This is a genomic window from Bradyrhizobium sp. USDA 4504 (genome assembly GCF_054063995.1).
This window is the reverse complement of sequence record NZ_JBSSGV010000001.1, coordinates 6087501-6143748: the sequence shown is the minus strand read 5'-3', so window position 1 is coordinate 6143748 and position 56248 is coordinate 6087501. Positions and strand designations below refer to the sequence as shown.

Sequence of the window (56248 nt, the reverse complement as noted above, 5' to 3'; positions counted from 1 at the left end):
AGGAAAGCCATCGCGAGCGAGGTGAACGCCGCGACCAGCGTGTAGCCGATCGACTCCAGCCGCAGCCAGTACCAGCGCCGCGGCTCGATCACGGCGTAGGCACGGTTCAGCGCCACCCGCAGCGCCTCGACGCCGTTGGAGGCGAAGTAGACCGCGAGCACCGCGCCGATGGTCAGGATATCGCCGCGGGTGTTGGTCAGCACGTCGTGGATCTGGCCGGACAGCGCCTCGGCGACCTGCCGCGGCCAGACCTGCAGCATCAGCCCGACCGCCTGGTCGGCGAGTTGCTTGGAGCCGAAGAAGCCGGCCACCGAGGTCAGCACGATCAGGAACGGAAACAGCGCCATCAGCGTCGACAGCGCGATGTGGCTCGCGATCGCCCAGCCGTCGTCGGCGAGGAACGTGTAAAAGGCATCCATCACGACGTGGGTGACGTAACGAAGCTGCTTCACATTCCACCCGGCATTGTCGAAAACCGCTCGGCCCGAGAACCGACCCAGCATCTGATATTACGCGCTGAAAAGCCAGTTGGTTGCATGGCCGGGCTGTGTGGAAGTCCGCGTCCTGCGGTGTTATGTACCGCAAATGACATCTCTCCTCAGCACGATCATTCTTCCCATCGCCGTCGGCGCCGTCGCGCTGGTGCTCCTGCTCGGCCTCATCAACATGATGAAGGGCGGCTCGCCGAACACGTCGCAAAAGCTGATGCGGCTGCGCGTGCTGCTGCAGTTCGTCGCCATTGTCATCGCGATGCTCGCGGTCTGGGCGATGGGGCGCTAGGTGAGGTAGATTTGTCGGGCTATTCTCCACCTCTCCCGATCGGAGTGGTGGACTCGAACATCGAACACCGGAGCCTGCCATGGTTGTTCTCAATCGGATCTACACGCGCACCGGCGATGACGGCACCACCGCGCTCGGCTCCGGCGAGAGGCGGCCGAAATACGATCTGCGCATTGCCGCCTATGGCACTGTCGACGAGACCAATGCCGCGATCGGCGTGGTGCGGCTGCACCTTGCCGGCAGCCCCGAGGTCGATGCGATGCTGGGCCGGATCCAGAACGATCTGTTCGATCTCGGCGCCGACCTCGCGGTGCCCGAACGCGAGGGCAAGGCCGAACGTCTGCGGATGCTGGCAAGCCAGGTCGAGCGGCTCGAGCGCGATATCGACAGCCTGAACGACCTGCTCGCGCCGCTAACCTCGTTCGTGCTGCCCGGCGGCACGCCTGCCTCTGCCTATCTGCATCTCGCCCGGACGATATGTCGCCGCGCGGAACGGATGATGGTGGAACTCGCCGCCCAACCCGACGAGCCGGTCAATCAGGCTGGCATCCAGTATATGAACCGGCTGTCGGATTTCCTGTTCGTTGCCAGCCGCTTCCAGAACAGTAAGGGAGCGGGAGACGTGTTGTGGGTGCCGGGCCAGAACCGCTAAACTGGTTCAAAACCGGGGGACGGTTTTTTGGCTTTGGCGCGTTGACCGGGAGAAACGGGACCTTTAGGTTCCGCGCCAGCCAACCGAAACCCATAAAATCAAAGCGAAAGAGGATCGATGAAGGTTCTTGTGCCGGTAAAGCGGGTCGTCGACTACAACGTCAAGGTCCGCGTCAAGAGTGACGGGACGGGCGTGGAGCTCGCCAACGTCAAGATGTCGATGAACCCGTTCGACGAAATCGCCGTCGAGGAAGCGCTGCGGCTGAAAGAAGCCGGCAAGGCGACCGAAGTGGTGGTGGTGTCGATCGGACCCGCGCAGGCCTCCGAGACCATTCGCACCGGACTTGCGATGGGTGCCGACCGCGGCATCCTGGTCAAGGCCGAAGGCAATGTCGAACCGCTCGCGGTTGCCAAGATCCTGAAGGCGGTGGTCGAGGCGGAGCAGCCCGGCCTCGTCATTCTCGGCAAGCAGGCGATCGACGACGACTCGAACCAGACCGGCCAGATGCTGGCCGCGCTGCTCGGCTGGTCGCAGGCGACCTTCGCCTCCAAGCTCGAGGTCGAAGGATCCGACTTCAAGGTCACCCGCGAAGTCGACGGCGGCCTGCAGACCATCAAGCTCAAGGGCCCGGCGATCGTCACCACCGACCTGCGCCTGAACGAGCCGCGCTATGCGTCGCTGCCCAACATCATGAAGGCGAAGAAGAAGCCGATCGACGACAAGAGCGTCGCTGACTACGGCGTCGATGTGACGCCGCGTCTGGAAGTGCTGAAGACCGCGGAACCGGCAGGCCGCAAGGCGGGCGTCAAGGTCAAGGACGTCGCCGAACTCGTGAACAAGCTCAAGACCGAAGCCGGGGTTCTCTGATGACGACGCTGTTGATTGCTGAACACGACCACGAGACGCTGAAGGACGCGACCAACAAGGCGCTGACCGCGGCGAGCCAGCTCGGCGGCGATGTCCATGTGCTGGTTGCCGGTGGCGGCCAGGGCACCAAGGCGGCGGCGGAAGCAGCCGCCAAGCTTGCCGGCGTCACCAAGGTGCTGGTGGCCGAAGGCCCGGCCTATGAACACGACCTTGCCGAGCCGCTGGCCGCGCTGATCGTCGCGCTGGCTCCTAGCTATGACGCGTTCGTCGCGCCCGCGACCTCGCGCTTCAAGAATGTGATGCCGCGCGTCGCGGCCTTGCTCGACGTCATGCAGGTCTCCGAGATCATCAAGGTCGTCGCCCCCGACACCTTCGAGCGGCCGATCTATGCCGGCAACGCGATCCAGACCGTGAAGTCGAAGGACGCCAAGAAGGTGATTACGGTGCGCACCTCGACCTTCGCCGCCGCCGGCGAAGGCGGCAGCGCTGCGATCGATAACGCCGCTGCGGCCGCCGATCCCGGCCTGTCGACGTTCGTCGGCGAGGAAGTCGCCAAGAGCGACCGTCCCGAGCTGACCTCGGCCAAGATCATCGTCTCGGGCGGCCGCGCCATGCAGAGCCGCGAGAACTTCGCCAAGTACATCGAGCCGCTCGCCGACAAGCTCGGCGCCGGCGTCGGCGCCTCGCGCGCCGCGGTCGATGCCGGCTATGCGCCGAACGACTGGCAGGTCGGCCAGACCGGCAAGGTGGTGGCTCCGGAACTTTATGTCGCGGTCGGCATCTCCGGCGCGATCCAGCATCTGGCCGGCATGAAGGACTCCAAGGTGATCGTCGCCATCAACAAGGATGAGGACGCGCCGATCTTCCAGGTCGCCGATTACGGCCTGGTCGCCGACCTCTACCAGGCGGTTCCGGAGCTCACCGAAGCGCTCGGCAAGCTCGGAAAGTAAGCGACAAGACACCGGCCGGGTGGGTAAGCTCCGGCCGGTGTTATTATTTTCGAGGCAATGATCCGGAAACGTTTTTCCGAAAGGATCGTGCTCGACGGGGGAAAATGGGACCCGGGTATGATGACCTGTCATCACATCATGGTCCCGGGAAACGTTTTCCGGCGGATTGGGCAACCCGGAAGGCTTTACTTCGGGTATCGTTGGAATTGGGCAGGCGCGATGTGCGCGCCGTTCCGGTGGATGACAAGATGACGGTGGCAATCAAAAAGGTCGGCGTGATCGGTTCGGGCCAGATGGGCAATGGCATTGCCCATGTGGCGGCGCTGGCCGGCTTCGACGTGGTGCTCAATGACGTGTCCGGCGACCGGCTGAAGTCGGCGCTGGCGACCATCAACGGCAATCTGACCCGGCAGGTCGCGAAGAAGGCGATCAGCGAGAGCGACCGCAAGCAGGCGCTCGACCGCATCGCCTCCGCCGAGTCGCTCGACGCGCTCGCCGATTGCGATCTCGTGATCGAGACCGCGATCGAGAAGGAAGAGACCAAGCGCAAGATCTTCCACGAGGTCTGTGCGGTACTGAAGCCGGAGGCGATCGTCGCGACCAACTCGTCGTCGATCTCGATCACAAGGCTCGCCGCCTCGACCGACCGCCCGGAGAAGTTCATCGGCATTCATTTCATGAATCCGGTGCCGGCGATGGAACTGGTCGAGTTGATCCGCGGCATCGCCACCGACGACATGACCTTCGACACCGCCAAGGCGTTCGTCGCCAAGCTCGGCAAACAGGTCGCGGTGTCGGAAGATTTCCCCGCCTTCATCGTCAACCGCATCCTGTTGCCGATGATCAACGAGGCGATCTACACGCTGTATGAAGGCGTCGGTAACGTCGAGGCGATCGATGCCGCGATGAAGCTCGGCGCGCACCATCCGATGGGCCCGCTCGAGCTCGCCGATTTCATCGGCCTCGACACCTGTCTGTCGATCATGCAGGTGCTGCACGAGGGGCTGGCCGACTCCAAGTACCGGCCGTGTCCGCTGCTGGTGAAGTATGTCGAGGCCGGTTGGCTCGGACGCAAGAGCCAGCGCGGCTTCTACGACTATCGCGGCGACAAGCCGATCCCGACGCGGTAATCGTCGCGTCTTCAGATCAGTGCCCGCAGCAGCGCAAGCGTCGCGGGCACCAGACCGACAATCATCGTCACACCCGTTCCAAGTCCGAGCAGATGTGCTGTCAGCGCGAGGCGCGGGGTCCGTCCGTGAGGCGTCATTGCAGTGCCGCGCAGGCGCGCTTCAGCCGCCTTGCGGCCTCCTCGATGGTCGATGACGGGTTGGCGAAGCTGAGGCGGATATAGGGCGACAGCCCGAGATCCTCGCCGGGAAACACTGCCACGTCGGCCGCCTCGAGCAGATAGGCCGAGAAATCGCGGTCGGTCCGGATCACTCTGCCGTCGGGCGCGCGCTTGCCGATTATGCCGGCGCAGGCGACCAGCAGATAGAACGTGCCTTCCGGCGGTGTGCAGGACAGCCCGGCGCATTCGTTCACGAGTTCGGCAAAGCGGTCACGCTTGGCGCGCAGGATGGCGGCACGCGCAAGCAGCACATCCTGCGCGCCGTCGAGCGCGGCAATTGCCGCGGCCTGGCTGATCGACGACGCGCCGGACGTGGTCTGCGACTGGATCGTGATCATCGCGCGGATCAGCGCCGCGGGTCCGGCGGCATAGCCGATGCGCCATCCCATCATGGCGTAGCTCTTGGCGAGGCCACTGACGGTCAGCGTCCGCGGCTTCAGGCGCGGCTCGATTTCCGCAAGCGTCGGCGCCGGAGATCCGTTGAACACGATGTGCTCGTAGAGCCCGTCGGCCAGCACCCGGATTTCCGGATGCCGCAGCAGGACCGTGGCGATCTCGGACAGATTATCACGCGAATACAGCGCGCCGGATGGGTTGACCGGATTGTTGACGATGATCCAGCGGGTTCGCGCCGAGATCGCCGCCTGCAAATCCTCCGCGCGCAGCTTGAAGCCGTTGTTCTGCGCGCACGGCACCACCACCGGCGCCGCGCCGGCCAGCCGTACCTGATCGAGATAGGGCGCCCAATAGGGCGCGGGGATGATGACCTCGTCGTCGGGCGCCAGGGTCGCCAGCAGCGCGTTGAACAGCGCCTGCGTCGAGCCGTTGGTGATGACGATCTCGTCCGGGCCGTAGTCGAGATGATGGTCGCGCAGCAGCGCGGCCTGCACCGCCCGCTTCAGTTCCGGCGTGCCGTCGACATCGGTGTAACGGGTTTCGCCGCGCAATGCGGCTGCATGCGCCGCTGCGATCACATGGTCCGGTGTCGGGAAGTCCAGATTGCCCGACGACAGCTCGATGATGTCGCGCCCGGCAGCTCGCAGTTCGCGGGCGCGGCGGCGCAGCACTGATGCGGGCGATGCCGTGATGCCGCTCATGCGCGGTGAGAGAAGCGGTGCAGCGGTCATCGGACGTATTGCGCCTCACCGTTGCCGAACGACCAGTTCTCGGGGAGCACCTCGACAAGGTTGATGAAGATGTCCTCGGCGCGCAGGCCGGGGCTTTCGGTCAGCCGTTCCGCGATCCGTCGATAGAGCTTCTGCTTCTGCGCCACCGGGCGGGTATTGCTGACAGTAATCTGGATGATGATCAGATCATCGCTGCGCCTGATGCCGAGATAGTCGGCACCATAGAGGAAATCATCGTCATCGTGCTCGGAGATTGTCATGAAGCGATCGCCTTCCGGCACGTCGAAGGTCTCGCGCATGGCGCGATAAAGGCTTTCAAGAACGGCCTTGCGGTAGGCGGCGGGCTTGCCCCGTCGCAATGAAACGCGGGTCAGCGGCATGATGGTGGCTCTCCTAGTGGCGTGACGTGCCGCCGATCCTAGGGGCTCCTTGCTCATTGAAAAACGGTATGGTAATGCATTTCAATGATTTCATATTTAAATGAATGACCATGAAGGCACTCGACGTCGAGGCAGTCCAGGCGTTCGTCCTGGTGGCCGATCTCAGCAGCTTCACGCGCGCGGCGCAGGCGCTGGAGACCACGCAGTCCGCGGTCAGCCTGAAGATCAGGCGTCTGGAAGACGGCCTCGGCCGGCGGCTGCTGGAGCGAACGCCGCGGCTGGTTCGGCTGTCCGCTGAAGGGGCCGCCTTCCTCGGCGCCGCGCGCAATCTGGTGGCCGCGCATCAATCGGCGATCAGCTCGTTTGCCGTCGAGCATCGGCGGCTGGTCGTCGGCATCAGCCACCACATCGTCGGCTCGGAACTCGCCTCGCTGCTGAAGCGGATGAACAGCACCGATCCCGGGCTGGTGATCCAGCTGCACGTCGACACGTCGCGTTCGGTGCTTAGCGCATTCGACGACGGCAGGCTCGATGCTGCGATCGTGCTCCGCCACGACGCCAAGCGCCGCGATGGCGACGTGCTGTTCGAAGAGCCGTTCGGCTGGATGGCCGCACCCGATTTTCACCATCGACCGGGCGAGCCGTTGCGCCTCGCGACGCAAGCCGAGCCGTGCAGCGTGCGTGCCATGGCGGTCGAAGCGCTCGACGCCGCCGGCATCGCCTGGACCGAGGCATTCGTCGGCGGCGGGTTGTCGACGATCGGAGCTGCGATCTCCGCAGGCCTTGCGGTCGCGGCGCTGGCGCGCCGGGTGGCGCCGGCGGACACCGTCGATCTCGGGCCGCGGCTTGGCCTGCCGCCATTGCCGTCCCGCGACGTCATGCTTCACTCAAAACTGTCCGATGCGCGGACACGGCAAGCGCTGCGCACCCTCGGCGCGGCCTTCGCGGCGAACACGGCCTGAGACGCGGATCATCGCGCTAGCGGGAATTTCGAGGCCGATGCGTCAGCCTGACGCGGCCATCGATTACCCAAGCATTAACTTTCGCGCGTTACCTCAAACCCCAGTTTTGGGAGTGCCGCGTATGGACATGATGAGCATGGTCACCAGCATCCTGTCGATGCAGCAGGGTAGTCTGCAGGGTGAGATCGCAACCCGCGTGACCAAGCAGAACCTCGACGCCGAGAAGTTCGCGGTTCAGACCCTGCTCGGCACGCCTTCCACCGCGAATTTGTCGCCCGGCATCGGCGACAACCTCAACACCGTCGCCTGATCAGAACCCGGCTGCGGCTGGCTGCAGCGCGGCCTTCACCAGCTTGATCGCGTCGTCGCTCGCCCATTCGGCGGGACCGGCGATATTGGCGATTTCGCAGCCCTTGCCGTCGACCAGCACCGAGGTCGGCATGCCCAGCGCCTTGCCTATGTTCTTAAGGTCTTGAAAAGCCTTGGCTTTCTGATCCGAAAAATAGCCGAGATTGGTCAGATTGGCCTCTTTCAGGAAGTTTTTCGGCTTGTCCGGGTCGCGGGTGTCGATGTTGATCGCGACCACCTCGAAATCCTTGCCGCCGAGCTTGGTCTGCAGGCTGTCGAGCGCCGGCATTTCCTTGCGGCAGGGCACGCACCAGGTCGCCCACAAATTGACCAGCACGGTCTTGCCGCGCCAGTCCGAGAGCTTCTTCGGCTGGCCGTTGGCGTCCTCGAAGGTCAGGTCGGGCAGCATCAAGGGGGTGGTCGCCATGGTCAGCGCCGCGACCTCGCCGTGGGCAAGCGGGGCGATCTTCTTCGCAAGAGCCACCGCGCTGTTGCAGGCGATATCGCCGCCCGCGGGATGCTTGAGGCTGGAGACCCCCGCATAGCCGATCACAGCCCCGGCCAGCACGGCGCCGATCACCAGCGGGATGCGCCACTTGGCGGTCGGCCTGGCGGTCGGGTTGGGTTGGGTCGTCTCGGGCATATCGTTTGTCATCCTGGGTCGATGTGGCTAAGCAGTGCCGGGAATACGACCGGAACTGCGGTGCTGTTTCGCCGCCTCCGGCCATGAAACCGCAAGGCTGAAATACGAATTCGTGAGCGAGATGTCATGAGCAACAAGATGTGGGGCGGCCGCTTCTCGGAACGTCCCGACGCGATCATGGAGGAAATCAACGTCTCCATCGACGTCGATCGTCACCTTTATGCCCAGGACATTGCCGCGTCCAAGGCCCACGCCGCGATGCTCGCTGCGCAGGGCATCATCACGTCCGCTGATGCGAAAAATATCGGCAAAGGTCTAGACACGATTTTGTCAGAGATCGGCAAGGGCGATTTCGATTTCAAGCGCGCGCTCGAGGACATTCATATGAATGTCGAGTCGCGGTTGTCCGAATTGATCGGGCCCGCGGCGGGCCGGCTGCACACCGCGCGCTCCCGCAACGACCAGGTCGCGACCGATTTCCGGCTTTATGTCCGCGACACCATCGATGAGACCGATGCGGCGCTGGCCGCGTTCCAGCAGGCGCTGGTCGCCCGAGCGCTGGAGCATGCCGGCACGGTGATGCCGGGCTTCACCCATCTGCAGACCGCGCAGCCCGTGACCTTCGGTCATCATCTCCTGGCCTATGTCGAGATGGCCAGCCGCGACCGCGGCCGCTTCGCCGACGCGCGCAAGCGGTTGAACGAATCGCCGCTGGGCGCGGCCGCGCTCGCCGGGACCTCGTTTCCGATCGACCGCGCCGCGACCGCAAAGGCGCTCGGCTTCGACCGTCCGATGGCCAATTCGCTCGACGCGGTATCCGACCGCGATTTCGTGCTGGAGACGCTGTCGGCGGCCGCGATCTGCGCAGTGCATATGTCGCGCTTCGCCGAGGAGATCGTGATCTGGACCTCGCCCTTGGTCGGCCTCGTCAAGCTCAGCGACAAGTTCACCACCGGCTCGTCGATCATGCCGCAGAAGCGCAATCCGGACGCGGCCGAGCTGGTCCGTGCCAAGACCGGCCGCGTGATCGGCGCGCTCACCGCGCTGCTGATCGTGATGAAGGGCCTGCCGCTCGCCTATCAAAAGGACATGCAGGAGGACAAGCAGGGCGCGATGGAGGCTTTCGAGGCGCTGTCACTGGCAATTCGCGCCATGACAGGCATGGTCGAGGACCTGGTGCCGGACGAAGCAAAGATGAAGGCCGCCGCCGGCGAGGGCTACGCCACCGCCACCGATCTTGCCGACTGGCTGGTGCGCACCCTGAAAATGCCGTTCCGTGACGCCCACCACGTTACCGGGCGCATCGTCGGCCTAGCATCGAAGCAGGGTGTGGCGCTGCACGAGCTGCCGCTCAAGGCCATGCAGGAGGTTGAGCCGAAGATCACGGCCGACGCGCTGAGGGTGCTCAGCGTCGAATCCTCTGTGCAGAGCCGGACCTCGTTTGGCGGCACGGCGCCGAAGAATGTGATGGCGCAGGCCAAGGCCTGGGCCAAGCGGCTGGAAAAAGAGCGAAAATTGGGCTGAACCGGAAAATTTGGCCGTGATTTCATGGCGCTCCGCCTCTCGCCAGAGCACGCCAATGTTTGTATGGTGCCGCCCGAATTGGGGAATTCGTCGTGATTAGCAAGAACCGCCTGACCCCCTCGGGATGGGCCATCATTGTGCTGGGCGTATCCGCGCTGGCGCTCGGCGGCTGCGGCCGCAAGGGACCGCTCGACCTGCCGCCGACCGCGAACGTCGCGCCGGGCGCGGCACCGAGCGACACCGAGAGCGAGCGGGCGGCGCAGCCCAGCGTGTTCAATCCGACCTATGGCTCGGAGGCCGCGCCGGCCGCGCCGCGAGGCAATAAACGGCCCTTCCTCCTCGATCCGCTGCTCGGCAATTAGTATTTAAAAGCGTGTCATGAACCATTTCGACTATCGCAACGGCGTGCTGCATGCCGAGGCGGTCAATCTCATTGAGCTGGCGGAGGCCGTCGGCACGCCGTTCTATTGCTATTCGACCGCGACGCTGGAGCGTCACTACCGCGTCTTCACCGAAGCCTTCGCCGGCGAGAAGGCGCTGGTCTGCTACGCCATGAAGGCGAACTCCAATCAGTCGGTGCTGCGCACGCTGGCCAAGCTCGGCGCCGGCGCCGACGTGGTATCCGGCGGCGAGTTGAAGCGGGCTCTGGCGGCCGGCATTCCGCCCTCGAAGATCGTGTTCTCCGGGGTCGGCAAGACCGAAGGCGAGCTGCGCGCCGCGCTCGCAACTGACATCCTCTGCATCAATATCGAGTCCGAGCCGGAGCTCGAGATGCTGTCGCGTCTCGCGGTCGAGATGAAGAAGACGGCCCGCATCTCGGTGCGGGTCAATCCCGATGTCGACGCCGGCACCCATGCCAAGATCTCGACCGGCAAGTCCGAGAACAAGTTCGGCATTCCGATCGCCCGCGCCCGCGAGGTCTATGCCCGCGCGGCAAAGCTGCCGGGCATCAAGGTCACCGGTACCGATGTGCATATCGGCAGCCAGATCACCGATCTGGGCCCGCTGGAGGTCGCTTTCCGGCTGCTCGCCGAATTCGTGCAGACGCTGCGCGCCGACGGCCACGACATCTCGCATATCGATTTCGGCGGCGGCCTCGGCATCCCCTACTACATGGATCGCGCCGCGCCGCCGGCGCCGGACGCCTATGCGGCGATGGTCAAGCGCGTCACGCACAATCTCGGCTGCACGCTGATGTTCGAGCCGGGACGCATGATCGTCGGCAATGCCGGCATCCTCGTCACCCGCGTGATCCATGTGAAGCCGGGCGATGCCAAGAACTTCGTCATCATCGACGCGGCGATGAACGACCTGATCCGGCCGACGCTGTACGAAGCGCATCACGACATTCTGCCGGTGCGCCAGCCCGCGCCCGGCACCCCGACCATGGTCGCGGATGTAGTCGGCCCGGTCTGCGAGACCGGCGATTACCTCGCGCTCGATCGCGCGCTGCCGCAGCCGAAGGCCGGCGATCTGCTGGCGATCATGACCGCCGGCGCCTACGGCGCGGTGCAGTCCGGCACCTACAACACGCGGCCTCTGGTGCCCGAAGTGCTGGTCAAAGACGACCAGTACGCCGTGGTCCGCCCGCGCATCGACGTCGACGCCCTGATCGCGATGGACAAGCCGGCGCCGTGGCTGTGATGGCCGGTGTCGCGCTTCACTAACGGTGTCGTCCCTGCCTAGTGCGCAATTGCGCACGGGAGCAGGGACCCATAACCACCGCTCCTGATTGTTGTCCTGAGCTGGGGCCGCAGCTCAGCTAAACCACGAAGTCCTGTGGTGATGGGTCCCGGGTCGCGCGGAGCCTGTCATCGGGCGGCGCTTCGCGCCGACCCGTTGGCTTGCCCGGGACGACAGCGTTTATTTCGGCGAGAGCGTTACTTCGCGGCGTGCGCGCCGCCTTTACCGCCGCCGACGATCACGCCCGCGGCCTTCTCGATCGGCTTGATCGCCGCGGTGAAGTCCGACTCCGGTCCCTCGTCGCGGATGATGACTTCCCAGAGCCGGCCGACCGCCTCGGCGATTTCCATCGACAGCCCGAGCGCGCGCATTTCCTCGACCGCAAGCCGCACGTCCTTCACCATCAAGCCGGTGGCGAAGCCGAAGTCGAAGCTGCGCGGCAAGACCGAGCGCGGAAACTTGTCGCGGCTCGCGGTGTTCAGCCCGGAGCCGGCATTGATGACGTCGATCATCACGGCCGGATCGAGCCCGGACTTGACACCCATCACAACAGCCTCCGAGGTCGCCACCATCGCGGTCGCCGACAGGAAGTTGTTGGCGAGCTTCATGGTCTGGCCGGAGCCCGGCTTGGTGCCGATGAAGAACACCTTGCCGATGACGTCGAGCGCGCCCTTCACCAGTTCGAAATCGGCGCGCGGGCCCGACACCATCACTGCCAGCGTGCCCTTCTCGGCGCCGGCGACGCCGCCGGAGACCGGGCTGTCGATCTGCACGATGTTCTTCTTGGCCAACAGCTCGTGGATCTTCACCGCCATCCGCGAGCCGACGGTGGAGAGGTCGATGAAGCGTTTGACGCGCGTGCCCTCGATCACGCCGCCCGCGCCGGTCGCCACCTCGAGTGAGGCCTGCAGCGAGGGCAGGCTCGCCATCACGGTCTCGACGCGGTCGGCGATGTCCTTGGGCGAGGTTGCGGCCACCGCGCCGAGTGCGACCAGCCTGTCGAGCGCGTCCTTGCTGGTGTCGAACACGGTGAGCTTGTGGCCGGCCTCGATCAGCCGGCGTGCCATCGGGAAGCCCATCTTCCCGAGGCCGATGAATCCGATTTCCATGAGTCGTTTCCTCTATGTCGTTGTGTGCGATATGCGCGCCTCCCACACGATGTCGTCTCTGCGAAAGCAGGGACCCATAACCCCAGGACTAAGTTGTTTGGTGCAGTCGGGGCCACAGCCGTCGTAACCACGACGAGCTGTGGTTATGGGTCCCGGCTCGCGCTTCGCTTGGCCGGGACGACAACGAGTGGAGCTCGCTCACGCCTTGTTGTCGAGTTCGGCGAACACCTCGCGCGCGATGCGGAAGCTGTCGACGCCGGCGGGGATGCCGGCATAGATCGAGACCTGCATGAAGATCTCGCGGATTTCGTCGCGGGATACGCCGTTGGTCAGCGCGCCCTTGATGTGGGCCTTCAATTCGTGCGGCCGGTTCAGGATCGAGATCATGGCGAGGTTGAGCATGCTGCGGGTCTTGCGCGGCAGTTCCTCGCGGCCCCAGACCGCGCCCCAACAATATTCGGTGACCAGTTCCTGGAATGGTTTGTTGAAGCTGTCCGAATTCTTCAGCGCATTGTTGACATAGGCTTCGCCCAGCACCGCCTTGCGGATTTCAAGCCCCTTGTCGTGCGTTTTTTGGTCCATATCGCGTTCCTCATGCGTTAATGCGATGGTTCGGCCGCGACGTTACGGGGTCGAACCGCCGCAGTCACGCCTTCGTGTTATGCGTATTTCCCGGTGTGGGTTACGTCCTGGAACGGGTGCCTCAAAGCCGCCGCCGTGCTAGGCTGACCTGCCGGCTACCCCGGAGATTTTATTGAGCGGAGCCAACATCGACCCCTCTGACCCGTCACGCGCCGTCCGCGACAGCGATGCGATCGCGCGGCTGAAACTGACAGAGGCTCTGCAGCGGGCAAGGTTCGCGATTGGGTGGGAACGGGCTTGGCCGCATCTGGCCCGGTTCCTGACGGTCGCAGGATTGTTCCTGGTCGCGTCCTGGGCCGGGCTGTGGCTGGTGCTGCCGTTTGTCGCACGCGTGGCCGGCGCCGGCCTGTTCGCGATTGCCGCGCTCGCGGCGCTGTCGCCGCTGGTGCGCTTCCGCTGGCCGAGCCGCGAGGAGGGCCTGAGCCGGCTCGACCGCGGCGCCGGCATTCGCCATCGTCCGGCGACCACGCTCTCCGACACGCTCACCAACAAGGACCCGTTTGCGCTGGCGCTGTGGCAGGCGCAGCGCGAGCGCACGCTGGCCTCGATCAAGCGCATCCGCGCCGGGCTGCCGCGGCCGCGCGTGTCGCTGCACGACCCCTGGGCGCTGCGCGCGCTGGTCATCGTGATGCTGGTCGCGAGCTATGTCGCCGCCGGCGACGAGCGCGGCCTGCGGGTCGCCTCCGCATTCGACTGGAACGGCATCATGGCGCCGGCCAATGTCCGGGTCGATGCCTGGGTGACGCCGCCCAACTACACCGGCAAGCCGCCGATCATTCTGTCGAACGCCAACAAGGACGCCAACGCGGCGGACACCACCCCGCTCGCGGTTCCGGCCGGCAGCACGCTCCTGGTACGCTCCAGCGGCGGCAGCATCGACGTCGTCGTCGGTGGCGGTGTTACCGAGGTCGCGCCGGACGGGCAGGCGCCCAAGGGCACCAACGAGCGGCATTTCAAGATCACCGGCGACGGCACCGCGCATGTCCGCGCGCCGGCCGGCCAGCCGCAATGGAAGTTCACTGCGACGCCGGACCGCCCGCCGTCGATTGTGCTCGCCAAGGATCCGGAGCGGCAGGCGCGCGGCGCGCTGCAGATGTCCTACCGGCTCGAGGACGATTACGGCGTCAGCGAAGCGCGCGCGCAATTCGCGGTGCGGCCGACCGATGCGCCGAAGGAGGCTGACGGCAAGAAGGATGCCGACGGCAAGGCGGCGCAACCACGGCCGTTGTTCGAGCCGCCGCAATTCGCGCTGGTGCTGCCGAATGCGCGCACCCGCAACGGCGTCGGCCAGACCGTGAAGGACCTCAGTGAGGATCCCTATGCCGGCGCCGACGTGACCTTGACGCTGACGGCCAAGGACGAGGCCGGCAATGAGGGCAAGAGCGAGCCGTTCAACATGCGGCTGCCGGAGCGCCTGTTCACCAAGCCGCTGGCGCGCGCGCTGATCGAGCAGCGCCGTATCCTGGCGCTCGACGCCAACCAGAACGGCCAGGTGTTCGCCGCGCTCGAGGCGCTGATGATCGCGCCCGAAATGTTCATGCCGGAGACCGGCTATTACCTTGGCCTGCACACCGTGAGCCGGCAGCTCGAGGCGGCGCGCACCGACGACCAATTGCGCGAGGTGGTCGCCAGCCTGTGGTCGCTCGCCGTCACCATCGAGGACGGCAATATCTCGGACGTCGACAAGGCGCTGCGCGCGGCGCAGGACGCGCTCAAGCAGGCGCTCGAGCGCGGCGCGACCGACGAGGAGATCAAGAAGCTCACCGACAATCTGCGCGCCGCGCTGGACAATTTCCTCCGCCAGATGGTCGAGCAGTTCCGCAACAATCCGCAGCAGCTCGCCCGGCCGCTCGATCCCAATGCCAAGGTGCTGAGCCAGCAGGATCTCAAGAACATGCTCGATCGCATGGAGCGGCTGTCACGCTCCGGCGACAAGGATGCGGCGCGGCAGCTGCTCGAGCAGATGCAGCAGATGCTGGAAAACCTGCAAATGGCGCAGCCCAATCAGGGCGACGACGACATGCAGCAGTCGCTCAACGAGCTCGGCGACATGATCCGCAAGCAGCAGCAATTGCGCGACAAGACCTTCAAGCAGGGCCAGGATTCCCGCCGCGACCGCATGCGCGGCAAGCAGGGCGAGCAGTCGATGGGCGACCTGCAGCAGGACCAGCAGGCGCTGCGCGACCGCTTGAAGAAGCTGCAGGAAGAACTCGCCAAGCGCGGCATGGGACCGGACCAGCGCGGCCAGAAGGGCCAGAAAGGCCAGGGTCAGAAGGGCGACCAGGCGCAGCCGGGCGATCAAGGCGGCGACCAGGGCGATGACGGCGATGACGGGCTCGACCAGGCCGATTCCGCGATGGGCGATGCCTCCGGGCGGCTCGGCGAGGGCAATGCCGACGGCGCGGTGGATTCGCAGGGCCGTGCGCTGGATGCGCTGCGCAAGGGCGCCCAGAGCCTCGCCGACGCGATGCAGCAGGGCGATGGCGACCAGCCGGGCGACAGCCCCGGCAACCGCGCCGGCCGCCAGCAGAGCGGCGGCAACCAGACCGATCCGCTCGGCCGCCCGTTGCATGGCCGGGAATTCGGCGACGACTACACGGTGAAGATCCCCGGCGAGATCGACGTGCAGCGCGTCCGCCGCATCCTCGAAGAGCTGCGCCGCCGCCTCGCCGATCCGTCGCGGCCGCAGATCGAGCTCGACTACATCGAGCGGCTGCTGAAGGATTATTGAGCGCCTCGTCCTTCGACTGTCGTCATCCGTGAAAGCTCGTGCCTACTCACGAGACATCGGCGCTTTGAATCGAACGGCCACGGCCACCTGTATGCCGCGCTTCCACTGGAATGACGCGGAATCTGCACGACGGTCGTAAGCCTGCGGACGTCAGCTTCTGCGGGCTACGCGCCCCGTATTCCAATCGGTGCGATCGGGACCGGGTGTCGTCCGCCCGTTGCGCACAATTTTCCTAAAATTGTCGGGTTCCCGTTGGTGCGCATTTAAGTCGCTTGCGTCACCTTACTTCGGAAAATTGGCAAGCGTCTCAGGAGAGCACATGAGGCACAGCCGTTTATTCATTGCATCGTCATACCGGCCATTGGGTATTACTCGCCGGCACCAACATCAGACCAGCTTGGTTCGACAATTCGTTCGAGACCAGTCGGGCAGCTATGTGATCATTTCAGCGCTGCTCATGCCGGTCCTGGTCGGCACGGCAGGGCTGGGTACCGAAGTGGGATGGTGGTACTACAAACATAAGAACATGCAGAGTGCCGCCGACTCCGGCGCGGTGAGCGCCGCAACGGCGGCAAGTGCAGGCGCCGACCTTTTGTCCGAAGCCAATGCGGTCACGGCAAACTACGGTTACGCGAACGGGGCGAACAACGTCACGGTCAGGGTGAATCAACCGCCGAAGACCGGCAGTCAGACGTCGAACCTGCAGGCGGTCGAAGTCATCGTGAGCCAACCGCAACAGCGGTTGCTGTCAGCCTTGTTCGGCTCGGCCCCTGTGCCGGTCACCGCGCGCGCGGTCGCGCTGCCGAATTCCGGGACGGGCTGCGTGCTTGCGCTCAACGCCAGCGCCAGTCCCGCGGTCAACGTGAGCGGCGGCAACCAGCTCAACCTGATCAAGTGCAACCTTTACAGCAACTCGGGTGCAAGCCCATCGCTCAACGTGGCCGGCAGCGCGACGGTCGCCGCCAATCAGGTCGGCGTCGTCGGCGACGTCTCCGGCACCAGCAACATCACGGCCACCAACGGCGTCAAGACGCATGTGAAGCCAATGGCTGACCCGTATGCGAACGTCTCTCCGCCGTCGAAGCCGAGCTGCACGAACGCCAAGATTACGGTCAATTCCAACGGAAAGACGAACTCCCTCAGCCCCGGCTGCTACTCGGGCAGTATTACGGTGAACGCCGGCGCAACGCTGAACCTCGATCCAGGCATCTATTACCTGGACGGCTCGAACTTGAGCGTCGCGGGCAACGCCACCATCACGGGCAGCGGCGTGACCCTGGTCTTTACGGGCTCGGGAAGCAAGTGGGGCACGGCTTCGATCGGCAGCAACGCGATCGTCGATCTGACGGCGCCGACCTCCGGCTCCACGAAGGGCATCGTCATGTATGGCGACCGCAACATGCCGGCCGGGACTACCTTTAATCTCACGGGTGGTGCCACCCAGAACTTCGGCGGCGCCATCTACCTGCCGAAGGCCGACCTCAGCTTCGGCGGTGGCAACGGCACAAGCACATCATGCACCAAGATCATCGCGGACACGCTGACGTTCAGCGGCACGTCGAACCTTCAGGTCAATTGTTCGGCGCTCGGCACCGCGACGATAGGCACGCAAACCGCGCAACTCATCGAGTGAGGTTGGCCCCGATGCAAATCCAGAGATCCTCATCCAACAGCCGTGGTCGATTGGTTTTCTCTCTGACGCGGCTTGTGCGCACCGCCGTTCACGACAGGGGCGGCGTCGCGGCCATCGAATTCGGGATCATGATCCCGTTGCTGTCCCTGATGGTCGTCTCGGTAACCGACATCGGACTCGCGCTCTATCGCAAGATGCAGGTCGAGAATGCCGCGCAGGCGGGAGCGCAATACGCCATCGTGCGCGGCTTTGACGAGACTGGCGTCACCAGCGCCGTAACAGCCGCCACGAATTCCACAGCCATCAATGCTTCGCCCAAGCCGTACCAGTTTTGCGGGTGCCCGACCAGTTCGGGGGTCAGCACCGTCAGTTGCGGTGCGGTCTGCCCCAGCGGCGCGCAGGCCGGAACATATGCCATGGTTTCGGCGCAAGGGACCTACTACACGCTGATCAATTATCAGATTGTGGCGGCCACCTACACCTATAGCGCCCAGTCCACTGCGAGGCTGCAGTGAAACTCACACCGCTATGGCGGGACAATCGAGGGGCCTCCGCGCTGGAATTCGCCCTGACCGCTCCCGTGTTCTTCCTGTTCATATTTGGCATCATCGAATTCGGACTGCTGTTCTGGACTCAGCTCGGGCTGCAGCACGGCTCCGAAATGGCGGCGCGTTGCGCGACCGTCAACAGCACGCTCTGTCCAAGCGGCAGCGCCATCACGAATTACGCCGCGCAGCAGGCGTTCGGCCTCACGCTCCCGGCGCAGACATTCACCTATTCCACGTCAGCCTGCGGCAACGTGGTCAGCGCGAGTTATGCATTTCAATTTGCGCAATTTCTCAATCTGTCCCCGGTGACGCTGACCGCCCGGGCATGCTTTCCGAGTTGAGCTCGTAACCCTAGTGTCCCGAATCCGAAGTTCGCATCATTTGCCGCACCTTCGGAGCGAACTTCGGATTCGATAAAGACACTAGCAAATTTATGATTCTAGTGTGCTTTATGAATGCGAAGTTCGTGAAAGTGGCTGCCGCGAAATCGCACGAACTTCGCATTCAGCACACTAGCCGGCCTTCCGCGCCGCCAGCGCGTCCGCGACTGCGGTGCGGATATCGGCCACCGAGAACGGTTTCGTCACCACGTCATGCACGATCGCCTCGAGGCCGGAGGCGCGTTCGCGCTGATGGGCGAAGCCGGTCATCAGCAGGATCTTCAGCGCAGGGAAGTCGCGCGCCGCGGTCAGCGCCAGCGCGATGCCATCCATCACGGGCATCTGGATGTCGGTGAGCAGAAGGTCGAACGCGCCTTCGTCGCGCGTCAGCACCTCCAGCGCCTCGGCGCCGTCCTGCGCGGTCACGGTTTCGTGGCCGTCCATGGCGATGGCGCGCGCCACCAGCGAGCGCATTGAGTCTTCGTCGTCGGCGATCAGAACACGCGTCATGGTGATTGGTCGGTTCCCGATGGAGTTGGCCGGCGGCTCACGCGCGGCCGCCGGTGAGATCACGCTTGTTGAAGAAGCGTACGTCGATATTGCGGCCTTCGGGCGGCGGCGAGGCGAGGCGCGACTTGAAGAAGGCCCGCTCGCCGGGATTGAGCACCGGCTGCTCCAGCACGGCGTTCCAGGCATAGATTTCGGCGCCCTGGGCGTCGCGGACCGAGAAGCGCAGCCGCGGCAATTCGACCGGCTTCCTGGTCTGGCCGACGATCATGCCCTCGATCACCAGCACCGGCTTGCCGTCCACGGTCTCGTTGGTGATCTTGAGATCCTTGAAGGCGAGCCCGCGCAGATTCACGTCGAGCCCGGCCATCTTGTAGAACAGCGCGGTCTGCGGCAGCAGCCGCACCACGTCGTTGCGCCAGACGAACAGCGCGATGATCAGCGCGGCCATGGCGCCGCAGGTGGTCGGCAGGGCGCCGATCACCGGCATGAACGGAATTCGGGGCAGGGCGGGCAGGCGGAACAGGCGGGGAAGCCGGGGCAGGCGGAAGCGGCCCCTGGTTCCCGCGTCCCCGGCATGGGCCACTGCATCCGCCTCGGCCAGCGCCGGCCATTCCGTGTCGGCGTCGCTGCCCTCGGTGGGCAAATCGGCCGAAATCGAGGGGCTCTCGACCATCGGGGTCGCGTCAGCCTCCTCCCGGCCCACGGCCTCCCATTCGGCGGCGAGGTCGGATCCGGCGGACTGATAGGCCAGAGTGGGCGCGGTCGCCCCGATGGCGTCCTCCGGCCGGGCCAGCCAGACCTCCCGGCAGCGGGAACAACGGACGGTACGTCCGGCCTCGCCAAGGGTGGCCGGATTGATGGCGTAGGATGTTGTACAATGCGGGCAGACAATATGCATGGAGGCCGAATCTCCACCGTGTGGATGCCCGGATGCTACTTAGCGACCGTTAACGAATCGGAAACCATAACCGAAGCACAAGCTTTCTGTGCGGTTCGCGGGCGCTCGGCCGGGGTTCGGGCCGTCTTCGCCGTCGGTGTAGGGTATTGGGCCATCGGCCCTCTCGAACGGAGCTAGCGCATTGGTTCGGTTCGAAAATGTCGGTCTGCGCTACGGGCTCGGCCCGGAGATTTTGCGCGACCTCTCGTTCATGATCCCGGCGCACTCGTTCCAGTTCCTGACCGGGCCGTCGGGCGCGGGCAAGACCTCGCTGCTGCGGCTGTTGTTCCTGTCGTTGCGGCCGACCCGCGGGCTGGTCAATCTGTTCGGCAAGGACGTCTCGCTGCTGAGCAAGGATCAGGTCGCCGACCTGCGCAAGCGGATCGGCATCGTGCTGCAGGATTTTCGCCTGCTCGATCACATGACCACCTATGAGAACGTCGCGCTGCCGTTCCGCGTGATGGGCCGCGAGGAATCGAGCTATCGCCGCGAGGTGATCGATCTCTTGAAATGGGTTGGCCTCGGCGAGCGCATGGACGCGCTGCCGCCGATCCTGTCGGGCGGCGAGAAGCAGCGCGCCGCGATCGCGCGCGCGGTGATCTCGCGGCCGCAACTGCTGTTGGCGGACGAGCCGACCGGCAGCGTCGATCCGACGCTCGGGCGCCGCCTGCTGCGGCTGTTCATCGAGCTCAACAAATCCGGCACCGCGGTCATCATCGCGACCCACGACATCACGCTGATGGATCAATACGAAGCGAGGCGGCTGGTGCTGCATCAGGGACGGCTGCACATCTATGAATAGGAGCGGCGACGAGAAAGTGTCGTTGGTCGATCTCGGGCGCGAACGCCCGCAGGTCCCGGCCACTGCGCGCAACATGTCGCCGATCGTGCCGCGGGCGTCGATTTCGGGCCGTGCACTGGTCGCGGTCGTCGCGATCATGACCTTCCTCGCCTCGCTGACGACAGGCACCGTGCTGCTGGTCAGCGCGTCAGCCGCCGAATGGCAGTCGGAAGTATCGAGCGAGATCACCATCCAGGTGCGCCCCTCGCCGGGCCGTGACCTCGATCGCGACGCGCAGGCCGCGGTGGACGCTATGCGGGCGCAGCCCGGCATTCTCGAGGTCCGTCCGTTCAGCAGGGAGGAATCCGCCAAGCTGCTGGAGCCGTGGCTCGGCAGCGGGCTCTCGATCGACGAACTGCCGGTGCCGCGCGTCATCGTGGCGCGGGTGCAGCCCGGCACCACGCTCGATCTCGCCGGCTTACGCGCGCGGGTGACGCAGGCGGCGCCGACCGCAAGCGTCGACGATCACCGCGCCTGGATCGAGCGCATGCGCTCGATGACCGGCGCCACGACGTTCGCCGGCGTCGGCATCCTCATCCTCGTGATCATCGCAACCATCATCTCGGTGTCGTTCGCGACCCGCGGCGCGATGGCCGCCAACCGCCCGATCGTCGAGGTGCTGCATTTTGTCGGCGCCGGCGACAGCTTCATCGCCAACCGCTTCCTGCGGCATTTCCTTCGGCTCGGCCTCGAAGGCGGGCTGATCGGTGGCGGTGCGGCGATGCTGGCGTTCGGCTTCTCCGAGTCGATCGCCAACTGGTTCTCCGGCACGCCGGTCGGCGACCAGTTCGCGGCCCTGCTCGGCACGTTCTCGCTGCGTCCGTCGGGCTATCTGGTGCTGGCGATGCAGGCGGTGCTGATCGCGGCGATCACCGCGTGGGCATCGCGGCGCACCCTGTTTGCCACGCTCGACGACATCGACTGACGGCGCTGCGAAACTCGAAATCATGGCGCCGCCTCGTGATCGCATTTCGTCGCCCAGGTGTGATTTCGCGCGCGTGCACGCGGCACTGGTCCCGGGGAAAACCGGTTTCCACTTTTCCGGATCATGCTTTAAAATCGCCCGGGGGGAAGGATAACCGCATCACATGAGTTTGCAGTCCGACGATACGTCGCCGAATGGCTTTGCCGCGCGCCCGCGCGGCTGGCTGCGCGCCGTTATCGTCGCGCCGCTGGCGCTTGCCTTCGTCGCCGCGGCGGTCGGCTTTGTCGGCTTCCTCTCGCAATTGCGCGGCGTCGAGACCGACCCGCCGCAAAATGCCGACGGCATCGTGGTGCTGACCGGCGGCTCGTCGCGGGTGTCCGACGCCATGGAACTGTTGGCCGCCGGCTACGGCAAGCGTTTGCTGATCTCGGGCGTACATCCGACCAACGACGCCAGCGACATTTCTCGCTCGGTGCCGGACAGCAAGGGGCTGATGAGCTGCTGCGTCGATCTCGACCGCTCGGCGCTGAACACCCGCAGCAACGCGGCGGAGACGCGGCGCTGGGCGCGCGAGCGCGGCTTCAAGTCGCTGATCGTGGTGACCTCGAACTACCACATGCCGCGGGCGATCGTGGAACTGTCACATGCGATGCCCGACGTCACGCTGATCCCGTTCGCGGTGGTCGGCGACAAATGGCGCGACGAGCCGTGGTGGACGAGCGGCGCGACGTTCCGTCTCTTGCTATCGGAATACGCCAAATATGTCGCCGCCGAGATGCGGGTGCGGCTGGCCGGTCTCGGCCTCGACCTGACCTCCGATCTCGCCGAGCCGGCTGCCGCGCCGCGCCGCCCGGCGACGGCGCAGGCGAATTGATGTATCAGGCACCGTCATTCCGGGGCGATGCGCGGCATCGAACCCCAATTCGTAATTGCGAATTGTGGAATCTCGAGATTCCGGGTCTGGTGCTGACGCACCATCCCGGAATGACGGTGTAAAGGATAGTGTTGAGAGAATGACTTCAATCTTCCTGCGCTCGCTGATCTTCAACGTGCTGTTCTATCTCGTGCTGGTGGTGCTCTGCATCATCGCGCTGCCGGCGCTGCTGTTGCCGCGGGGGGCGTTGATGGCGCTCGAAGTCGCGTGGGCCAACACCAGCCTGTTCCTGATGCGCGTGATCTGCAACATCAGGATCGAGTTTCGCGGGATCGAGAAGATACCGAGCGGGCCGCTGGTCGTCGCCTCGAAGCACCAGTCGTTCTGGGAGACGTTCGCGCTGGTGCGCTTCTTCGAGCATCCGCTGTTCATCCTGAAGCGCGAGCTGATGATGATCCCGGTGTTCGGCTGGTACCTCAAGAAGGTCGGCATGATCTCGGTCGAGCGCGGCGGCGGCCCGCGCTCGCTGATCAAGACGCTGAAGCGCGCGGCGGCCGAGGTGAAGCTCGGCCGGCAGCTTGTGATCTTTCCCGAGGGCACCCGTACCGCACCAGGGGCGCCGCCGAACTACAAGGCCGGCGTCGCGCAGATCTATGCCGAGAGCGGCGTGCCGTGCCTGCCGATCGCGCTCAATTCCGGGCTGTTCTGGCCGCGCCGCACCTTCATGCGCTATCCGGGGACGCTGGTGGTCGAATTCCTCGATCCGCTGCCGCCGGGATTGCCGCGCGATGAGTTCATGGCTCGCTTGCGCGACCAGATCGAAACCGCCACCACCCGCATCGTCGAGGCCGGCCGCGCCGAGCAGGCGAAATTGTTCGGCGGTGTGCCGAACGCGGCGAAAGGGTAGGGCGCAGCACAAGCCCTGGTGCGGTTGCTGCCGGGAATTTCGTGCGCGCGGTTTCGTCGGTCCCTTCAGAAATCGTCATGCCCGGGCTTGTCCCGGGCATCCACGTTTTTGGTTCGGCCTGAAGCAAGACGGTGGATGGCCGGGCACAGGCAAGCCGAAGCGATGCCGTCCTTCGGGCGGCTGCCCGGCTCATGACGATGCGGAGAGTTACCGTATCGCGAAAGGCGTCGCCATCACTGACCGGCCGCCGCGTCGGTGTTGAAGGTCTCGCCTTGCGGCACCCAACTCTTGCCGTCGAACGTCGCGATCTGCATCTGCGTGAACGGCGCATAGCGGTCCGGCCGCGTCGAGATAGCGATGCCGGGCAGCAGCAACGGCGCAACCACCTTGTTGAGGTTGGTTGCCTGCTTCAGCAAATTCTCGCGCGTCAGATCATCGCCGCACATCTCGATGACCTTCACCGTCATATAGGCCGAGATGTAGCCGGTGACGTTGCTGCCGTCGGCGATGTCGCCTTGCGGATACCACTTCGCCAGGAATTCCTTGAACTCCTTCACGTCGGCGGCGTTCTCCCAGGTGGGATCGGTCGGCGTCTTGAACGCCAGCGCGGTCAATAATCCCTTCGAAGCTTCGATGCCGGCCGGCTCCATGACGCCCTTGATCGATGAGGAGACGCTGACCACGTAGTTCAGCGGTTTCCATCCGAGCTCGTAGACCTTGCGTATCGCCTGCGCGCCGAACTTGGGCGTCGCCATCGTGAACAGCGTGTCGGCGCCGGAGGCTTTCAGGGAGACGATCTGCGAATCGACCGTCGGATCGGAAACCTCGTAGGTCACTTCCTTCACGATCATCGTCTTCGCCTTGTCGCCGAGGCCATCCTTCAGCCCCTTGACGTAATCCTTTCCGGCATCATCGTTCTGGGAGAACACGCCGAGCTTCGCGTCGGGCTTGTTCTTCAACAGATATTTGGCGAAGATCATGCCCTCCATCTGGTAGGGCGGATAAAGCTGGGTGGTCCACGGGAAGTTCTTCGGGTCGTCCCATTTTGCCGCGCCCGTCGAAATGAAGATCTGCGGGACCTTCTTCTGGTTCAGATACTTCTGGATCGCTGAATTGGTCGGCGTGCCGATGGTGCCTATGATCGCCAGCACCTCGTCCTGTTCGACGAGGCGTCGCGTCTGCTCCACGGTCTTCGGCGGCGAATAGGCGTCGTCCAGTGAAATCAGCTTGATCTTTCGGCCGTTCACGCCGCCCTTCGCGTTGATCATCGCGTAGTAGGCCTCTTCGAGACGCCCCTGGGTGCCGTAGGCGGACGCCGGGCCGCTATAGGGCATGGTCTGGCCGATCTTCACCTCGGTATCGGTGACACCGGGGCCGTATTTCTTGTCGGCGAGGGCAGGTTGGGCGGTGGCGAGCATCAGCGCGCAGAACACTGCGCGTGAGTAACGAAACGTCATGGCGAATCTCCCCAAGTATCGGCCACGCTCTTCGGCGTGTGCCGTGGGGCTGATGATCGCTGCTCCACCCTGCACGTCAAGTGCGACAGCTCGGCGCGCGGGTGCCGTCGTACCGCTGTGCGTCCGGGAGCGGTGAAGCAAGCGATGTCAGTGCGGAAAACTCACCGCATCACGAACGGATTGGCCGGCACGTCCGTCGCGGTCGAGATCCAGACGCTCTTGGTCTCCTGATATTCGCGGACCGCGTCGATGCCGCTTTCGCGGCCGACGCCGGAGTGCTTCATGCCGCCGAACGGCATCATGTAGCTGATGGCCCGGTAGGTGTTCACCCACACGGTGCCCGCGCGCAGTTGCTTCGGCACGCGGATGGCGCGCGCGAGATCCTTGGTCCAGATGCCGGCGGCGAGGCCGTAGATCGTGTCGTTGGCGATCCGGATGGCGTCCTCCTCGGTGTCGAAAGAGATGATCGACAGCACCGGTCCGAACACCTCCTCGCGCGCGATCCGCATGGTGTTGTCGACGTCGGTGAAGATGGTCGGTTCGACGAACTGGCCGCCCTTGATGCCGTCGCCGGTGGCCGGCTTGCCGCCGAGCAGGCAGCGCGCGCCCTCGGCCTTGGCGATGTCGATATAGTCGAGCACCTTCTTGTACTGCGCCGGCGTCGTGATCGGGCCGACATTGGTGTCGGACTGCATGGGATCGCCGATCTTGGCGGACTTTGCCAGCTCCAGCACCCGCGCGACGAATTTTTCCTTGATCGAGCTCTGCACCAGAAGGCGCGATCCCGCGATGCAGGTCTGCCCCGTGGCAGCGAAGATGCCGGAGATCGCGCCGGCCGCGGCGGCGGTGAGGTCGGCGTCCTCGAACACGATGTTGGGCGACTTGCCGCCGAGCTCGAGCGAGACGCGCTTCAGGCTCTTGGCTGCGGTCTCGTAGACCTTTGCGCCGGTCGTATCGGATCCCGTGAAGGTGATCTTGGCGACGCCGGGATGGGCGATCAGCGCGGAGCCCGCCTCGGGACCGAAGCCGGTCACCACGTTGAAGATGCCGTCGGGAATTCCGGCTTCCTTGGTCAGCGCGGCGAATTCCAGCGTGCTGGCCGAGGTGAATTCCGACGGTTTGACGACCACGGCGCAACCAGCGGCGAGCGCGGCGGCGCACTTCCAGGCGACGAACAGCAGCGGCGAATTCCAGGCGGTCAGCGCCGCGACCACCCCGACCGGCTCATGGGTCGTGTAGGCAAAGGTCTCCGCCTTGTCGATCGGCACCAGGCCGCCCTCGAGCTTGTCGACGAGCCCGCCGAAATACCACCACCACTCCGGATGGTAGCGCAACTGGCCGAGCATCTCGGCCATCAGCTTGCCGTTGTCGCGCACCTCGATCTCGGCAAGGCGCTCGGCATTGGCCGCGACGAGGTCGCCGAGCTTGCGCATCACCTTGCCGCGTGCGGAGGCCGTCATCTTCGCCCAGGGGCCGCGCCACATCGCCTCATTGGCTGATTTCACCGCCTTGTCGGCGTCGGCGGCCGTGCCGCGCGGAATCTTCGCCCAGGCCTCGCCGCGATAGGGATCGATGCTGTCGAACCATTCGCCATTGGCGGGGTCGACATACTGGCCGTTGATGTAGAGCTGATAGGTTTTCATGACATCCTCCCGCAAGGCGATGGTTCTGGTTGGCGGAACGCTATCACGCATTGCGCGACGCCGTCATAACGCAGTCGCGTGAGCCGGGTTGCAGCCGAGGCGGGCCGCTATCGGCCATGCGGCGCGGCAAGCTCGGCCGCGATGATCGCGCCGAGCGCCATGTCGCTCTGTTGTCCGAAGCCATGATGCACGACGTTGCCGTCGCGGCCGATGAGGATGCTGGTCGGCGTTCCCTGCATGCCGTAGCGCTGCATGGTGACCGGGATCGGCGTGCCTTCGCCGGCCTCGTCGACGCCGATCGGGAAGGTCAGCCGGTACTCGTGGATGAAGGCTTCCAGCGACACCTCCGTCATCGCCGCGTGGTGCTCGAATACGGTGTGCAGCCCGATCACCTGCAGGTCCGAATGCTTGAACAGCTCGAACGCGCGCTGGGTCTGCGGCGTGCCGTGCGCGACGCAGCCGGGGCACAGCATCTGGAACGCGTGCAGCAGCACCGGCCGGCCGCGCAGCCCAGCCAGGGTCAGCGGCTCGCTGGTGTTGAACCAGCGCGACGCGGCGATATCAGGTGCGAGAGTCACAGATCGGTTCCTTGCGTCCGCTCACGGCGCAAGGTTGGCAACATCGATACCGGTCTGTCAACGACCGGCGGCGCTTGATGCCGCGGCCCGGCGTGCGCGGCGCGCGGCGCGGCGGCGCTGGGTCCAGAGCCTGGCACGGTCGAGATAGAGATAGACCACCGGCGTCGTGTAGAGCGTCAGGATCTGGCTCAGGATCAGGCCGCCGAAGATCGCGATGCCGAGCGGCTGACGCAGTTCGCTGCCTTCGCCGAGGCCGATCATCAGCGGCACCGCGCCGAACAAGGCAGCCAGCGTCGTCATCATGATCGGCCGGAAGCGCATCAGGCAGGCCTCGTAGATCGCATCGCGCGACGACAGCCCGCGCTGGCGCTCGGCATCGAGAGCGAAGTCGATCATCATGATGGCGTTCTTCTTCACGATGCCGACCAAGAGGATCACCCCGATCATGCCGATGATGTCGAAATCGGTGTGCGACAGCATCAAGGCCGCCACCGCGCCGACGCCTGCCGAGGGCAAAGTGGAGAGGATGGTCAGCGGGTGGATGTAGCTCTCGTAGAGCATGCCGAGCGAGATGTAGATCGTCGCCAGCGCGGCGAGGATCAGGAACAGCTCGTTCGCCAGCGCCTGCTGGAAGATTTTCGCGGAGCCCGCAAACCCGCCGGAAATGCCCGCGGGCATGCCGAGCGCGTGCATCGCGTTCTCGATCGTGGTGGTCGCTGTGCTCAGCGAGACGCCCGGCGGCAGGTTGAACGAGATGGTACTCGAGACCAGGAGATCCTGGTGGTTGACGGAAAGCGGCGTCTCGCCGTGCTCGAAGCTTGCGACGCTCGACAGCGGGATCATGGTCTCCGCGCTGGTGGAGACCGCGGTACCGGTCGATGCGACGCCCTTTCCGGTGGCGCCGATCGAATTGGTGGCCTGGTTGCGCACCACATTGGCGGCGACCGCGCTGACCGAGCTTTTTTGCGAGGACGAGGCCACCGTGCCGGCCACGGCATTGGTGCTCTGCGTGCCGCTCGCCGAGCCGCCCGAGGTCGAGATATAGACCTCCTTGAGGGTCTGCGGGTCCTGCGAGAAACGCGGCGCGACCTCCATGATGACATGATACTGGTTGCGCGCGACGAAAATGGTCGAGACTTGGCGCTGCCCGAACGCGTCATAGAGCGTGTTGTCGAGCTGGCTGACGGTGATCCCGAGCCGGGAGGCGGCGTCGCGATCGATGATCAGATTGGCTTGCAGCGCCTTGTTCTGCTGGTCGCTGTTGACGTCGGCGAGCGTCGGCTCCTTCTGCAATGCCGCGACGAGCTTCGGCGTCCACTCGTTCAGCTCCTCGAAGGTCGAGCCCTTCAGCGTGTACTGATACGCCGCATTGCCCGAGCGTCCGCCGGCGCCGAGGTCGCCGATCGATTGCAGGAACAGCGTGGCGCCCGCGACGCTTGCCAACGGCTCGCGCAGCCGCTCGATCACCTTGTCGGCGCGCAGCCGGCGCTCGTCCATCGGCTTCAGCGAGGCGAACACGGTGCCGGTGTTGGTGCCGCCGGGACCCACGCCGCCGCCGCCGGTGAAGCCGACCGCGGTGTCGACCGCCGGATCCGACTTCACGATGTCGATGAACTGGGTCAGCTTCTGCTGCATCAGCTGGAACGAGGTGCTCTGGTCGGCCTGGATCGAGCCGACCAGCAATCCGGTGTCCTGCTGCGGCACGAAGCCCTTGGGCACCACCTTGTAGAGATGGAAGTTCAAATAGAGCGTCGAGCAGAGGATCAGCATCACCAGGAGCGGATGGCGCAGCGCGAGGCCGAGCGTCGCGCGGTAGCCGTTCAGCATCAGCTCGAAGATGCGTTCGCTGATCCGGTAGATCCGGCCGTGCGGCCGGCCCTCCTCCTTGCGCAGCAGTACCGCGCACATCATCGGCGTCGTGGTCAGCGAGACCACCAGCGAGATCACGATCGCGATCGTGATGGTCATGGCGAATTCGCGGAACAGGCGGCCAACCAGGCCGCCCATCAGCAGGATCGGCACGAACACCGCGATCAGCGACACGCTCATCGACAGCACCGTGAAGCCGACCTCGCGGGTGCCGACCAGCGTGGCCTCGAGCCGCGACAGCCCGGCGTCCATGTGCCGGGTGATGTTCTCCAGCACCACGATGGCGTCGTCGACCACGAAGCCGGTCGCCACCGTCAGCGCCATCAGCGAGAAGATGTCGAGCGTGTAGCCGAGTAGATACATCACGGCGAACGTCGCGATCAATGACACGCCGACCGCCACCACCGGGACCAGCGTGGCCCGGGCATTGCGCAGGAAGGCGAACACCACAAGGATCACCAGCGCCACCGCGATCAACAGCGTGATCTCGACGTCGTGCAGCGAGGCCCGGATTGTCTTCGAGCGGTCCATCGCGAGGGTGATGTCAACCGCAGGCGAGACCGAGGCCTTCAGCTGCGGCATCAGCCCTTTCACGGTGTCGACCATCTTGATGATGTTGGCGCCCGGCTGCCGGTACACGATCATCACGACGGCCGGCTTGCCGTTGGAAAGGCCGAGCGTGCGCACATTCTCGACGGAATCGATCACGTCGCCGACATCGGTCAGGCGCACCGCCGCGCCGTTGCGGTAGGCGACGACCAGCGGCCTGTAGTCGGCCGCCTTGCGGGCCTGGTCGTTGGCGTAGATCTGGTAGCGCTGGTTGCCGACGTCGATGCCGCCCTTCGGGCTGTGCGCATTGGCGCTCGAGAGCGCGGCGCGGACGTCCTCGAGCCCGATGCCGTATTTGTACAGCGCCGGCGGGATCAGCTCGACGCGCACCGCCGGCAGCGAGCCGCCGCCGACCGAGACTTCGCCGACGCCCTCGACCTGCGACAACTTCTGCGCCAGCACGGTCGAGGCGGCGTCATAGAGCTCGGCCGGCGTCAGCGTGTCCGAGGTCAAGGTGTAGATCAGGATCGGCGCCGAGGCCGGGTTGAACTTGCGGTAGGTCGGGTTGGCGCGCAGGTTGGTCGGCAGGTCCGCCCGCGCCGCGTTGATCGCCGCCTGCACGTCGCGCGCAGCGCCGTTGATGTCGCGGTCGATATCGAACTGCAGCGTGATGCGGGCAGAGCCGAGCGAGGACACCGACGTCATTTCGGTGACGCTGGCGATCTGGCCGAGGTGGCGCTCGAGCGGGCTTGCCACCGTGGAGGCGACGTCGGCCGGGCTGGCGCCGGGCAGGGTCGCCTGCACCATGATGGTCGGGATGTCGACGTCGGGCAGCGGCGACACCGGCAGCTTGAAGAACGCAATGATGCCCGCCACCACCAGTCCAAGCGACAGCAGCGTGGTGCCGACCGGCCGTCGGACAAAGGGGGCGGAGAGGTTCATCGAATTTGCGAGCGCTGTTTGCGGATCAGCTTCTATCCGTCCGCGCCGGGATGCAAAAGCCTAAATGTCACAGGGCGGCGCCATACCGCCGCCGCGATTTGCCGGATGCACCGCGGCGCACGCCGAAAAACGAGGATCTGGCAAAACCCGTTTACAAAGGCTGATCGATGATGGTGGCGAAGCGCAGTCGCAAGCACTGCGCAAAGGCCAAATGAAGAAGCTCAAGGCATTCCGCAAGTCGCCGGATAGTCCGCTCGGCGAGGTCGTTAAACGACGGTTGGCCAAGCGAACTAAGTAGAGCCTCGCGACGCAGCCTTACGCATCCCGGGCATCCTGCAGCGGGTGACGCGCCGCGTGGGCATCATGCAGCATCGTCGCTAGCTGGTGCAGCTGCGTGTCGCGAAAGCCCTGCTTCTCGATCGAGGCCACTGTCGAGAGCACATAGTCGCGGTTGTTGCCGGAGCGGCCATGGCCCTGCAGCACCAGGCGCTGCTGCTCGGCGAGCGACAGCCGCCCGGCATATTGCACATGACCGCGATCGACCACATAGGCCAGCGCGCTGACGCGCTCGCGCGCCGCATTCTCCAGCCACACCGAGCGCATCACCTCGCGATAGACGTTGGTGGTCTGCTCGCGTCCGCGCAAATAGGCGATGGTGTCGTGGCGCAGGCGGGCGGCGACGCGGAATGCGATGCCGCGGCAGGCGCCGCCGCGGTCGAGCCCGAGCACCAGGCCCGGCTTCTCCGGCGTGCCGCGGTGGTCGAACGAATAGACGCAGAGCGCGCGATGCTCGCCGATCAGCCGCGCCGGCACCTGTTCCAGGAACTCGAAGCCCGGCTTCCACATCAGTGAGCCATAGCCGAACACCCAGAGGTCGCCGTCGGTTTCGGAATGGGGAGGATTTGCTGACATCGCGCTGATGGGCTAGCAGAACGGGCCGTCGAAGCGAAGCGGATTCCGTGATGTTTCCAAGGCTTGCTGAAGGCTCGCTCAAGGGTTGCTCGGGGCTTGTTCAAGGCCCGCGGCCGCTTAGATTTTGACAAATTCGCCCGCCAAAGGACCTGCATGTCGGATCAGACCTCCGCCCCCCGCCGCCGCTCGCGCTTCGGCCTTTATGCCGTCCCCGTCGCGGTCCTGATCGCCGCGGTCGCATGGAGCGGCTTCTGGTTCTTCGCCGCCTCGCAGGTCGGCGTGCAGGCCGATGCCTGGCGCGCGCAGGAGGCGAAGGCCGGCCGGGTCTATGATTGCGGCGACCGTTCGGTGGCGGGCTACCCGTTCCGGTTCGAGGTCCGCTGCACCGATCCGAGCGTGATGCTGGTCTCGCAGACCGCCGCGCCGCAGATGGCGTTCGTGGCGCGGCTCGCCGAGATCCTGGTCGTGGCGCAGGTCTACGATCCCAAGCTCGTGATCGCCGAATTCAAGGGCCCGGCCACGATCGCCGAGCGCGGCGCGCAGCCGACGCTGTCGGTGAGCTGGAGCAAGGCACGCAGCAGCGTGGTCGGCCTGCCGGCGCCGCCGCAGCGCGCCTCGCTGGTGTTCGACGATCTCGCCATCGACCGCACCGGCGGCGCGGCGCCGGCGCCGCTGGCGCGGGTCAATCACATCGAGCTGCACGGCAGGCAGGTCGACGGCTCGGCGCCGGACAGTCCGGCGATCGAGGCCGTGCTGCAGATTGCCGGCGGCACCTTGCAGGAGGTGCATCCGCTGCTCGCCCAGCCGTTCAACGCCGACATCCATGCGCGGCTCAATGGCCTGAAGGATTTCTCGCCGAAACCCTGGCCCGATCGCTTCCGCGAGATCCAGGCCGCCGGCGGCAGCGTCGAGATCCAGCAGTCGCGGATCGAGCAGGGCGATGTGCTGTCGGTCGCGGCCGGCACGCTGCGCCTCAACGCGCAGGGTCGCATCGAGGGCGAATTGCAGATGACGGTCGCCGGCCTCGAGCGCGTCATCCCCGCGCTCGGCATCGACAAGATGCTGGAGGAGGGCGTGCCGCAGGCAACGCTTGATCGCGTCGCGCCCGGCGTGAAGAGCCAGGACCTCAGCAATCTCTTTGGCGCGCTGGATCGCGCCATCCCCGGCCTCGGCAAGGTGATCAAGCAGAACGCCAATGCCGGCATTTCCGCCGGCGTCAATTCGCTCGGCACCGAGGCTACCCTCGAAGGCAAGAAGGCGCGCAGCTTCCCGCTGCGCTTCGCCGACGGCGCGGTGTTCTTGGGGCCGCTGAAAGTCGCGCAGATTCCGCCGCTGTTCTGAGCGGATGGACGCTGCGGAAACATCCGTCATTGCGAGGAGCGATAGCGACGAAGCAATCCATGGCTCCGCATATGCCGCGCGATGGATTGCTTCGCTTCGCTCGCAATGACAGAGCTTACCGGTAAGGCCGCTCACTATCTCCTCGCGCGCTATCGTCGATTACCGCGATCTATTCCCGCCGCCGCGATGAGAAAAACGTGACCGGAATAATGCGCCCCGGCGCGAATATCACTCCCCGAGTACCGCTCTCTCGCCTGAGGAAGCAACCTCGTGTGGAGGAGAAGCGATGCGAATTCTCGGGGGAATTCTGCTCGGCAGCATGCTGCTGTCGGCAGGTCCGTCGTTGGCGGAGGACGATGCGTCCGAGCTGCGTGCGCTGAAGGCACGGCTCAAGCAGCTCGAGCAGAAAATGGAGACGCAGGCGCGCAAGGAGGAGGCGCTGGCCGCAAGACAGAACGCAATTCAGAACGCGCAGATGACGGCGAAGGCGCCGGTGCCGTTCGATCCCTGCGCATCGGGCAAGCTCTGCTACAAGGGCGTCACCTTCACCTTCGGCGGCTGGGTCGATCTCACCGGCATCTATCGCAGCCGCAACCTCGCCTCCGATTCGGGCTCGGTCTACAACTTCATCCCGTTCCCGCAGAGCAAGAACTACAACACCGGCGAGTCGCGCTTCACCGCGCGCCAGACCCGCTTCTCGGTGCTCGCCGAAGCCAACGCCACGGAGAACATCCACGTCGCCGGCTATGGCGAGCTCGATTTCGAGGGCGCGGCGCAGACCGCCAATTCGGTCGCGACCAATTCGTTCAATCCGCGGCTGCGGCAGGCCAGCATCGAGATCGACCGCAGCGATCTCGGCCTGCATGTCCTCGCCGGCCAATCATGGTCGCTGAACACGCCGAGCAAGGCCGGCATCGATCCGCGAGGCGCCGATACGCCGGGCGTGATCGATTTCGAGCTGGTGCCGGGCTTTCTCGGCGCGCGCCAACCCGGCGTCCGGGTCTGGCAGGATATCGGGCCGGAGTTCAAGCTCGCGGTCTCGGCGGAGAATCCGCAGACATCCTTTTTCGGCGGCAACAACCCGCTGGTCGGCACGCCGGCGGTTGGCCCGCAGGGCGTGCTCAATCCGAATCTGCTGGTCAATCTCACCGGTCCGGGCGGCAGCTTCTTCAACAGCCTGAACAATGTCAGCCTCAACCACGTTCCGGATTTCACCGTGAAGGGCGCGTGGGATCCGCGGCTCGGGCCCTACAAGCTGCATGTCGAGGCGTGGGCGCTCTACCGCGACTTCTATGATCGCTTCAACTTCGCCAATCACGACGTCAACACGGTCAGCTTCGGCGGCCACCTCTCGGCCGAGATCGTGCCGAAGCTGCTCGAGGTGCAGGCCTCCGCCTCCTACGGTGCGCTGGGCCGCTTCACCGCAACGCCATTCCCGGATGCAACCGTGCGCCAGGACGGCTCGATCCAGCCGCTGCCGATCACGGCTTTCCTGGTCGGCTCGGTCTGGCACACGACGCCGTCGCTCGATCTCTACGCCTATGCCGGGCTCGAACAGACCAAGGCGACCTTCTCCAATGTCGGCACGGTGCCGTTCGGCTACGGCAATCCGCTCTACAACAACCTCGGCTGCAACATCGAGAACTCGCCGGCCGCGACCTGCAACGGCAACACTTCGGAGGTGAGGCAGTACACCGCGGGCTTCTACGACACGATCTTCAAGGGCTCCTACGGCACCATCAAGGCCGGCGCGCAATATTCCTACACCCAGCGCTTCGCCTTCCAGGGTGTCGGCGGCGCGCCGAAGACCGACGACCACATCGTCATGACCCAGATCCGCTACTACCCGTTCTAGGGCGTGACGATGTCATTTCGAGCCGAGCTACGAACTCTGGTTACCTCGCCCCGCGCGCGGGGAGAGGTCGGAGCGCATCGTTAGATGCGCCCCGGGTGAGGGGGAGCCTCCGCAAACGTTGCTATCACCATCCATGCGGAGACGGCCCCTCACCCCAACCCTCCAAGAGCACGCTTCGCTTGTCTCGACCCCGTAAGAACGGGGAGAGGGAGTGCACCACCGGCAAAGGAACACCGCACATGAGGATCGTGACCAGACCGAAGCAGAGGGCCGTGATCGCGCGCGAACTGATGATGGTCAGCCGCGCCGCGCATGTGCTGCAGCGAACTGGCCTCGCGATGGCCGGTGCCATGGCCGGCACCTTCGTCGCCGCCCAGCTCGCCAAGGGCCATGTCGCTGTCTTCGGCACGCTCGGCTTCATCGCGACGACGATCGTGATCGGTGCAGTCGGCTTCTATCTCGGCATCGATGTTCCCAAGCCGGTGATGCGCGGCACGGGTCGCATCGATGCCGTCGAGCTGATGAGCGCGGGCGGCATCTTCCTTGCCGCGCTGGCTGCGCTGGTGTCGGTCTACGGCATCGTGTTCGACGAGATTCCGCCGCGCGCCTGGGAGTTCGTGATCGGCACCTGGTGGTTCGGCGGCGGCATCATGCTGGCGACCGCCGGTCTCGTCGGCCGTCAGCGGCTGGCGAACGCCGCCGCGATGTCGACGCGGCCGATCCGGGATCAACGGCTGCGGCGGTGAGCACGGTCGCAGACCTGCGGCCCGCTGCGCCAATCTGTGCCGTAGCTGCGATCGGCCGATGCGATACCCTCACCAAAAAATCGGGGAGGGACTTCATGCCAGCGAAATTCACCCGCCGTCACGTCATCGCTGCCGGAACCGCGGCCGCTGCGATGCCCTTCCTGCCGCGCGGCGCCTCGGCGCAAGCCGCCTGGCCCTCGCGGCAAATCCGCATGATCTGCAGCTACCCCGCCGGCGGGCAGACCGATCTCCTGGCACGCGCCTTCGGCGAATTCATCGCAAGGCAAGTCGGGCAAACCGTCGTCATCGAGAACAAGGCGGGCGCCTCGGGCTCGATCGGCGCTGCCGAGGTGGCGCGCGCCGCGCCTGACGGTCACACCATCCTGTGCTCGATCTCGACCACTTACGTGATGAACCGCGCGATGATGAAGAACCCCGGCTACGACATGGACAAGGATCTGACGCTGGTCAGCGTGATCCCGGGCGCCGGGCTGCTGCTGGTCGCGAGCCCGAAATTGGGCGTCAAGACACTGGCGGAATTCGTCGCCTATGCGCGCAGCAGCGGCAAGGTGAATTTCGGCACCTATAGCGCGGGCTCCGCGCCGCACATGACGATCAACGAGCTCAACAAGCAGTATGGCCTCACCATCGAGCCGATCCACTATCGCGGCGAAGCACCGATGTGGACCGGGCTCGCGGAAGGTACGCTCGATGTCGCGATGGGCAGCTACACCGCCGCGCAAACCGTCCTGCAAAGCGGTCGCGGCGTCGTTTTTGGGGTGCATTCGAAGAAGGTCGACGCGATCCCCGAGATCAGGACGCTGCCCGAGCAGGGCGCGACGTCGAAGTTCTTCACCGTGAGCGGTTCTCGGGCTGGGCACTGCCGAAGGCGACGCCGCAGCCGATCGTCGATCGGCTGTCGGAGATTTGCGTCGCCGCCAATAACGATCCGAAGGTGAAGGAGGTGCTCGCGACCTTCGTGCTGGAGCCCGCGATCGGCTTCAAGGACAGCAATGCGCTGTATCAGCGTGAATTGCCGGTCTGGATGGAGGCCGCGCAGTCACTCGGCCTGCCGCCGGCTTGAAGCGATCCGGAACTGAAGGATGGCTGCATCGACGGTCACCATTCGTCGTAGAACCACTCCCTCGGGATACGAGGCCGCGCTCTTGCGTATGGCGGGATAGACGTCCGCTCGGGCTTGCGCGCGGCCGGCGCCGGCTGCGTCGGAGCCGGTGACGCCTTCGGCTCGGAAACCTTCGCGAGCGCTCGTTTCATTTCTTCTTGGCTCGCCTTGAGTTCCTCAATGGCTTTGGAGCTCTCGCGGGCCATCTGTTGCTGGTTCGCCTTTAGTTGCTCGATATTTCGCTCAACATTTGCGAGGTCGCGTGCGATCGTTTGCAGCAGCTGCGTCTGATCGGGAAGGGCTGTGTTGGCCGTCGGCGCGGCGTCCTGCGGTGGTGCGGTCTGAGGCAACGGCGTCGCTTGGGGCGGAGCGGCGTCTGCCGCGGCGACCTGAACGGCAGGTGGAGCGGGCTGCGCCGGAGGCTGCGGATCATCCGGCGGCAATGCTGGAGTTGAAACGAGCTGCGGCGCCCAACGGGCGACAAGCAGCTTGGCTTCCCCGCCATATGACGACTGCAAAGCCAGGGCAGCGACCACGATACATGCTGCCACCGACAAGGCGGTGAGGGCGCGGAATACCGGTCTTCCGGGCCGCGATTGCGAGGCAAGTCCGGAAGAAGCAGGGCTGGGCCCGGAAGAAACGGGGTTGGGTCCGACCGAGGGCGGGTTTGGCTTTGCCGACGGGTGGGACGCGGCATCGCGCTCCATTCTTGCGAGCTGTTCACTCAAGCGCGTGAGTTCTTCATCGGCGCGCGCAATCTGCTTTTGGGCTTCCGCGAGTCGTTCGTCGGCGCGCGCGCTCGGGCTATCGTTCGATCCAACTGGGTTCGGAGTGGGCGTGGAGTTCATTGACGTTTCCCTTTCCGTCCAATGTCACCCAAGAGTGCCGACTCGGCTATCCGTCAGGGGCGATCAGCCTCCAGCACTCCCTTCAGTCTTGTCTAAAGAATGGCCGGATGATAGCGCGCCCGAGGTCTCGTGATAATGGGGCGGGATATTGGCCCGGGCTAGCCGAAGATCGGGTCCGCTCGGGTCAAAAGCCGACATCATTCTGCGCCGCTTGGGGCAATGCAAACGGCCCTGGCCAGCGTAGTCTCAGGCGTCCCGCTGGACCAACTCGAAGGTGATGCCCTCCGGGCCCTCGAACAGCCGGAGCTTCCGGCTGATGTAGTCCATCACCTCGCTCAGCATGGTGACACCGTTGGCCACCAGGTGCGCGGTGGCCGCCTCGATGTCGTCGACGCGGAAGGCGAGGTGATTGAAGCCCAGCTTTCGCAGATTGGTCGGGTGCATCCCCGGATCGGTCCCCGGGAGCGGGTCGAACTGAAGCAGCTGGATTTCGAAATCCGCTCCTTCGAGTGCGAGGGTGATGTGCTGCGCTCTCATGGCCGGCATGCCCATGTACCGGGCGGGAACGCCGCCGTCGATGGTCGCGACGTGAGTCTTCTTGAAGCCGAGCAGCGCGAAGAATTCGATCGCCGGGCCGGCATCTGCCACTGCGATAGTCACATGATCCGGACTGAGTATCATCTGATCGCTCCCTGTCATCAGCGACGCGCCGGCTTTCCTGCTGGAGGCTATCAGCTCGCTCCGTCCGCCGGTAGGCGGGTCGGCCCTGCGGCGACACAATCCGACGGGCAACTCCAATTGTAGGATGGGTAGAGCGAAGCGAAACCCATCGATTTAAGCCCGCGGCGCCAATGATGGGTTTCGCTGCATCGTTGCGCGAAGCTGAAACGACGAGTCCCGTCAACCACACCCGCCGCGGAGTATGGGTCCCGGCTTTCGCCGGGACGACGAATGGAAAGAGTCGCCCCGGCTACTTCTCCAAATTCGCATGCGGCCGGCCGAAGTCGGGTGCGGCGGAGTCCTGGCCGGTCTCGACGATGCCGCGGCGGATGGCGCGGGTGCGGGTGAAGTGGTCGAACAGCGCTTCGCCGTCGCCGCGCCGGATCGCGCGGGTCAGCTTCGACAGATCCTCGTTGAAGGTGCCGAGCATCTCGAGCACGGCGTCCTTGTTGGCGAGGAATACGTCGCGCCACATCGTCGGGTCCGAGGCCGCGATGCGGGTGAAGTCGCGGAAGCCGCCGGCGGAGAATTTGATGACCTCGGATTCCGTCACCTGCGCCAGCTCGTCGGCGGTGCCGACGATGGTGTAGGCGATCAGATGCGGCAAATGGCTGGTGATCGCGAGCACGAGGTCATGATGGTCGGGCGTCATGATCTCGACCTTGGCGCCGAGCGCGGCCCAGAACGTTCGCAATCGGTCGGTCGCCGCGGGATCGGTGCCTTCGGGCGGGGTGAGGATGCACCAGCGGTTGATGAACAGCTCGGCGAAGCCGGAATCCGGCCCCGAATGCTCGGTGCCGGCCACCGGATGCGCCGGGACAAAGTGGACGCCGTCAGGCAGATGCGGCGCCATGTCCTTGACGACGGCGCCCTTCACCGAGCCGACGTCGGAGATGATCGCGCCGGGCTTCAGATGCGGCGCGATCTCAGCGGCGACCGGGCCGCAGGCGCCGACCGGGATGCAGAGGATGACGAGGTCGGCATCCTTCACCGCCTCGATGTTGGTCTCGACGACGCGATCGACGATGCCGAGTTCGGCGACGCGCGCACGCGTCTTCTCCGAGCGCGCGGTGGTCACGATCTCGCCGACCAGCCCTTGCGCGCGCGCGCCGCGCGCGATCGAGCCGCCGATCAGGCCGAAGCCGATCAGCGCGATGCGTTGGAAGAGCGGGGCGGTGGTCACGATGTCACTTTCCGGCCAGGAAGTCGCGCAGCCCCTCGACCACGAGGCGGTTGGCCTCCTCGGTGCCGATGGTCATGCGCAGCGCATGCGGCAGCTTGTAATTGTTGAGTGCGCGCAGCACGAGGCCGCGCCGTGTGAGATAGGCGTCGGCTTCCGCCGCGGTCTTGCCCTTGTCGGTCGGGAAATGGATCAGCACGAAATTGGCGACGCTCGGCGTCACCTTCAGCCCGAGCTTGCCGATCTGCTCGGTCAGCCAGTTGCGCCATTGTTCGGTGTGGGTTCGCGACATCTGCACATGCGCCGAGTCCTCGATCGCCGCCACCGCCGCCAGCATCGCCGGCGTCGTGACGTTGAACGGACCGCGGATACGGTTGCAGGCATCGACGATATGCGCCGGCCCGAACATCCAGCCGATCCGCAGCGCCGCAAGGCCGTGGATCTTCGAGAAGGTGTGCGTCACCACCGTGTTGTCCGTGGTCGCGACCAGCTCGATGCCGAGCTCGTAGTCGTTGCGCGAGACGTAGTCGGCATAGGCGGCGTCGAGCACCAGCAGCACATGCGACGGCAGCGCGGCGCGCAGCCGTTTGACCTCGTCGAACGGGATGTAGGTGCCGGTCGGATTGTTCGGGTTGGCGAGCCAGACCAGTTTCGTGCGCGGCGTCACCACCTTGAGTATGGCGTCGACGTCGGCCGTGAAATTGGTCTCGGCCGCGATCACGTTCCTGGCGCCGTTCGCCATGGTGGCGATCGGGTAAACCAGGAAGCCGTGGGTGGTCGAGATCGCCTCGTCGCCGGGCGCGAGATAGGTGTGCGCCAGCAGGTTGAGGATTTCGTCGGAGCCGGCGCCGCAGATGATGCGGTCGGGATCGAGCCCGTAGGCGCGGCCGATCGCCTCGCGCAGCACGCGTGAGGTCCCCTCCGGATAGTCCTCGAGATGGTCAGCCGCCGCCTTGTAGGCCGCGATCGCCTTCGGAGACGGCCCGAACGGCGTCTCGTTGGCGGACAGCTTGAACACTTTGCGGCCCGGTTCCGGCACCGGGCTCTTGCCGGGCGTGTAGGGCGCAATATCGAGGATGCCGGGGTTCGGCACGGGGCGGGACATCATCAACTCCGAACAGAGCGTTTTCGAGCGAAGTGGATACCGGTTCGCGTGAAGAAAACGCGTCAAAACAAAAGCCTGGACGGGCGGCTGGCTCTTACTTCAGGTCCTGGCCGATCCGTTAGAGGGCACCGTATAGCGCGTTGCGTGGCTGCCGACGAGGGCCGACGAGCGGACCGAGGCGCCGGCCTTGATCAGGGCGAGCTTGATGGCCTCGAAATCGTGTCCGGTGACCGAGACCAGGAGCGCCGCGCCGTCGAAAGCGGTGTCGGGGACCGCGACGATCTCGGCGAGCGGCGCAAGCGCCCGGGCGACATCGGCGTTCCAGCCGGAGACGCGCACGCTCCAGGTCTGCACTTCGGTGACCATGGCGTCGTCGGCGACCCGCGAGATCACGAACACCGGCAGCGCGGCGGGATGGTCGGCGCGTTCGAGGAACGGCAGCCGCGCGATGATCTTCGGCGCGCCACTGGCCTCGAGCGCATTCCACCACGGCGTACGGCTTGCGATCGCGGAGACCAGCGCGAGGTCGCCCTTCGACTTCGCCACCGCCTCGACCGCGGCCTGTGCGCTGAAATGCGACACGTAAGGCACCACGAAGCCGAAGTGAAACCGCGCCGAGTCGCGCATGGCCGACTCGCCGACCGAAACATCGGCATGCACCGCGAACGGCGCCTGCACATAGGTGAAGGTCGAGATGATGACGCGCCAGATGCTCTCGATGGTGTCGAGCGGCAGGATGCCGCGATGACGCCGCACCAGCTCGCGCATCATGCTGGCCTCGCGTGCCGGGCGGAATGCCGAGCCGACCTCCTGGGTCTTCTTGACCTGGATCAGGCGGTCGATGATGTCGCCGCGCGCCATCAGCAGGCGGTGTACCTGCTCGTCGATCGCATCGATCTCCTTGCGCAGATCCTGCAGCGAGGGCGGCGACGGGGGTGGGTTGGACATGCTCTCAAACCTTGTCGTCGGGGCGGCCCGGTGCCGCGTCGGACAGGGTCCCTGATTAGGAAAGACGGGCAGCGAAAGCAAAGAGAAACGTCGCAGGCGTGCCTTGCGCATTCGGTTAACCAATTGGCCGTGGGCAGGGCTGTCTTGACGGCGGGGGGCGTGGGGACTACGTTCCCTGCGTCCCGTGGTCATTTGAGCCGGCCGGCTTGCAGCCACGTTAAACAACTCGCTAAACAGGCCGGGGACCTTATCAGCTCCCGGCCGAACCTTTGTTCAGGCCGGGTTTTTTATTGGCCTGAGGTCCGTCGAGCCCTCCCGCGCGGAGGCAGGGTCGCCTAGATGAGCAACGTGCGTCCGATACCGAGCCCACAAACCCCGAGCGATGATCGCGCCCATGAGGCCGACCATCCGTCGTCATTGGTGGCGAAGTTCGGGATGGACCAGCCGCTCAAGCTCGATTGCGGCGTCGATCTCGCACCATTCCAGATCGCCTACCAGACCTATGGCGAGCTCAATGCCGACCGCTCCAACGCGATCTTGGTCTGCCACGCGCTGACCGGCGATCAGCATGTCAACAACATCCATCCCGTCACTGGCAAGCCCGGCTGGTGGGAGACCATGGTCGGCATCGGCCGGCCGATCGATCCCGACAAGTACTTCATCATCTGCTCCAATGTGATCGGCGGCTGCATGGGCTCGACCGGCCCTGCGTCGTTGAACCCCGCGACCGGCAAGGTGTGGGGACTCGATTTCCCGATCATCACCATCCCCGACATGGTGCGTGCGCAGGCGATGCTGATCGATCGTCTCGGCATCACGACGCTGTTCTGCGTGGTCGGCGGCTCGATGGGCGGCATGCAGGTCCTGCAATGGACCGCGGCCTATCCGGAGCGCGTGTTCTCGACGCTCGCGATCGCCTGCTCGACGCGCCACTCGGCGCAGAACATCGCGTTCCACGAGCTCGGCCGCCAGGCCGTGATGGCCGATCCGGACTGGCGCGGCGGCCGCTATGTCGACGAGGACACCCATCCGCACCGCGGATTGGCGGTGGCGCGGATGGCCGCGCACATCACCTATCTCTCGGACGCCGCGCTGCACCGCAAGTTCGGACGGCGGATGCAGGACCGCGAGCTGCCGACCTTCTCGTTCGATGCGGATTTCCAGGTCGAGAGCTATCTGCGCTACCAGGGCTCGTCCTTTGTCGAGCGCTTCGATGCCAACTCCTATCTCTATCTGACCCGCGCGATGGACTATTTCGACATCGCCGCCGACCACAACGGCGTGCTGGCGAAGGCGTTCACCGGCATCCAAACGCGGTTCTGCGTGGTGTCGTTCACCAGCGACTGGCTGTTTCCGACCTCGGAATCGCGCGCGCTGGTGCATGCGCTGAACGCGTCGAGCGCGCGGGTGTCGTTCGCCGAGATCGAGACCGACAAGGGGCACGACGCCTTCCTGCTCGACGTGCCCGAATTCCTCGAGATCTCCCGTGCCTTCCTGCTGGCCGCAGGCAAGGCGCGCGGCCTGAAGGACGGCGGCCGGTCATGAGCATGCAGCAGACATTGCCCTTGCCGGGTATCGCGCCGGAGCGGACCGGCGGCTATCGCACCGATCATCTGTTGGTCGCCGACATGGTGCGGCCGGGCTCGCGCGTGCTCGATGTCGGCTGCGGCGACGGCGAATTGCTGCAACTGCTGGAAAGCCGCGGCATCGACGGCCGCGGCATCGAGCTGTCGCGCGAGGGTGTCAATGGCTGCGTCGCCAAGGGGCTCGCGGTGGTGCAGGGCGATGCCGACACCGACCTCGTCAATTATCCGGATGATGCGTTCGACTACGTGATCCTGTCGCAGACCTTGCAGGCGACGCGACAGCCCAAGGTGGTGCTGGAAAATCTGCTGCGCATCGGCCAGCGCGCCATCGTCTCGTTCCCGAATTTCGGGTTCTGGAGGATGCGGCTGCAGCTGTTGATCGGGGGCCACATGCCGCGCACCGAGAATTTGCCGGCGAGCTGGTACGACACCTCGAACATCCACTTCTGCACCATCAAGGATTTCGTGCAGCTCTGCGAGGAGATCAACGTCAAGATGGAGCGCGCGGTGGCGCTCGATCTCTACGGCCGTCCGGTGCCGCTCAACCTGCCGTGGTGGGTGTGGAACATGTTCGGCGAGCAGGGCGTGTTCCTGCTCAGCCGGGGTGGGCAGGGGAAGTGACGTCATGGCGTCATTCCGGGGCACGCGAAGTGTGAACCCGGAATCTCGAGATTCCGGGTTCGATGCTGCGCATCGCCCCGGAATGACAGGACTACACCGGCGCCGCCACCAGCGACCGCGGATCGCGTACCGGCCAACGGCCGGCCTCGACCAGCGCGATGAAGCGCTCGACCATCTCGTTGAACAGCGCCGGCTCCTCGAGGTTGAGCACGTGGCCCGACTTCGGGAAGAACGAGAGGCCGGCGGCCGGCAGATGCTGCTTCAGGAACATGCTGGGCGCGATGCAATTGTCGTCCTCGTCGCCGCACAGGATCAGCGCCGGCGTCGCGGCGCGCTTGATGGCGTCGGTCATGGTGTAGATCGAGGGCCTGCCGCCCTGGAAGCTGCGCATCGTGTTGGCTGAGCCTCTGGCGTCGTGGCGGGCGAGCGCGGCGTAGAAATCGGCGTGGCCGCGCGGATCCTTGACCAGGAACGGAATCCGGCTCGGCGCTTCGCGCGTCACCTTGGCGACCTCGACCGCGCCGATGCTCTCGTATTGCTCGGCATTGGCACGGCACTGCGCGCGGAAGGCATCGAGATGCTCGAGGCTTGAGCCGGAGCCGACCGCGGCCAGCGTCATCGACAGCGCGCGCTCCGGCGCGTTGAGGGCGATCTGCAGCGACGAATAGGAGCCCATCGAGAGCCCGACGAAATGCGCCTTGGCGATGCCGAGATGGTCGAGCACGGCGAGCGCGTCGGTATAGAAGTGCTGGTAGGTGTAAACGTCGGCACTCGCAGGCACGTCGGACGGCGTGTAGCCGCGCGCCGAATAGGCGATGCAGCGGTGGCCGCGCGCGAAGTAGCGCATCTGCGGCTCCCAATTGGTGTGATCAGCGGCGAACTCGTGCAGGAAGATGATCGGGGTTCCGCTGCCGGCCTCTTCGAAGTGGAGGCGGACATGATCTTTCGTCGTGGCGTAGGGCATTGAAATTCTCCTCTCGTTGGCCGCCTCCAGATTTGCAGTTAATTTTCGAGGCCGCAATGCGGCAGTTCCGGTTCCTTTCTCGTCATCGAATCATCGCGGAATGACCAAGAAATTGGTCCCGCAGTGCCGCATGAAATCTTCCTCGCGCCATCCCGATTTTCAAAACCACCGCCGTGTTCCCCCGGGAACGCGACGGGGAATTGGGGGGCGTTACAGAGGATCTAGTGAAGTATGGTTCAGTTGCTTGCGTGTCGCCGGTCACTTCGTGTTTTGGCGCTGGCTCTGTGTTCGCTCACTCTCGCCGTGATCTCCGCCGCACCGGCATCCGCCCGTCCGCATCATTCCCGTCACGCGCATTCGGCCCATGCCGGCCATCACGCGCGTCATTATGCCCGTCATCACTATCGGCCCGCAGCGCGGCTGTCGCGCGCCGAGCGCCGCGCACTCGCGCAGCCGGGCGGGATCATCGAAACCAACGCAGCGCCGTTGCCCGGCAGCGCTGACCCCGTGCCCAACACGGGCGGCGTGATTGCGGCAAGCGGCTTCGGCTCGTCCGGCATCGTGGCCGAGGCGCGCCGCTATCTCGGCGGCAATCCGACCGGCCGCTCCAGCCTGTGGTGCGCCCGCTTCATGAACATGGTGCTGCAGCACACCGGCCATCGCGGCACCGGCTCCGACATGGCGAGCTCGTTCGCCAAATACGGCACGCGCGTTTCGGGACCGCAGGTCGGCGCCATCGCCGTGATGAGCCGCCGCGGCGGCGGCCATGTCGGCATCATCACCGGCGTCGATGCCAAGGGCAATCCGATCATGATCTCGGGCAACAGCGGCCACCGCGTCCGCGAGACGCGGGTCTCGCGCGGCCGCATCTACGCCTATGTGATGCCGACCAACTGATCGCTCGAAAGCGGGCGGGGCGCGCACGCGCCTTGCCCGGCCTACGACGCTACAGGTCCCTCAGCGGCAATCGTGTCGCCGACGGCGGCGCCGCCATCGCTGATGATCTCGGCATAGATGCCGCACTCATTGTTGCCGAAACGCTGCATCAGCGTGTTCGGCACCGAGAGGTCGCGCGCGCCGGTGTCGGGATCGACATTGACCGCGGCGCAGCGGGTGATGCGCTTCACCACCCTGGCCCGGGCGCTGCCGATCGCGATGGTCTGGTCGAGCAGGCTGGCTTCATGCCAGGCCGGCCAGCCTTCGACATAGAGGTTGGCGCGGAAGCGCAGCGGATGGACCGGCGCCTGCACCATCTCCTCGATCGCCCGCAGGCTGGCCAGATTGATGATCGAGACCACCTTGCGCGGCACATCGGAGAAACTGTGCCCGGGGCTGACCAGCACCTTGGGCGGGCCCTTGATCTGGCCGGTATGACGATTGGCGAAATAGCGTTCGATCGCCGCGCGGCCTTCCGCGGTCTCGAGGTCGCCCTGGGCCACCATCGCGCCATCCCGGCGCAGCGTCAGCACATGGCTGTCATCGTCGAAATGGGCGCGCAGCGGCGCCAGCCACTCGTCCCGCTGCAGCATCAGGAAATGCGGCTTCGGCAGCCATTTCGGCACCGAGGGATCGAAACCGCTCGGGCCGTTCTCGATCGCATAGCGGCGATCGGAGCGGAGCGTCTCGCCGGCCTTGAGCTCTGCGTGCGGCAGCGGCTCGGGCGTGAGACCCTTGACGGGGTAGCGATAGATGCCGGTGATCCGGGCAGAGGAAGCGTGCGTGTTGTCCATTCGCCCGCTCTAGCCTGTTTGGCGTGCGAGGAGAACTGCCGCCCGCGGGAAGGTACTAGTCGGCGCGCGCCGCTCCAGGAGCGTCCAGCAGGCGTTGCATGAACACGAGATCGAGCCAGCGGCCGAATTTGCGTCCGACCTCCGGCATCCGGGCGACCTCGACAAAGCCGGCCCGCGCGTGCAGCCGCAGCGAGGCGAGATTGCCGCCGTCGATGCCGGCGATCATGACGTGCTTGCCGAGCGCGGTGGCCGCGGCGATCAGCTCGTCGACGATGATCCGGCCGAGGCCGCGGCCGCGATGATCGGCATGGATATAGACGCTGTGCTCGACGCTGTAGCGGTAGCCCGGGAAGGCCCGGAAGTCGCCGAATGTGCCGTAGCCGAGCACCGTCGTCCCCTCGACGGCCACCAGCACGGGATAGCCCAGAGCCAGCCGCGCCGTCATCCAGGCCAGCCGCTCGGCCTCGGAATCCTGCTTCTCCGTCCAGATCGCATTCGAGTTGGCGACCGCCTCGTTGAAGATCGCGGTAATCGCAGGGATGTCCTGCTCTGTGGCGGGGCGGATAATCATCGGTGGTTCCTTGACGGGCCTCTTGAACGGATCCCCATCGTCTATTATATAAGACGATATGTCAATTATAGAGGACAAGGCCGATGAGGCTCTCGGGCGGCGGGTTCGCGCCGAACGGGAGGGCCGCGGCTGGTCGCTGGCGGACCTCGCCGGGCGGGCGGGCGTGTCCAAGGCCATGCTCAGCAAGATCGAGCGGGCGGAGGCAAGCCCGACGGCGGCGACGCTGTCGCGGATCGCCACGGCCTATGGCCTGACCATGGCCGCGCTGTTCGAGGTTGCCTCACGAAATTCCCGCCTGCAGCGGGCCAAGGATCAGCCGGTGTGGCGAGATCCGAAGGCGGCCTATCTGCGGCGGCAAGTGTTCCTGCATCCGGCCAATCCGCTGGAGCTGGTGGAGATCGAACTGCCTGCGAGGCAGGAAGCCGGCTTCCCCGCCAGCGCCTATCACTTGGTCCGCCAGGTGGTCTGGGTGATCAGCGGCCGCCTCACCTTGATGGAAGGAGCGGAGCGCCACGAGCTCGCTGCGGGCGACCGCGTCGAGCTCGGTCCGCCGTCGGACATCGTCTTCCGTAACGAAACCGCTCAGCCTTGCCGCTACCTTGTCGCCATCGTGCGGCGCTGAGCTTCACCGGGCGAAATCGCAGGCTGTGGCTCTTCCGTTTTGGAACCAAGTGCCCACATCTGCGGCAAGCCTGAAAAATGATGGCGACGACCAGAGGCTGGTTGAGGAACGTCAACGCGGCCCGCGGAAACCCAATGAAGATGCCGGAACCATGCCTGAATGGGTGGTGACGGCAGGCCGAGGGAAAACGAATGAACATTGAGAAGTACACCGAGCGCGCGCGCGGATTCATCCAGTCTGCCCAGTCGCTCGCAATGCGCGACGGTCACCAGCAGTTCTCGCCGCTGCATCTGTTGAAGGTACTGCTGGACGACAATGAGGGGCTCGCCGGCGGTCTGATCGACCGTGCCGGCGGCAATTCCGGAGCGATCCTGAAAGCGACCGAAGAGGCGCTGAACAAGCTGCCGAAGGTCTCGGGCAATGGCGCCGGACAGGTCTACCTGTCGCCGGAGCTGGCGCGCGCCTTCGATGCGGCGGAACAGGCCGCCGACAAGGCCGGCGACAGTTTTGTCACCGTCGAGCGGCTGCTGCTCGGGCTCACGCTCGAGAAGGGCAGCGAGGCGGCCTCGATCCTGAGCAAGGGCGGCGTCACGGCGCAGAACCTGAACGCGGCCATCGAAGCGCTGCGCAAGGGCCGCACCGCCGACAGTGCGACCGCCGAGAACGCTTACGACGCGCTGAAGAAATATGCCCGCGACCTGACCCAGGCTGCGCGCGACGGCAAGCTCGACCCGGTGATCGGCCGCGACGAGGAGATCCGCCGCACGATTCAAGTTCTGTCGCGGCGGACCAAGAACAATCCCGTCCTGATCGGTGAACCCGGCGTCGGCAAGACCGCCATTGTCGAGGGCCTGGCGCTGCGCATCCTCAATGGCGACGTGCCGGAGAGCTTGAAGGACAAGAAGCTGCTGTCGCTCGACATGGGCGCCTTGATCGCCGGCGCGAAATATCGCGGCGAGTTCGAGGAGCGGCTGAAATCCGTGCTGCAGGAGGTCTCGTCGGCCGAGGGCGGCATCATCCTGTTCATCGACGAGATGCACACCCTGATCGGCGCCGGCAAGACCGACGGCGCAATGGACGCGTCCAACCTCCTGAAGCCTGCGCTCGCGCGTGGTGAGTTGCACTGTATCGGTGCGACCACGCTCGACGAGTACCGCAAGCATGTCGAGAAGGATGCGGCGCTGGCTCGCCGGTTCCAGCCGATCTATGTCAGCGAGCCGACGGTCGAGGACACCATCTCGATCCTGCGCGGCCTCAAGGACAAATACGAGCAGCATCACGGCGTGCGCATCACCGACTCCGCGCTGGTGGCCGCGACCACGCTGTCGAACCGCTACATCACCGACCGCTTCCTGCCGGACAAGGCCATCGACCTGATGGACGAGGCGGCGGCGCGGCTGAAGATGCAGGTTGATTCGAAGCCGGAAGAGCTCGATTCGCTCGATCGCGACATCATCCGGCTGAAGATCGAGCAGGAGGCGCTGAAGAAGGAGAACGATGCCGGCTCCAAGAGCCGCTTGCAGACCCTGGAGAAGGAACTCGCAGGGCTCGAGGAGCGATCGACGGCGCTGACGGCGCGCTGGAGCGCGGAGAAGAACAAGCTCTCCAATGCCCAGAAGCTGAAGAGCGAACTCGACGCGCTCCGCGTTGAGCTGGCCAATGCGCAGCGTCGCGGCGAATTCCAGAAGGCGGGCGAACTGGCCTATGGCCGGATTCCCGAGCTGGAAAAGAAGCTCGCCGACATCGAGGCGCAAGCGAACAGCAAGCCGAGCGGCGGCGAGATGATGGAGGAGGCGGTCACCGCCAACCACATCGCGCAGGTCGTCTCGCGCTGGACCGGCGTGCCGGTCGACAAGATGCTCGAGGGCGAAAAGGACAAGCTCCTGAAAATGGAGGACAGTCTCGCCAAGCGCGTCGTCGGCCAGGCTGAAGCCGTGCGTGCGGTGGCAACCGCCGTGCGCCGTGCCCGCGCGGGCCTGCAGGATCCGAACCGGCCGACCGGCTCGTTCATGTTCTTAGGCCCCACCGGCGTCGGCAAGACCGAGCTGACCAAGGCGCTCGCCGCTGACCTGTTCAACGACGAGACCGCGATGGTCCGCCTCGACATGTCCGAGTTCATGGAGAAGCACTCGGTCTCGCGGCTGATCGGCGCGCCTCCCGGCTATGTCGGCTACGACGAGGGCGGTGCCCTGACCGAAGCCGTGCGGCGCCGGCCCTACCAGGTCGTGCTGTTCGACGAGATCGAGAAGGCGCATCCCGACGTCTTCAACGTGCTGTTGCAGGTGCTCGATGACGGCCGCCTGACCGATGGTCAGGGCCGCACCGTCGACTTCCGCAACACGCTGATCATCATGACTTCGAATCTCGGTTCGGAGTTCCTGGTGAATCAGCCGGAGGGCGAGGACACCGCGGCGGTCCGCGATCAGGTGATGGGCGTCGTGCGGGCGCATTTCAGGCCGGAATTCCTGAACCGCATCGACGAGATCATCCTGTTCCACCGCCTGCAGAAGAGCGAGATGGGCCGTATCGTCGAGATCCAGTTCGCGCGGCTGACCAAGCTGCTCGAGGATCGCAAGATCGAGCTCACGCTGGACCCCAAGGCGCGGGACTGGCTCGCGGAGAAGGGCTGGGATCCGGCTTACGGCGCCCGCCCGCTGAAGCGGGTGATCCAGCGCAGCGTGCAGGATCCGCTGGCCGAGATGATCCTCGCCGGCGAGGTCAAGGACGGCGATCATGTCGTGATCTCGGAGAAGGGCAACGTGCTGACCTTCAACGGTCAGGTGCCCAAAACCGCCGAGATCGTGCAGTTCGAGGCCCCGGTCTCGAAGCGCAAGCTGAACTGAGCGTTTCGATAGCGAAACCGGATGCGGCCTGGCGACAGGCCGCATCCATCGCCATGACATCGGCGGGCCGCATGCGACGGAGTTCCTGTTCGGCGGCCGGTTTTGTGAGCCCGAATTAATGAAACCGCCTCGGGACGGCGTTCGTTTTCATCCTGATGATCGGCTGGCGTGGCAAACGTCCCGCGCAGCTGCAAAGGGAAGTATTCGGTCCGAATCGCATCGCTGATTCGCGCGCCGCCTTGCATCATCCTGCAAAGCCACACCTCCGGTCGCCCTCAGCAGCAGGCGAATTGCATGAGCAGAGACCTCATTGCCCATAACCGGCCCGTCTATGACGATCTTCATCCCCGCGTCTACGGCGTAGCCGCCGGTGGTTCGCGGTGGCGGCATGGATATTGTTCGACCGTCAGGACGACGTCGAGCTGTCGCTGATGTTCGTCAGCGTATCGCTGTTCGTCGCGGTGCTGTTGCCGTGGGTGCTTTCGCTGATCCGGCAGAAATACGACGATCGGCACAACCTGCATCAGCGGTCGATTCCGTTCCGGGAGTGGCGGACCGGCGAATTCGCGGTCTGGGGCAGCACGATCAACAGCACCCATGCCACCATCGACATGCTGCTCCCGCTCGCATCCGTGGCGTTCGGGCTGACCGCGATCGGGATCGTGTTCCTGATCTGCGCCAGCCTCGCGCCGTAAATCTTGCCGGACCCGTCATTCCGGCGGGGCGATGGGCGGTGACGGCTCGTCGTCCTCGCCGGGCTCGAGTTCGGACAGGATATCGACCAGCTCGCGGGCGCGGCCGGTGGCCAGCGGCTTGCCGGCATTGATCAGCGGCTCGTCATTGGCGAGCCAGGCTTGCGCCTCGGCAAGCTCGGTGATCGTCGCCCCCGACGCGATAATCCTCGCGATCGTGACGTCGTCGGCGGAGCCGACGGCCTTCAGCACATCGTCGCGGGTGAGGCTTGCCATGCGCGCCTCCTCTGCAAGGTTTACCTAAGCGGACAAAGCCTGACGGGCGCGGATGGTTCCGGATGGAACGGCTTCCTGAGCGAGGTTTCCGCCGTCAGCGGTTGGTGGTGGAGCGCGTCTGCGACGTGGAACTGGTGGCGTCCGAGACGATTCGCGAGCTGCCGCGGCTGGACATCTGGGCCTCGATCCGGTCGCGCTCCTTCTCGAAGTTCGCCAGCATCGGGCCTTCGAGCGAACGGCCGCGCGGCAGCTTCACGCGCATCGGGTCGACGAATCGGCCGTTGACCAGGATTTCGTAGTGGACGTGCGGGCCGGTCGACTGGCCGGTCGAGCCGACGAAGCCGATCACCTGGCCCTGCCGCACCTTCTTGCCGATCTCCATGCCCTTGGCGAAGGCCGACATGTGGCCGTAGGCGGTCTCGTAGCCATTGGCATGCTTCATGCGGATATATTTGCCGTAACCGCCCTCGTATCCGACCTTCTCGAGCACGCCATTGCCGGACGCGAAGATCGGCGTGCCGTAGGCGGTGGCCCAGTCGACGCCGGTGTGCATCTTCACATAGCCGAGGATCGGGTGGCGGCGGCCGCCGAAGCCCGAACGCATGATCGCGTTGTTGACCGGCTTGCGTACCAGGAACTTCTTCGCGCTCTTGCCGGTCTCGTCATAGTAGTCGACGAGGCCGTCGTCGGAGCTCTGGAATCGGTAGTATTTCTTGGTTTCGCCGCCCACGGTCAGCGCGGCGTAGAGCACTTCGGTCTTTTCGGTGCTGGTGACGCCCTCGTCCTCGCCGGCAAAGAACACGTCGAACGAGTCGCCGGGCTGGACCTTGCGCTGGAAATCGACGTCGTAGGAGTAGATCTTGACCATGTCTTCGATGACGGTCGGCGGCACCTTGTTGCGCAGCGCGGTCTCGTAAATGCTCTGATAGAGCCGCACGCCGCTGCCATCATCCTCGTCATCGTCGCTGGAATTGTCGGCGGTCTCGGTGACGGTGTTCATGCTCTGCACGTCGACGGCAACGTATTTGCCGAGATCGGACAGCGCAGCGACGGCCTCGATGACGGATTCGTTGGCGACGATCACGCGATAGGGCTGCAGCCTGACATTCGGTCCGGGCGCGGCCGGCGCCATCAGGATCCGTACCTTCTGGCCTTCCTTCAGGCCGCCCTCGCGGCCACGCGGGCCGAGCGTTGCGGCGATCGCCTTCGCCTCGTCGGGCGTTGCGCCCTGATCGCGCAGGATCGAGGTGATGCTGTCGCCCTTCCTGACGAGGTGAACCCGCTCGCCGACCGGATTGCCGCCGGTGACCTGCTCTTTGGTCTTCGGCAGCAGGGTGACGTTTTCCGGCACCACGCGGGTCTCGAAGCCGGCATAGGGATCGGAGGTGTTGCCCTCGGTGGCGTAGGCCATCCTCATGTCGGGGCCGGCGCCGCTCGCGTCAGCCGCGGCATTGGCGAGTGAAGCGTAGCGCACCGAGCCGCCGGAGCCGCGCCAGTTGGCGGCGTCGCGGACCCGCATCAGCACGTCGTCGAGCGCGACGACCGCGGCGAGCTTGGCTTTCGGCAGCACGGAGCCGAGATCCTTGGTGACGAACGAGACCTCGGCGTCGGGCTCGGCCGCCGCATTCGGATCCTCGGCCGCCGCCGGCGTGTCGGAGCCGACATCGGTCAAGAGACGCTGCGCGTTGAACGCAGGGATTTTTGCCGACAGGTCGCTCGTGGTCATCGAGAGATTGCCGGAAATTCGGATGAAGGGCCGCACCCGCATCACGTCGCGATTGCCGACGCGGGTCACGGTCGACACGCGCACCAGGCTGCGGGAGGCGGAGGATTCGCTGGGCGGCGGCAGGCGGTCACCCTTGTGCAGGCTGACGACGCGATCGTTGCCGGTGAACGCGCCGCGGAGCGCGCCTTCGACACGCTCCGGCACCTTGGCGAAGGTCATCTCGCCGTCGAGCGACGCAAAAACGGCGCCGCCGATCAGGGCCGCGCCACATAGTCCAGTCAGAATGGTGCCGCTAAACCATTGGACGGAGACACGGCGACGGTCGATCACCGCGGCCTCGGTGCCGTCGACTGAAAGCGGCGGCTCGTGACCGAGATCGATCATCCCGGTCTCGCGCCCAATTCCGCTTCCGCGTGACGCCCGTTGGCTCAACCCGATATCCCCCCAAATTCCAGCAACTGCGATCGACCTCAGCTCGTCCTCGTCCCCACCTTGATCCCCCGAAGAGGAATCGCGGCAGTGTGGCGAGCCACACGCATCGAATTCGAGAAGCCGATGGCCATTAGCTAGCCGCGATCTCGAACGTCAATGGTGTGCAGATCTCTCGATGTTGCTCGGCCGCGAAGGGAAGAGGCGACGGATTTTTGGAGAAAATCGCCTGGTCCCCCAGAAAAACCGCCCCAGCCCCCACAGGTTACGAGCGGTTCAATGCATTCGTTATAGCCAGAACGTCGCAGGATTGTGGCTCAAGTGCGGCATTTGAGGTGGAAAAGCTTCCCTGAAAGCAGGTCGATGCGCGCCGCCCGGCCCCGGGGCGGTCGGAACCCGTTTTGGAGGGCCTCACGGGCCGCCCGGCGACGAACTTTTTTTAAAGTTTTTTGCCGCGTGGGCTGGGCGGCGAATTTTTACCTCCGACCTAAGCCACGGAAAGCACGAGAATTTCTTCGCACTGCACAAGCGATTTGGGCGTGCGACGATTTGTTGACAATGGCCGTTGACAATCCCGAGGGGTGCGGACTATAAACCAACCACTGAGCGCGGCGCCGCCGGGTCACTGACCAAGGCGAGCGAACGCGCCACTGATGCTCCTCACTTCGATGAGTGACACAACAGCCGACATAAATCGGTTGAAGTTCACCGTCGGCCGGTGAAGGGTAGAACCACCCTCCAAGGGTGTGGGGTCATCGGATCCCGGGCTGTTTGACAAGTGAAGATGAAGAAAGAGAAACGTGGACGGCGGAGTCCTTGCGTCTCTCGGAATACTTGAAAGCTTCGGCTTTTGACTTCTGAGAGTGGACGAAAGACTTCGGCGGTACACGTTTTAAAGGTTACACCATCGCTGCCAACGATGTGAATCGCAGGCGGCTCGTTGACTTCGGTCGACGAAGAATGGTGGGACCTCGTCAAACGTTGTGATCAGCCGGTTCAAGGTTTCAAGTCCAACTTGAGAGTTTGATCCTGGCTCAGAGCGAACGCTGGCGGCAGGCTTAACACATGCAAGTCGAGCGGGCATAGCAATATGTCAGCGGCAGACGGGTGAGTAACGCGTGGGAACGTACCTTTTGGTTCGGAACAACTGAGGGAAACTTCAGCTAATACCGGATAAGCCCTTACGGGGAAAGATTTATCGCCGAAAGATCGGCCCGCGTCTGATTAGCTAGTTGGTGAGGTAATGGCTCACCAAGGCGACGATCAGTAGCTGGTCTGAGAGGATGATCAGCCACATTGGGACTGAGACACGGCCCAAACTCCTACGGGAGGCAGCAGTGGGGAATATTGGACAATGGGCGCAAGCCTGATCCAGCCATGCCGCGTGAGTGATGAAGGCCCTAGGGTTGTAAAGCTCTTTTGTGCGGGAAGATAATGACGGTACCGCAAGAATAAGCCCCGGCTAACTTCGTGCCAGCAGCCGCGGTAATACGAAGGGGGCTAGCGTTGCTCGGAATCACTGGGCGTAAAGGGTGCGTAGGCGGGTCTTTAAGTCAGGGGTGAAATCCTGGAGCTCAACTCCAGAACTGCCTTTGATACTGAAGATCTTGAGTTCGGGAGAGGTGAGTGGAACTGCGAGTGTAGAGGTGAAATTCGTAGATATTCGCAAGAACACCAGTGGCGAAGGCGGCTCACTGGCCCGATACTGACGCTGAGGCACGAAAGCGTGGGGAGCAAACAGGATTAGATACCCTGGTAGTCCACGCCGTAAACGATGAATGCCAGCCGTTAGTGGGTTTACTCACTAGTGGCGCAGCTAACGCTTTAAGCATTCCGCCTGGGGAGTACGGTCGCAAGATTAAAACTCAAAGGAATTGACGGGGGCCCGCACAAGCGGTGGAGCATGTGGTTTAATTCGACGCAACGCGCAGAACCTTACCAGCCCTTGACATCCCGGTCGCGGACTCCAGAGACGGAGTTCTTCAGTTCGGCTGGACCGGAGACAGGTGCTGCATGGCTGTCGTCAGCTCGTGTCGTGAGATGTTGGGTTAAGTCCCGCAACGAGCGCAACCCCCGTCCTTAGTTGCTACCATTTAGTTGAGCACTCTAAGGAGACTGCCGGTGATAAGCCGCGAGGAAGGTGGGGATGACGTCAAGTCCTCATGGCCCTTACGGGCTGGGCTACACACGTGCTACAATGGCGGTGACAATGGGATGCTAAGGGGCGACCCTTCGCAAATCTCAAAAAGCCGTCTCAGTTCGGATTGGGCTCTGCAACTCGAGCCCATGAAGTTGGAATCGCTAGTAATCGTGGATCAGCACGCCACGGTGAATACGTTCCCGGGCCTTGTACACACCGCCCGTCACACCATGGGAGTTGGTTTTACCTGAAGACGGTGCGCTAACCGAAAGGGGGCAGCCGGCCACGGTAGGGTCAGCGACTGGGGTGAAGTCGTAACAAGGTAGCCGTAGGGGAACCTGCGGCTGGATCACCTCCTTTCTAAGGATGATCCTTCAGATCAGCTCACGCTATCTATCGGATCGTTTTAGAAACATTCAGGGGCCAACAGTTTCAGGATTGTTGAGCTCCATTGGCGGGATTTCGCCGTCTTCGTTTCTCTTTCTTCGCGGACGAACACGCGCCAGGGGCTGAGCGCTGTGCGATGTACCGACTTCAGGTCGAGTGCGCGCCGGCATGTCTCTCGTGTTAGGGGCTTGTAGCTCAGTTGGTTAGAGCGCGCGCTTGATAAGCGTGAGGTCGGAAGTTCAAGTCTTCCCAGGCCCACCATTTTGATCGAGTGCGGAGCATTCGTCTTCTGGTACGGGGCCATAGCTCAGCTGGGAGAGCGCGTGCTTTGCAAGCATGAGGTCGTCGGTTCGATCCCGTCTGGCTCCACCAGATGGAATTGAAGCTCGATAGCGCCTCGTTCATTTCGTCCGCGAAACATCACTTCGCACTCATTGGTCCGGATGGACGGTGACGTGCGTGTTTTCTGACATCGTAAAGAGGAGATCGATCCGAGTTTGGATCAAGCGAAGCAATTCGCCTGAGCCATTCATTATCTCCGGGA

The 56248-nt window shown here is 64.8% G+C and carries 51 protein-coding genes, 2 tRNA genes, 1 rRNA gene, 1 pseudogene and 1 riboswitch (1 of these 56 running past the window's edge); of the genes and pseudogenes, 32 read left to right on the top strand and 23 right to left on the bottom strand.

The genetic code is table 11. From position 1 onward, the window contains the following. Window positions 1-419 carry the start of a YihY/virulence factor BrkB family protein gene (locus ACVMB1_RS29015; protein WP_371852129.1) on the bottom strand. It extends 442 nt beyond the left edge of the window, so 419 of the gene's 861 nt are visible here — the first part of the coding sequence; its start codon is at window positions 417-419; its stop codon lies beyond the left edge, outside the window. A 166-nt stretch (window positions 420-585) separates the two neighbouring features. Here ACVMB1_RS29015 and ACVMB1_RS29010 point away from each other — a divergent pair, with 166 nt between their 5' ends. The 5 genes from ACVMB1_RS29010 (at window position 586) to ACVMB1_RS28990 (ending at window position 4379) form a co-directional block, all read left to right on the top strand. Then, window positions 586-780 (top strand): twin transmembrane helix small protein, encoded by a 195-nt coding sequence (locus ACVMB1_RS29010; protein ID WP_028340366.1) that lies wholly within the window; start codon window positions 586-588, stop codon window positions 778-780. Window positions 781-859: 79 nt separating this feature from the next. Continuing rightward, entirely contained in the window at window positions 860-1432 is a 573-nt protein-coding gene (locus ACVMB1_RS29005; RefSeq protein ID WP_076827419.1) for a cob(I)yrinic acid a,c-diamide adenosyltransferase, read from the top strand. A 117-nt stretch (window positions 1433-1549) separates the two neighbouring features. Beyond that, the gene (locus tag ACVMB1_RS29000; protein WP_016845285.1) at window positions 1550-2299 is read left to right on the top strand and encodes an electron transfer flavoprotein subunit beta/FixA family protein; all 750 of its coding nucleotides are present in this window, start codon (window positions 1550-1552) and stop codon (window positions 2297-2299) included. Continuing rightward, window positions 2299-3249 (top strand): electron transfer flavoprotein subunit alpha/FixB family protein, encoded by a 951-nt coding sequence (locus tag ACVMB1_RS28995; RefSeq protein ID WP_141340063.1) that lies wholly within the window; start codon window positions 2299-2301, stop codon window positions 3247-3249. The genes ACVMB1_RS29000 and ACVMB1_RS28995 overlap by 1 nt, the downstream gene beginning before the upstream one ends. 248 nt (window positions 3250-3497) lie before the next feature. Next, the gene (locus tag ACVMB1_RS28990) at window positions 3498-4379 is read left to right on the top strand and encodes a 3-hydroxybutyryl-CoA dehydrogenase (RefSeq protein WP_076827506.1); all 882 of its coding nucleotides are present in this window, start codon (window positions 3498-3500) and stop codon (window positions 4377-4379) included. Between the two features lie 133 nt (window positions 4380-4512). Here the strand turns inward: ACVMB1_RS28990 and ACVMB1_RS28985 are convergent, their stop codons facing one another. Then, window positions 4513-5724, bottom strand: coding sequence for a pyridoxal phosphate-dependent aminotransferase (locus ACVMB1_RS28985; protein ID WP_076827423.1), 1212 nt, complete (start codon window positions 5722-5724; stop codon window positions 4513-4515). Beyond that, on the bottom strand, window positions 5721-6104 hold the full coding sequence (locus ACVMB1_RS28980; RefSeq protein ID WP_076827425.1) for a tautomerase family protein: 384 nt from the start codon (window positions 6102-6104) through the stop codon (window positions 5721-5723). Before ACVMB1_RS28980 ends, ACVMB1_RS28985 begins: the two co-directional genes overlap by 4 nt. Before the next feature lie 110 nt (window positions 6105-6214). Between ACVMB1_RS28980 and ACVMB1_RS28975 the strand changes: the two genes are divergently transcribed. Together ACVMB1_RS28975 and ACVMB1_RS28970 are read left to right on the top strand one after the other, a co-directional pair. Further along, window positions 6215-7066, top strand: coding sequence for a LysR substrate-binding domain-containing protein (locus ACVMB1_RS28975; protein ID WP_076827508.1), 852 nt, complete (start codon window positions 6215-6217; stop codon window positions 7064-7066). A 121-nt stretch (window positions 7067-7187) separates the two neighbouring features. Beyond that, window positions 7188-7376, top strand: a complete 189-nt coding sequence (locus tag ACVMB1_RS28970) for a putative motility protein (RefSeq protein ID WP_076827427.1) — start codon at window positions 7188-7190, stop codon at window positions 7374-7376. Here ACVMB1_RS28970 and tlpA read toward each other — a convergent pair whose 3' ends face one another. After that, window positions 7377-8057, bottom strand: a complete 681-nt coding sequence (gene tlpA / locus ACVMB1_RS28965) for a thiol:disulfide interchange protein TlpA (protein WP_076827429.1) — start codon at window positions 8055-8057, stop codon at window positions 7377-7379. It abuts the gene before it with no gap. 126 nt (window positions 8058-8183) lie between these two features. Between tlpA and argH the strand changes: the two genes are divergently transcribed. The 3 genes from argH (at window position 8184) to lysA (ending at window position 11225) form a co-directional block, all read left to right on the top strand. Continuing rightward, window positions 8184-9581, top strand: a complete 1398-nt coding sequence (gene argH / locus ACVMB1_RS28960; RefSeq protein ID WP_076827431.1) for an argininosuccinate lyase — start codon at window positions 8184-8186, stop codon at window positions 9579-9581. A 92-nt stretch (window positions 9582-9673) separates the two neighbouring features. Next, window positions 9674-9943: an LPS translocon maturation chaperone LptM gene (gene lptM / locus ACVMB1_RS28955; protein WP_057017758.1), complete on the top strand. Its 270-nt coding sequence runs from the start codon at window positions 9674-9676 to the stop codon at window positions 9941-9943. Window positions 9944-9959: 16 nt separating this feature from the next. Then, window positions 9960-11225, top strand: coding sequence for a diaminopimelate decarboxylase (lysA, locus tag ACVMB1_RS28950; RefSeq protein ID WP_057017759.1), 1266 nt, complete (start codon window positions 9960-9962; stop codon window positions 11223-11225). A 236-nt stretch (window positions 11226-11461) separates the two neighbouring features. On the opposite strand, the gene ACVMB1_RS28945 is transcribed toward lysA, so the two are convergent. After that, window positions 11462-12373, bottom strand: coding sequence for an NAD(P)-dependent oxidoreductase (locus ACVMB1_RS28945; protein ID WP_076827435.1), 912 nt, complete (start codon window positions 12371-12373; stop codon window positions 11462-11464). Between the two features lie 198 nt (window positions 12374-12571). After that, window positions 12572-12955: a carboxymuconolactone decarboxylase family protein gene (locus tag ACVMB1_RS28940; RefSeq protein ID WP_018268955.1), complete on the bottom strand. Its 384-nt coding sequence runs from the start codon at window positions 12953-12955 to the stop codon at window positions 12572-12574. 172 nt (window positions 12956-13127) lie between these two features. On the opposite strand from ACVMB1_RS28940, the gene ACVMB1_RS28935 reads away from it, so the two are divergent. The 4 genes from ACVMB1_RS28935 (at window position 13128) to ACVMB1_RS28920 (ending at window position 18268) form a co-directional block, all read left to right on the top strand. Then, entirely contained in the window at window positions 13128-15746 is a 2619-nt protein-coding gene (locus tag ACVMB1_RS28935; protein WP_076827437.1) for a TIGR02302 family protein, read from the top strand. A gap of 397 nt (window positions 15747-16143) precedes the next feature. After that, window positions 16144-17379 (top strand): pilus assembly protein TadG-related protein, encoded by a 1236-nt coding sequence (locus ACVMB1_RS28930; protein ID WP_229191842.1) that lies wholly within the window; start codon window positions 16144-16146, stop codon window positions 17377-17379. A 74-nt stretch (window positions 17380-17453) separates the two neighbouring features. Further along, on the top strand, window positions 17454-17894 hold the full coding sequence (locus ACVMB1_RS28925) for a TadE/TadG family type IV pilus assembly protein (RefSeq protein ID WP_141340959.1): 441 nt from the start codon (window positions 17454-17456) through the stop codon (window positions 17892-17894). Continuing rightward, on the top strand, window positions 17891-18268 hold the full coding sequence (locus tag ACVMB1_RS28920) for a TadE/TadG family type IV pilus assembly protein (protein WP_244558795.1): 378 nt from the start codon (window positions 17891-17893) through the stop codon (window positions 18266-18268). Before ACVMB1_RS28925 ends, ACVMB1_RS28920 begins: the two co-directional genes overlap by 4 nt. Window positions 18269-18439: 171 nt before the next feature. On the opposite strand, the gene ACVMB1_RS28915 is transcribed toward ACVMB1_RS28920, so the two are convergent. Together ACVMB1_RS28915 and ACVMB1_RS28910 are read right to left on the bottom strand one after the other, a co-directional pair. Further along, a complete protein-coding gene (locus ACVMB1_RS28915) occupies window positions 18440-18817 on the bottom strand; it encodes a response regulator (protein WP_016845302.1) in 378 nt (125 codons plus the stop codon). A gap of 37 nt (window positions 18818-18854) precedes the next feature. Continuing rightward, on the bottom strand, window positions 18855-19715 hold the full coding sequence (locus ACVMB1_RS28910) for an MJ0042-type zinc finger domain-containing protein (RefSeq protein WP_076827438.1): 861 nt from the start codon (window positions 19713-19715) through the stop codon (window positions 18855-18857). A gap of 181 nt (window positions 19716-19896) precedes the next feature. On the opposite strand from ACVMB1_RS28910, the gene ftsE reads away from it, so the two are divergent. The 4 genes from ftsE (at window position 19897) to ACVMB1_RS28890 (ending at window position 23301) form a co-directional block, all read left to right on the top strand. Continuing rightward, window positions 19897-20556: a cell division ATP-binding protein FtsE gene (ftsE, locus tag ACVMB1_RS28905; protein ID WP_016845305.1), complete on the top strand. Its 660-nt coding sequence runs from the start codon at window positions 19897-19899 to the stop codon at window positions 20554-20556. After that, entirely contained in the window at window positions 20549-21520 is a 972-nt protein-coding gene (locus ACVMB1_RS28900; protein ID WP_057017877.1) for a cell division protein FtsX, read from the top strand. Before ftsE ends, ACVMB1_RS28900 begins: the two co-directional genes overlap by 8 nt. A gap of 163 nt (window positions 21521-21683) precedes the next feature. Beyond that, window positions 21684-22394 (top strand): YdcF family protein, encoded by a 711-nt coding sequence (locus tag ACVMB1_RS28895; RefSeq protein ID WP_076827440.1) that lies wholly within the window; start codon window positions 21684-21686, stop codon window positions 22392-22394. A gap of 139 nt (window positions 22395-22533) precedes the next feature. Continuing rightward, complete coding sequence (locus ACVMB1_RS28890) at window positions 22534-23301, top strand: lysophospholipid acyltransferase family protein (protein WP_057017876.1); 768 nt, start codon at window positions 22534-22536, stop codon at window positions 23299-23301. 233 nt (window positions 23302-23534) lie between these two features. Here the strand turns inward: ACVMB1_RS28890 and ACVMB1_RS28885 are convergent, their stop codons facing one another. The 4 genes from ACVMB1_RS28885 to ACVMB1_RS28870 form a co-directional block, all read right to left on the bottom strand. After that, entirely contained in the window at window positions 23535-24758 is a 1224-nt protein-coding gene (locus ACVMB1_RS28885) for an ABC transporter substrate-binding protein (RefSeq protein ID WP_057017875.1), read from the bottom strand. 161 nt (window positions 24759-24919) lie between these two features. Then, on the bottom strand, window positions 24920-26401 hold the full coding sequence (locus tag ACVMB1_RS28880; RefSeq protein ID WP_057017874.1) for an aldehyde dehydrogenase: 1482 nt from the start codon (window positions 26399-26401) through the stop codon (window positions 24920-24922). A gap of 107 nt (window positions 26402-26508) precedes the next feature. Continuing rightward, entirely contained in the window at window positions 26509-26979 is a 471-nt protein-coding gene (locus tag ACVMB1_RS28875; RefSeq protein WP_076827442.1) for a peroxiredoxin family protein, read from the bottom strand. Between the two features lie 57 nt (window positions 26980-27036). Next, window positions 27037-30339 carry an efflux RND transporter permease subunit gene (locus ACVMB1_RS28870; RefSeq protein ID WP_076827444.1) on the bottom strand — a complete coding sequence of 1101 codons (3303 nt, stop codon included), beginning with the start codon at window positions 30337-30339 and terminating at the stop codon, window positions 27037-27039. Between the two features lie 64 nt (window positions 30340-30403). Between ACVMB1_RS28870 and ACVMB1_RS28865 the strand changes: the two genes are divergently transcribed. After that, entirely contained in the window at window positions 30404-30637 is a 234-nt protein-coding gene (locus ACVMB1_RS28865) for a hypothetical protein (RefSeq protein WP_141340958.1), read from the top strand. Window positions 30638-30654: 17 nt separating this feature from the next. Here the strand turns inward: ACVMB1_RS28865 and ACVMB1_RS28860 are convergent, their stop codons facing one another. Next, a complete protein-coding gene (locus ACVMB1_RS28860; protein WP_057017872.1) occupies window positions 30655-31251 on the bottom strand; it encodes a gamma-glutamylcyclotransferase in 597 nt (198 codons plus the stop codon). 153 nt (window positions 31252-31404) lie between these two features. On the opposite strand from ACVMB1_RS28860, the gene ACVMB1_RS28855 reads away from it, so the two are divergent. From ACVMB1_RS28855 to ACVMB1_RS28840, 4 genes and pseudogenes are all read left to right on the top strand, one after another. Continuing rightward, window positions 31405-32592 (top strand): DUF2125 domain-containing protein, encoded by a 1188-nt coding sequence (locus tag ACVMB1_RS28855; protein ID WP_076827446.1) that lies wholly within the window; start codon window positions 31405-31407, stop codon window positions 32590-32592. Between the two features lie 286 nt (window positions 32593-32878). Continuing rightward, entirely contained in the window at window positions 32879-34447 is a 1569-nt protein-coding gene (locus ACVMB1_RS28850) for a hypothetical protein (RefSeq protein WP_244558796.1), read from the top strand. 239 nt (window positions 34448-34686) lie between these two features. Next, window positions 34687-35193 (top strand): hypothetical protein, encoded by a 507-nt coding sequence (locus ACVMB1_RS28845; protein WP_076827451.1) that lies wholly within the window; start codon window positions 34687-34689, stop codon window positions 35191-35193. A gap of 95 nt (window positions 35194-35288) precedes the next feature. Beyond that, a pseudogene (locus tag ACVMB1_RS28840) lies at window positions 35289-36277 on the top strand (Bug family tripartite tricarboxylate transporter substrate binding protein). A gap of 35 nt (window positions 36278-36312) precedes the next feature. Here the strand turns inward: ACVMB1_RS28840 and ACVMB1_RS28835 are convergent. From ACVMB1_RS28835 to ACVMB1_RS28815, 5 genes are all read right to left on the bottom strand, one after another. Further along, a complete protein-coding gene (locus ACVMB1_RS28835; RefSeq protein ID WP_141340956.1) occupies window positions 36313-37164 on the bottom strand; it encodes a hypothetical protein in 852 nt (283 codons plus the stop codon). Between the two features lie 246 nt (window positions 37165-37410). Then, complete coding sequence (locus ACVMB1_RS28830; RefSeq protein ID WP_076827454.1) at window positions 37411-37845, bottom strand: VOC family protein; 435 nt, start codon at window positions 37843-37845, stop codon at window positions 37411-37413. 289 nt (window positions 37846-38134) lie between these two features. Next, window positions 38135-39067, bottom strand: coding sequence for a prephenate/arogenate dehydrogenase family protein (locus ACVMB1_RS28825; protein WP_057017866.1), 933 nt, complete (start codon window positions 39065-39067; stop codon window positions 38135-38137). A gap of 4 nt (window positions 39068-39071) precedes the next feature. After that, window positions 39072-40169 (bottom strand): histidinol-phosphate transaminase, encoded by a 1098-nt coding sequence (gene hisC, locus ACVMB1_RS28820; RefSeq protein WP_076827513.1) that lies wholly within the window; start codon window positions 40167-40169, stop codon window positions 39072-39074. Window positions 40170-40268: 99 nt separating this feature from the next. After that, a complete protein-coding gene (locus ACVMB1_RS28815) occupies window positions 40269-41117 on the bottom strand; it encodes a chorismate mutase (protein WP_038385298.1) in 849 nt (282 codons plus the stop codon). Window positions 41118-41291: 174 nt separating this feature from the next. Beyond that, window positions 41292-41371: riboswitch (SAM riboswitch) on the top strand. 85 nt (window positions 41372-41456) lie between these two features. Here ACVMB1_RS28815 and metX point away from each other — a divergent pair. Further along, window positions 41457-42662, top strand: a complete 1206-nt coding sequence (gene metX, locus ACVMB1_RS28810; RefSeq protein ID WP_076827455.1) for a homoserine O-acetyltransferase MetX — start codon at window positions 41457-41459, stop codon at window positions 42660-42662. Then, complete coding sequence (gene metW, locus ACVMB1_RS28805; RefSeq protein WP_076827457.1) at window positions 42659-43324, top strand: methionine biosynthesis protein MetW; 666 nt, start codon at window positions 42659-42661, stop codon at window positions 43322-43324. Before metX ends, metW begins: the two co-directional genes overlap by 4 nt. A gap of 91 nt (window positions 43325-43415) precedes the next feature. On the opposite strand, the gene ACVMB1_RS28800 is transcribed toward metW, so the two are convergent. Beyond that, window positions 43416-44288, bottom strand: coding sequence for an alpha/beta fold hydrolase (locus ACVMB1_RS28800; RefSeq protein ID WP_076827459.1), 873 nt, complete (start codon window positions 44286-44288; stop codon window positions 43416-43418). Between the two features lie 231 nt (window positions 44289-44519). Here ACVMB1_RS28800 and ACVMB1_RS28795 point away from each other — a divergent pair, with 231 nt between their 5' ends. Beyond that, on the top strand, window positions 44520-45185 hold the full coding sequence (locus tag ACVMB1_RS28795; RefSeq protein ID WP_076827461.1) for a TIGR02594 family protein: 666 nt from the start codon (window positions 44520-44522) through the stop codon (window positions 45183-45185). A gap of 41 nt (window positions 45186-45226) precedes the next feature. Here ACVMB1_RS28795 and ACVMB1_RS28790 read toward each other — a convergent pair whose 3' ends face one another. Then, entirely contained in the window at window positions 45227-46018 is a 792-nt protein-coding gene (locus tag ACVMB1_RS28790) for an MOSC domain-containing protein (RefSeq protein WP_057017861.1), read from the bottom strand. Window positions 46019-46073: 55 nt separating this feature from the next. Continuing rightward, window positions 46074-46589, bottom strand: a complete 516-nt coding sequence (locus tag ACVMB1_RS28785; protein ID WP_076827463.1) for a GNAT family N-acetyltransferase — start codon at window positions 46587-46589, stop codon at window positions 46074-46076. 58 nt (window positions 46590-46647) lie between these two features. On the opposite strand from ACVMB1_RS28785, the gene ACVMB1_RS28780 reads away from it, so the two are divergent. The 3 genes from ACVMB1_RS28780 to ACVMB1_RS28770 all read left to right on the top strand — a co-directional run bounded on the left by ACVMB1_RS28780 (window position 46648) and on the right by ACVMB1_RS28770 (window position 50749). Then, window positions 46648-47211 (top strand): helix-turn-helix domain-containing protein, encoded by a 564-nt coding sequence (locus ACVMB1_RS28780; protein ID WP_076827465.1) that lies wholly within the window; start codon window positions 46648-46650, stop codon window positions 47209-47211. A 191-nt stretch (window positions 47212-47402) separates the two neighbouring features. Continuing rightward, a complete protein-coding gene (gene clpB / locus ACVMB1_RS28775) occupies window positions 47403-50054 on the top strand; it encodes an ATP-dependent chaperone ClpB (protein ID WP_076827467.1) in 2652 nt (883 codons plus the stop codon). Between the two features lie 380 nt (window positions 50055-50434). Continuing rightward, window positions 50435-50749: a hypothetical protein gene (locus ACVMB1_RS28770; RefSeq protein ID WP_141340954.1), complete on the top strand. Its 315-nt coding sequence runs from the start codon at window positions 50435-50437 to the stop codon at window positions 50747-50749. Window positions 50750-50764: 15 nt separating this feature from the next. Here the strand turns inward: ACVMB1_RS28770 and ACVMB1_RS28765 are convergent, their stop codons facing one another. Further along, entirely contained in the window at window positions 50765-51022 is a 258-nt protein-coding gene (locus ACVMB1_RS28765) for a hypothetical protein (protein ID WP_057017856.1), read from the bottom strand. Window positions 51023-51116: 94 nt separating this feature from the next. Next, window positions 51117-53180 carry a M23 family metallopeptidase gene (locus tag ACVMB1_RS28760; RefSeq protein WP_057017855.1) on the bottom strand — a complete coding sequence of 688 codons (2064 nt, stop codon included), beginning with the start codon at window positions 53178-53180 and terminating at the stop codon, window positions 51117-51119. A gap of 1008 nt (window positions 53181-54188) precedes the next feature. Between ACVMB1_RS28760 and ACVMB1_RS28755 the strand changes: the two genes are divergently transcribed. The 3 genes from ACVMB1_RS28755 to ACVMB1_RS28745 all read left to right on the top strand — a co-directional run bounded on the left by ACVMB1_RS28755 (window position 54189) and on the right by ACVMB1_RS28745 (window position 56076). Further along, window positions 54189-55677, top strand: a 16S ribosomal RNA gene (locus ACVMB1_RS28755). A 211-nt stretch (window positions 55678-55888) separates the two neighbouring features. Beyond that, a tRNA-Ile gene (locus tag ACVMB1_RS28750) sits at window positions 55889-55965 on the top strand. Window positions 55966-56000: 35 nt separating this feature from the next. After that, window positions 56001-56076: transfer RNA gene (locus tag ACVMB1_RS28745), tRNA-Ala, on the top strand. Window positions 56077-56248: the final 172 nt, after the last annotated feature.

Excerpts from the sequence above, each read along its gene's own strand:
- ACVMB1_RS29010 (WP_028340366.1), top strand. The coding sequence starts at position 586 with ATGACATCTCTCCTCAGCACGATCATTCTTCCCATCGCCGTCGGCGCC.
- ACVMB1_RS29005 (WP_076827419.1), top strand. The coding sequence starts at position 860 with ATGGTTGTTCTCAATCGGATCTACACGCGCACCGGCGATGACGGCACC.
- ACVMB1_RS29000 (WP_016845285.1), top strand. The coding sequence starts at position 1,550 with ATGAAGGTTCTTGTGCCGGTAAAGCGGGTCGTCGACTACAACGTCAAG.
- ACVMB1_RS28995 (WP_141340063.1), top strand. The coding sequence starts at position 2,299 with ATGACGACGCTGTTGATTGCTGAACACGACCACGAGACGCTGAAGGAC.
- ACVMB1_RS28990 (WP_076827506.1), top strand. The coding sequence starts at position 3,498 with ATGACGGTGGCAATCAAAAAGGTCGGCGTGATCGGTTCGGGCCAGATG.
- ACVMB1_RS28985 (WP_076827423.1), bottom strand. The coding sequence starts at position 5,724 with ATGACCGCTGCACCGCTTCTCTCACCGCGCATGAGCGGCATCACGGCA.
- ACVMB1_RS28980 (WP_076827425.1), bottom strand. The coding sequence starts at position 6,104 with ATGCCGCTGACCCGCGTTTCATTGCGACGGGGCAAGCCCGCCGCCTAC.
- ACVMB1_RS28975 (WP_076827508.1), top strand. The coding sequence starts at position 6,215 with ATGAAGGCACTCGACGTCGAGGCAGTCCAGGCGTTCGTCCTGGTGGCC.
- ACVMB1_RS28970 (WP_076827427.1), top strand. The coding sequence starts at position 7,188 with ATGGACATGATGAGCATGGTCACCAGCATCCTGTCGATGCAGCAGGGT.
- tlpA (WP_076827429.1), bottom strand. The coding sequence starts at position 8,057 with ATGCCCGAGACGACCCAACCCAACCCGACCGCCAGGCCGACCGCCAAG.
- argH (WP_076827431.1), top strand. The coding sequence starts at position 8,184 with ATGAGCAACAAGATGTGGGGCGGCCGCTTCTCGGAACGTCCCGACGCG.
- lysA (WP_057017759.1), top strand. The coding sequence starts at position 9,960 with ATGAACCATTTCGACTATCGCAACGGCGTGCTGCATGCCGAGGCGGTC.
- ACVMB1_RS28945 (WP_076827435.1), bottom strand. The coding sequence starts at position 12,373 with ATGGAAATCGGATTCATCGGCCTCGGGAAGATGGGCTTCCCGATGGCA.
- ACVMB1_RS28940 (WP_018268955.1), bottom strand. The coding sequence starts at position 12,955 with ATGGACCAAAAAACGCACGACAAGGGGCTTGAAATCCGCAAGGCGGTG.
- ACVMB1_RS28915 (WP_016845302.1), bottom strand. The coding sequence starts at position 18,817 with ATGACGCGTGTTCTGATCGCCGACGACGAAGACTCAATGCGCTCGCTG.
- ACVMB1_RS28910 (WP_076827438.1), bottom strand. The coding sequence starts at position 19,715 with ATGCATATTGTCTGCCCGCATTGTACAACATCCTACGCCATCAATCCG.
- ACVMB1_RS28900 (WP_057017877.1), top strand. The coding sequence starts at position 20,549 with ATGAATAGGAGCGGCGACGAGAAAGTGTCGTTGGTCGATCTCGGGCGC.
- ACVMB1_RS28895 (WP_076827440.1), top strand. The coding sequence starts at position 21,684 with ATGAGTTTGCAGTCCGACGATACGTCGCCGAATGGCTTTGCCGCGCGC.
- ACVMB1_RS28890 (WP_057017876.1), top strand. The coding sequence starts at position 22,534 with ATGACTTCAATCTTCCTGCGCTCGCTGATCTTCAACGTGCTGTTCTAT.
- ACVMB1_RS28885 (WP_057017875.1), bottom strand. The coding sequence starts at position 24,758 with ATGACGTTTCGTTACTCACGCGCAGTGTTCTGCGCGCTGATGCTCGCC.
- ACVMB1_RS28880 (WP_057017874.1), bottom strand. The coding sequence starts at position 26,401 with ATGAAAACCTATCAGCTCTACATCAACGGCCAGTATGTCGACCCCGCC.
- ACVMB1_RS28870 (WP_076827444.1), bottom strand. The coding sequence starts at position 30,339 with ATGAACCTCTCCGCCCCCTTTGTCCGACGGCCGGTCGGCACCACGCTG.
- ACVMB1_RS28865 (WP_141340958.1), top strand. The coding sequence starts at position 30,404 with ATGTCACAGGGCGGCGCCATACCGCCGCCGCGATTTGCCGGATGCACC.
- ACVMB1_RS28860 (WP_057017872.1), bottom strand. The coding sequence starts at position 31,251 with ATGTCAGCAAATCCTCCCCATTCCGAAACCGACGGCGACCTCTGGGTG.
- ACVMB1_RS28855 (WP_076827446.1), top strand. The coding sequence starts at position 31,405 with ATGTCGGATCAGACCTCCGCCCCCCGCCGCCGCTCGCGCTTCGGCCTT.
- ACVMB1_RS28850 (WP_244558796.1), top strand. The coding sequence starts at position 32,879 with ATGCGAATTCTCGGGGGAATTCTGCTCGGCAGCATGCTGCTGTCGGCA.
- ACVMB1_RS28845 (WP_076827451.1), top strand. The coding sequence starts at position 34,687 with ATGAGGATCGTGACCAGACCGAAGCAGAGGGCCGTGATCGCGCGCGAA.
- ACVMB1_RS28835 (WP_141340956.1), bottom strand. The coding sequence starts at position 37,164 with ATGAACTCCACGCCCACTCCGAACCCAGTTGGATCGAACGATAGCCCG.
- ACVMB1_RS28830 (WP_076827454.1), bottom strand. The coding sequence starts at position 37,845 with ATGATACTCAGTCCGGATCATGTGACTATCGCAGTGGCAGATGCCGGC.
- hisC (WP_076827513.1), bottom strand. The coding sequence starts at position 40,169 with ATGTCCCGCCCCGTGCCGAACCCCGGCATCCTCGATATTGCGCCCTAC.
- ACVMB1_RS28815 (WP_038385298.1), bottom strand. The coding sequence starts at position 41,117 with ATGTCCAACCCACCCCCGTCGCCGCCCTCGCTGCAGGATCTGCGCAAG.
- metX (WP_076827455.1), top strand. The coding sequence starts at position 41,457 with ATGAGCAACGTGCGTCCGATACCGAGCCCACAAACCCCGAGCGATGAT.
- metW (WP_076827457.1), top strand. The coding sequence starts at position 42,659 with ATGAGCATGCAGCAGACATTGCCCTTGCCGGGTATCGCGCCGGAGCGG.
- ACVMB1_RS28800 (WP_076827459.1), bottom strand. The coding sequence starts at position 44,288 with ATGCCCTACGCCACGACGAAAGATCATGTCCGCCTCCACTTCGAAGAG.
- ACVMB1_RS28795 (WP_076827461.1), top strand. The coding sequence starts at position 44,520 with ATGGTTCAGTTGCTTGCGTGTCGCCGGTCACTTCGTGTTTTGGCGCTG.
- ACVMB1_RS28790 (WP_057017861.1), bottom strand. The coding sequence starts at position 46,018 with ATGGACAACACGCACGCTTCCTCTGCCCGGATCACCGGCATCTATCGC.
- ACVMB1_RS28785 (WP_076827463.1), bottom strand. The coding sequence starts at position 46,589 with ATGATTATCCGCCCCGCCACAGAGCAGGACATCCCTGCGATTACCGCG.
- ACVMB1_RS28780 (WP_076827465.1), top strand. The coding sequence starts at position 46,648 with ATGTCAATTATAGAGGACAAGGCCGATGAGGCTCTCGGGCGGCGGGTT.
- clpB (WP_076827467.1), top strand. The coding sequence starts at position 47,403 with ATGAACATTGAGAAGTACACCGAGCGCGCGCGCGGATTCATCCAGTCT.
- ACVMB1_RS28765 (WP_057017856.1), bottom strand. The coding sequence starts at position 51,022 with ATGGCAAGCCTCACCCGCGACGATGTGCTGAAGGCCGTCGGCTCCGCC.